General features: G+C 66.8%; 51 protein-coding genes (2 of these 51 running past the window's edge). 17 read left to right on the top strand and 34 right to left on the bottom strand.

Going from position 1 to position 57,671, the window contains the following annotated elements; genetic code table 11:
• On the top strand, positions 1-304 hold the 3' portion of the coding sequence (locus tag ACZYW1_RS06895; RefSeq protein ID WP_463784355.1) for a hotdog fold domain-containing protein. Its footprint begins 182 nt before the window's first position; 304 of the gene's 486 nt are visible here — the last part of the coding sequence; its start codon lies off the left edge, out of view; its stop codon occupies positions 302-304.
• Between the two features lie 136 nt (positions 305-440).
• A complete protein-coding gene (locus ACZYW1_RS06900) occupies positions 441-2,792 on the top strand; it encodes a PGRS repeat-containing protein (protein ID WP_463784357.1) in 2,352 nt (783 codons plus the stop codon).
• 3 nt (positions 2,793-2,795) lie between these two features.
• On the opposite strand, the gene ACZYW1_RS06905 is transcribed toward ACZYW1_RS06900, so the two are convergent.
• The 10 genes from ACZYW1_RS06905 to mftA all read right to left on the bottom strand — a co-directional run bounded on the left by ACZYW1_RS06905 (position 2,796) and on the right by mftA (position 12,246).
• Positions 2,796-3,149: a nuclear transport factor 2 family protein gene (locus ACZYW1_RS06905; RefSeq protein WP_463784359.1), complete on the bottom strand. Its 354-nt coding sequence runs from the start codon at positions 3,147-3,149 to the stop codon at positions 2,796-2,798.
• The gene (locus ACZYW1_RS06910) at positions 3,146-4,738 is read right to left on the bottom strand and encodes a carboxylesterase/lipase family protein (protein ID WP_463787724.1); all 1,593 of its coding nucleotides are present in this window, start codon (positions 4,736-4,738) and stop codon (positions 3,146-3,148) included. The genes ACZYW1_RS06905 and ACZYW1_RS06910 overlap by 4 nt, the downstream gene beginning before the upstream one ends.
• 225 nt (positions 4,739-4,963) lie before the next feature.
• Positions 4,964-5,623: a TetR/AcrR family transcriptional regulator gene (locus ACZYW1_RS06915; RefSeq protein ID WP_463784361.1), complete on the bottom strand. Its 660-nt coding sequence runs from the start codon at positions 5,621-5,623 to the stop codon at positions 4,964-4,966.
• A gap of 66 nt (positions 5,624-5,689) precedes the next feature.
• A complete protein-coding gene (gene mftG, locus ACZYW1_RS06920) occupies positions 5,690-7,135 on the bottom strand; it encodes a mycofactocin dehydrogenase MftG (protein WP_463787725.1) in 1,446 nt (481 codons plus the stop codon).
• Between the two features lie 3 nt (positions 7,136-7,138).
• Positions 7,139-8,551, bottom strand: coding sequence for a mycofactocin biosynthesis glycosyltransferase MftF (gene mftF, locus ACZYW1_RS06925; protein ID WP_463784363.1), 1,413 nt, complete (start codon positions 8,549-8,551; stop codon positions 7,139-7,141).
• Positions 8,548-9,291 (bottom strand): mycofactocin biosynthesis peptidyl-dipeptidase MftE, encoded by a 744-nt coding sequence (gene mftE, locus ACZYW1_RS06930; protein ID WP_463784364.1) that lies wholly within the window; start codon positions 9,289-9,291, stop codon positions 8,548-8,550. The genes mftF and mftE overlap by 4 nt, the downstream gene beginning before the upstream one ends.
• 129 nt (positions 9,292-9,420) lie before the next feature.
• Positions 9,421-10,599: a pre-mycofactocin synthase MftD gene (gene mftD / locus ACZYW1_RS06935; protein WP_463784367.1), complete on the bottom strand. Its 1,179-nt coding sequence runs from the start codon at positions 10,597-10,599 to the stop codon at positions 9,421-9,423.
• Between the two features lie 2 nt (positions 10,600-10,601).
• Positions 10,602-11,786: a mycofactocin radical SAM maturase gene (mftC, locus tag ACZYW1_RS06940; protein ID WP_463784369.1), complete on the bottom strand. Its 1,185-nt coding sequence runs from the start codon at positions 11,784-11,786 to the stop codon at positions 10,602-10,604.
• Positions 11,783-12,049, bottom strand: coding sequence for a mycofactocin biosynthesis chaperone MftB (gene mftB, locus ACZYW1_RS06945; RefSeq protein WP_463787726.1), 267 nt, complete (start codon positions 12,047-12,049; stop codon positions 11,783-11,785). The genes mftC and mftB overlap by 4 nt, the downstream gene beginning before the upstream one ends.
• Positions 12,050-12,150: 101 nt before the next feature.
• The gene (gene mftA, locus ACZYW1_RS06950; RefSeq protein ID WP_463784370.1) at positions 12,151-12,246 is read right to left on the bottom strand and encodes a mycofactocin precursor MftA; all 96 of its coding nucleotides are present in this window, start codon (positions 12,244-12,246) and stop codon (positions 12,151-12,153) included.
• Between the two features lie 103 nt (positions 12,247-12,349).
• Between mftA and mftR the strand changes: the two genes are divergently transcribed.
• Together mftR and ACZYW1_RS06960 are read left to right on the top strand one after the other, a co-directional pair.
• Positions 12,350-12,949 (top strand): mycofactocin system transcriptional regulator, encoded by a 600-nt coding sequence (gene mftR / locus ACZYW1_RS06955; protein ID WP_463784372.1) that lies wholly within the window; start codon positions 12,350-12,352, stop codon positions 12,947-12,949.
• Complete coding sequence (locus tag ACZYW1_RS06960) at positions 12,946-14,004, top strand: DUF2332 domain-containing protein (protein ID WP_463784373.1); 1,059 nt, start codon at positions 12,946-12,948, stop codon at positions 14,002-14,004. The genes mftR and ACZYW1_RS06960 overlap by 4 nt, the downstream gene beginning before the upstream one ends.
• On the opposite strand, the gene ACZYW1_RS06965 is transcribed toward ACZYW1_RS06960, so the two are convergent.
• Positions 13,987-15,171, bottom strand: coding sequence for an NAD(P)/FAD-dependent oxidoreductase (locus ACZYW1_RS06965; RefSeq protein ID WP_463784374.1), 1,185 nt, complete (start codon positions 15,169-15,171; stop codon positions 13,987-13,989). The genes ACZYW1_RS06960 and ACZYW1_RS06965 overlap by 18 nt on opposite strands.
• Positions 15,172-15,208: 37 nt before the next feature.
• Complete coding sequence (locus ACZYW1_RS06970; protein WP_293001126.1) at positions 15,209-15,661, bottom strand: Lrp/AsnC family transcriptional regulator; 453 nt, start codon at positions 15,659-15,661, stop codon at positions 15,209-15,211.
• Positions 15,662-15,775: 114 nt separating this feature from the next.
• Between ACZYW1_RS06970 and ddaH the strand changes: the two genes are divergently transcribed.
• Together ddaH and rocD are read left to right on the top strand one after the other, a co-directional pair.
• Complete coding sequence (ddaH, locus tag ACZYW1_RS06975) at positions 15,776-16,621, top strand: dimethylargininase (protein ID WP_463784376.1); 846 nt, start codon at positions 15,776-15,778, stop codon at positions 16,619-16,621.
• Positions 16,594-17,856, top strand: coding sequence for an ornithine--oxo-acid transaminase (gene rocD / locus ACZYW1_RS06980; protein ID WP_463784377.1), 1,263 nt, complete (start codon positions 16,594-16,596; stop codon positions 17,854-17,856). The genes ddaH and rocD overlap by 28 nt, the downstream gene beginning before the upstream one ends.
• Here the strand turns inward: rocD and ACZYW1_RS06985 are convergent.
• From ACZYW1_RS06985 to ACZYW1_RS07015, 7 genes are all read right to left on the bottom strand, one after another.
• The gene (locus ACZYW1_RS06985; protein ID WP_463784379.1) at positions 17,853-18,671 is read right to left on the bottom strand and encodes a mycofactocin-coupled SDR family oxidoreductase; all 819 of its coding nucleotides are present in this window, start codon (positions 18,669-18,671) and stop codon (positions 17,853-17,855) included. The genes rocD and ACZYW1_RS06985 overlap by 4 nt on opposite strands.
• Before the next feature lie 136 nt (positions 18,672-18,807).
• Entirely contained in the window at positions 18,808-19,638 is an 831-nt protein-coding gene (locus tag ACZYW1_RS06990) for an SHOCT domain-containing protein (protein ID WP_463784381.1), read from the bottom strand.
• Between the two features lie 155 nt (positions 19,639-19,793).
• Positions 19,794-20,984, bottom strand: coding sequence for an elongation factor Tu (tuf, locus tag ACZYW1_RS06995; protein WP_293001132.1), 1,191 nt, complete (start codon positions 20,982-20,984; stop codon positions 19,794-19,796).
• A 103-nt stretch (positions 20,985-21,087) separates the two neighbouring features.
• Complete coding sequence (fusA, locus tag ACZYW1_RS07000) at positions 21,088-23,193, bottom strand: elongation factor G (protein WP_463784383.1); 2,106 nt, start codon at positions 23,191-23,193, stop codon at positions 21,088-21,090.
• 82 nt (positions 23,194-23,275) lie between these two features.
• Positions 23,276-23,746: a 30S ribosomal protein S7 gene (gene rpsG / locus ACZYW1_RS07005; RefSeq protein WP_099037227.1), complete on the bottom strand. Its 471-nt coding sequence runs from the start codon at positions 23,744-23,746 to the stop codon at positions 23,276-23,278.
• Positions 23,746-24,120, bottom strand: a complete 375-nt coding sequence (rpsL, locus tag ACZYW1_RS07010; RefSeq protein WP_285187242.1) for a 30S ribosomal protein S12 — start codon at positions 24,118-24,120, stop codon at positions 23,746-23,748. The genes rpsG and rpsL overlap by 1 nt, the downstream gene beginning before the upstream one ends.
• A 283-nt stretch (positions 24,121-24,403) precedes the next feature.
• On the bottom strand, positions 24,404-25,045 hold the full coding sequence (locus ACZYW1_RS07015) for a TetR/AcrR family transcriptional regulator (RefSeq protein ID WP_463784385.1): 642 nt from the start codon (positions 25,043-25,045) through the stop codon (positions 24,404-24,406).
• Between the two features lie 146 nt (positions 25,046-25,191).
• On the opposite strand from ACZYW1_RS07015, the gene ACZYW1_RS07020 reads away from it, so the two are divergent.
• The 3 genes from ACZYW1_RS07020 to ACZYW1_RS07030 are packed head-to-tail and all read left to right on the top strand — an operon-like array spanning position 25,192 to position 27,202.
• The gene (locus tag ACZYW1_RS07020; RefSeq protein WP_463784387.1) at positions 25,192-25,569 is read left to right on the top strand and encodes a DUF3060 domain-containing protein; all 378 of its coding nucleotides are present in this window, start codon (positions 25,192-25,194) and stop codon (positions 25,567-25,569) included.
• Between the two features lie 4 nt (positions 25,570-25,573).
• Positions 25,574-26,017: a DUF3060 domain-containing protein gene (locus ACZYW1_RS07025; protein ID WP_463784389.1), complete on the top strand. Its 444-nt coding sequence runs from the start codon at positions 25,574-25,576 to the stop codon at positions 26,015-26,017.
• Between the two features lie 12 nt (positions 26,018-26,029).
• A complete protein-coding gene (locus ACZYW1_RS07030; protein WP_463784391.1) occupies positions 26,030-27,202 on the top strand; it encodes an FAD-dependent monooxygenase in 1,173 nt (390 codons plus the stop codon).
• Here the strand turns inward: ACZYW1_RS07030 and ACZYW1_RS07035 are convergent.
• The 10 genes from ACZYW1_RS07035 to ACZYW1_RS07080 all read right to left on the bottom strand — a co-directional run bounded on the left by ACZYW1_RS07035 (position 27,199) and on the right by ACZYW1_RS07080 (position 43,770).
• A complete protein-coding gene (locus ACZYW1_RS07035) occupies positions 27,199-27,963 on the bottom strand; it encodes a crotonase/enoyl-CoA hydratase family protein (protein ID WP_463784393.1) in 765 nt (254 codons plus the stop codon). The two genes, ACZYW1_RS07030 and ACZYW1_RS07035, sit on opposite strands and share 4 nt — an antisense overlap.
• Positions 27,960-28,682, bottom strand: a complete 723-nt coding sequence (locus ACZYW1_RS07040) for a PaaX family transcriptional regulator C-terminal domain-containing protein (RefSeq protein WP_463787727.1) — start codon at positions 28,680-28,682, stop codon at positions 27,960-27,962. Before ACZYW1_RS07040 ends, ACZYW1_RS07035 begins: the two co-directional genes overlap by 4 nt.
• Before the next feature lie 16 nt (positions 28,683-28,698).
• Positions 28,699-29,637, bottom strand: a complete 939-nt coding sequence (locus ACZYW1_RS07045) for a crotonase/enoyl-CoA hydratase family protein (RefSeq protein WP_293001154.1) — start codon at positions 29,635-29,637, stop codon at positions 28,699-28,701.
• Positions 29,634-31,262: an acyl-CoA dehydrogenase family protein gene (locus ACZYW1_RS07050; protein WP_463784395.1), complete on the bottom strand. Its 1,629-nt coding sequence runs from the start codon at positions 31,260-31,262 to the stop codon at positions 29,634-29,636. The genes ACZYW1_RS07045 and ACZYW1_RS07050 overlap by 4 nt, the downstream gene beginning before the upstream one ends.
• Before the next feature lie 47 nt (positions 31,263-31,309).
• Positions 31,310-32,155, bottom strand: a complete 846-nt coding sequence (locus ACZYW1_RS07055) for a CE1 family esterase (protein WP_463784397.1) — start codon at positions 32,153-32,155, stop codon at positions 31,310-31,312.
• Position 32,156: 1 nt separating this feature from the next.
• Positions 32,157-32,915, bottom strand: coding sequence for a deoxyribonuclease IV (locus ACZYW1_RS07060; RefSeq protein ID WP_463784399.1), 759 nt, complete (start codon positions 32,913-32,915; stop codon positions 32,157-32,159).
• A gap of 278 nt (positions 32,916-33,193) precedes the next feature.
• A complete protein-coding gene (locus ACZYW1_RS07065; RefSeq protein WP_463784403.1) occupies positions 33,194-37,144 on the bottom strand; it encodes a DNA-directed RNA polymerase subunit beta' in 3,951 nt (1,316 codons plus the stop codon).
• A gap of 77 nt (positions 37,145-37,221) precedes the next feature.
• Positions 37,222-40,716, bottom strand: a complete 3,495-nt coding sequence (gene rpoB / locus ACZYW1_RS07070; protein WP_463784404.1) for a DNA-directed RNA polymerase subunit beta — start codon at positions 40,714-40,716, stop codon at positions 37,222-37,224.
• A 377-nt stretch (positions 40,717-41,093) separates the two neighbouring features.
• Positions 41,094-42,167, bottom strand: coding sequence for an ABC transporter ATP-binding protein (locus tag ACZYW1_RS07075; RefSeq protein WP_463784406.1), 1,074 nt, complete (start codon positions 42,165-42,167; stop codon positions 41,094-41,096).
• Positions 42,168-42,255: 88 nt separating this feature from the next.
• Positions 42,256-43,770, bottom strand: a complete 1,515-nt coding sequence (locus ACZYW1_RS07080) for a carotenoid oxygenase family protein (protein WP_463784407.1) — start codon at positions 43,768-43,770, stop codon at positions 42,256-42,258.
• Positions 43,771-43,845: 75 nt separating this feature from the next.
• Between ACZYW1_RS07080 and ACZYW1_RS07085 the strand changes: the two genes are divergently transcribed.
• Complete coding sequence (locus ACZYW1_RS07085) at positions 43,846-44,517, top strand: TetR/AcrR family transcriptional regulator (protein ID WP_463784409.1); 672 nt, start codon at positions 43,846-43,848, stop codon at positions 44,515-44,517.
• 50 nt (positions 44,518-44,567) lie between these two features.
• Here ACZYW1_RS07085 and rplL read toward each other — a convergent pair whose 3' ends face one another.
• From rplL to ACZYW1_RS07110, 5 genes are all read right to left on the bottom strand, one after another.
• The gene (rplL, locus tag ACZYW1_RS07090; RefSeq protein WP_463784410.1) at positions 44,568-44,957 is read right to left on the bottom strand and encodes a 50S ribosomal protein L7/L12; all 390 of its coding nucleotides are present in this window, start codon (positions 44,955-44,957) and stop codon (positions 44,568-44,570) included.
• Positions 44,958-44,987: 30 nt separating this feature from the next.
• Positions 44,988-45,623 carry a 50S ribosomal protein L10 gene (rplJ, locus tag ACZYW1_RS07095; protein ID WP_463784411.1) on the bottom strand — a complete coding sequence of 212 codons (636 nt, stop codon included), beginning with the start codon at positions 45,621-45,623 and terminating at the stop codon, positions 44,988-44,990.
• Positions 45,624-45,881: 258 nt separating this feature from the next.
• The gene (locus ACZYW1_RS07100) at positions 45,882-46,202 is read right to left on the bottom strand and encodes a hypothetical protein (RefSeq protein ID WP_463784413.1); all 321 of its coding nucleotides are present in this window, start codon (positions 46,200-46,202) and stop codon (positions 45,882-45,884) included.
• Positions 46,203-46,286: 84 nt separating this feature from the next.
• Positions 46,287-47,198: an ROK family protein gene (locus tag ACZYW1_RS07105; protein ID WP_463784415.1), complete on the bottom strand. Its 912-nt coding sequence runs from the start codon at positions 47,196-47,198 to the stop codon at positions 46,287-46,289.
• Between the two features lie 7 nt (positions 47,199-47,205).
• On the bottom strand, positions 47,206-51,390 hold the full coding sequence (locus tag ACZYW1_RS07110) for a glycoside hydrolase family 38 N-terminal domain-containing protein (RefSeq protein ID WP_463784416.1): 4,185 nt from the start codon (positions 51,388-51,390) through the stop codon (positions 47,206-47,208).
• A 70-nt stretch (positions 51,391-51,460) separates the two neighbouring features.
• Here ACZYW1_RS07110 and ACZYW1_RS07115 point away from each other — a divergent pair, with 70 nt between their 5' ends.
• The 7 genes from ACZYW1_RS07115 to ACZYW1_RS07145 form a co-directional block, all read left to right on the top strand.
• The gene (locus ACZYW1_RS07115; protein ID WP_463784419.1) at positions 51,461-52,072 is read left to right on the top strand and encodes a DinB family protein; all 612 of its coding nucleotides are present in this window, start codon (positions 51,461-51,463) and stop codon (positions 52,070-52,072) included.
• On the top strand, positions 52,059-52,970 hold the full coding sequence (locus ACZYW1_RS07120) for an alpha/beta fold hydrolase (protein ID WP_463784420.1): 912 nt from the start codon (positions 52,059-52,061) through the stop codon (positions 52,968-52,970). Before ACZYW1_RS07115 ends, ACZYW1_RS07120 begins: the two co-directional genes overlap by 14 nt.
• Positions 52,971-53,022: 52 nt before the next feature.
• Positions 53,023-54,372 (top strand): ABC1 kinase family protein, encoded by a 1,350-nt coding sequence (locus ACZYW1_RS07125; RefSeq protein WP_463784422.1) that lies wholly within the window; start codon positions 53,023-53,025, stop codon positions 54,370-54,372.
• Between the two features lie 3 nt (positions 54,373-54,375).
• Positions 54,376-55,278: an alpha/beta fold hydrolase gene (locus ACZYW1_RS07130; RefSeq protein WP_463784423.1), complete on the top strand. Its 903-nt coding sequence runs from the start codon at positions 54,376-54,378 to the stop codon at positions 55,276-55,278.
• A gap of 126 nt (positions 55,279-55,404) precedes the next feature.
• Entirely contained in the window at positions 55,405-56,268 is an 864-nt protein-coding gene (locus ACZYW1_RS07135; RefSeq protein ID WP_463784425.1) for a cyclopropane mycolic acid synthase family methyltransferase, read from the top strand.
• Positions 56,269-56,389: 121 nt separating this feature from the next.
• Positions 56,390-57,286: a cyclopropane mycolic acid synthase family methyltransferase gene (locus ACZYW1_RS07140; RefSeq protein ID WP_463784427.1), complete on the top strand. Its 897-nt coding sequence runs from the start codon at positions 56,390-56,392 to the stop codon at positions 57,284-57,286.
• A gap of 98 nt (positions 57,287-57,384) precedes the next feature.
• Positions 57,385-57,671 carry the start of a YciI family protein gene (locus tag ACZYW1_RS07145; protein ID WP_463784429.1) on the top strand. The gene runs 406 nt beyond the window's last position, so 287 of the gene's 693 nt are visible here — the first part of the coding sequence; it begins with the start codon at positions 57,385-57,387; its stop codon lies beyond the right edge, outside the window.

Raw genomic sequence — 57,671 nt, forward strand, 5'->3', positions numbered from 1 at the left:
CAACCACCTGCACACCGTGCATGCCATCGCGTCCTGCAACGCGGCCGAGGTGGCGATGGGGATGCTGATGGAAGCCACGGTCCCCCGCAGCCACCGGTGGATACCGAAGGCGATGAACGTCCAGTACCTCGGCAAGGCCACTACATCGCTACTGGCCCGCGCTGAGCTCGACCCGCCGGACTTCGCCGCGATCACCGAGGGCCAAAAAGGATGGGATCTCGTCGTCCCGGTCAGCATCACCGATCGCAACGGGGTGGAGGTCGTGCACGCCGACATCACCACCTGGGTCACGCCTGCTCGATAACGCTGCCCCGCCCGCTTCCCTCGAATAACGAGGGAAATCCCTGTATCGCCGCGCTCGCTGTCGCTCTAGCGTCTGGACTGAGTTTCCTGTGATTTGCAGGAGAAAAGCGTAAGAGAACGCTGATTGGGGTCTTGGCATGAGCGATGGGCGCAGTTGGTTCGTCAAACCGCAGGCGAAGGCCGGTATCAGCCGTCGCCTGATCGGCTGGAGCTCCAGCGCCGGAGCTGTACTGGCGTTCGGTCTGACGCCCCTGGCCGGCGCGCCAGCTGCTCACGCAGACGGCCTGGACGCGATCATCGACCCGATCATCAATTCGCTGGCCAGCCTCGATCCCGTTTTGGGGGCCGACTGGACCAGCTGGGTGGCCAACCTCGACTCCGCTTTCGATGCGGCCGCGAGCATCGATGCGTCCAGCGCCGCGGCGACGAACTCCATGGACTTCGCGCATCTCTACGCACAGTTCGTCTACGAACCGATCCACTCCTTCCAGCAGCAGTGGATCGACGGGACCTCATTCCTAGGGCCCAGCACCATCACCTTCGACAACAACATCAACGAGATGTACGGGCAATTCCTGATCGGAAACGGCACCGAAGGCATCGAGGCGGCCCCTGACGGCACCGCCGGTGGTCTCTGGTTCGGCGACGGCGGTGATGGCTGGGACAGCACCATCGCCGGGATGGACGGCGGCGACGGCGGAGCCGCCTTCTACGGGGACGGCGGGATGGGCGGCGACGGCGGCCTCGGTGCCAACGGCGGCGACGGCGGCGCGACCGCCATGGGCATCGGTGGAACCGGCGGGGCGGGTGGCGACGGTGTCTTCAGCTTTAGCGGTCATGGCGTCGGCGGATTCGGCGGTGACGGTGGCGACGCCAGCGGGTTCCTTTTCGGCATCGGCGGTGATGGTGGTGTCGGCGGCAGCGGAGCCAGCGGCGATTTCGACAACGGCTTCAGTGGCGGCGCGGGCGGTGACGGAGGAATCGGCGGCACCGGCGGGTCGAACGTGTCGTTGCTGGGCGAAGCCGGCGACGGTGGCCATGGCGGTGCCGGGACTGACGGATTGAGCGACGGCAGCGGGGCGGTCGCCGGTCACGGTGGTGCCGGCGGAATTGGCGGGACAAGCGACTTCACCGGACCCGGCCACGGCGGCGGCGGCGGCGGGGGTGGCGGCGGTGCGCAAATTCACGGCGACTCGGCCAGCGGTGCCGCCACCGGAGGCGACGGCGGCAGCGGCGGCGCGGGCACCGGCGGCATCAACGGCGAGTCCGGTGGGTACGGCGGCCATGGTGGCAACGCCTCCATTACAGCGGAGTTTTTCGGCTCGGCAAGCGGCACAGCGAATGGCGGCGACGGCGGCGACGGCGGCATAGGGTCTGGCGGCGACGGTGGTGACGGCGGCAACGCCCTCATCCACGGGTTTGGCGGCACAGCAAGCGGAATCACCAACGGCGGCAACGGAGGCGATGCCACCGGCCACGCCACAGGCGGCAACGGCGGCTTTGCCTCGATCGAGACGTCCCATCCGTCTCAGACCCCACTGGGCGCGATTGCAAGCGGAACCGCCACCGGCGGCGAGGGCGGCGACGGTATCGGAGGCAGCGGCGGGGACGGCGGCTCCGCAGCCATCTCATCGGCCTCCGCCGGTACTACGAGTGGAGCAACGGCGATCGGCGGTGACGGCGGTGCAGGTAGTAGTAGCGCGAGCAGCAGCTCCGGCGGTGGCATCGGAGGCACGGGCGGCTTCGCCGAGGTCCACAACGACGGCGGCAGCATCAGCGGTGGCATCGCTCGCGGAGGGGATGGCGGCGCGGGCATCGGATTCGGAGGCGACGGCGGCTTCGGCGGGGCCGGCGTCCTCGGCGTCGGGAACGGGGGCGCGATCGACGGGGTCGGTCACGACGCGATCGCGATCGGCGGTGACGGCGGTTCCGCCACCGACTCCGCCTGGGGTGGTGACGGTGGAAGGGGTGAAATCTATGCGGGGACCGACGGCGTGTCCTATGGCGAGGCCACCGGAGGCGACGGTGGCAACGCCGTCGGCACGGACTCTGGCTTTTCGGACGGCGGCAACGGTGGAAGCGCCTACATCACCAGCAGCGAGACGGGTCATGGTGGCACAGCGAGCGGCTCGGCGACCGGCGGCACCGGCGGCGATTCGAGCGGCAGGTTCTCGATCGGAGGCCCTGGCGGTTCTTCCTTCATCTCTGCCGACGGAAGTAACGCTCTCGCCAGCGGCACAGTCCAAGGCGCCGACGGAGGGGCAGGATCGAACGGGGGCCACGGCGGACTTGGCGGCAACGCGGACATTTCCGCGACAGGCACAGGCAGTTCCGCGAGCGGCGCGTCCGCCGCGGGCGGCAACGGTGGCAGCGGCACTGGGTCCGGTCAGACCGGCGGAAACGGCACTGACGCCAGCGTGAGTGCGACTGGCGGTGGAAACGCTGACGGGCACACGGCGACCGGCACGAACGGCGCCAACCACCCCTAGACCTCAGGCCAGATAGGTCCCGTGGCCGCGGCGCACCAGCGCGCCGTCGAACTCGAGCACCTCGTTGACCAGACCGCCCTTCTGGTTGCGATAGTGGATCACGAGTGTCGACACGCCGCGGTACACGCCGACAACCTCGAAGTGCAGGTCGGGCACGGCTTCGATTGCAGTACACCAGTATTCGCGCAGCGCCGCTTTGCCCCGCACCACTCCCGCTGAGCCAGGGACTATTTGGGCCGCGATCGGTGATGTGAACACCACGTCGTCGTGAAAATGCGCGAGCACCGCGTCGACGTCGCGACGGTTCCACGCCGCGGCCCACTCTACGGCGAAACCGGCCGGCTCCAGACCGCTCATTGCGCGCCTTTGAGTGTCGCCCAGAACGGGCACTGGTGTTCGGCCTCGAAGTCGAGACTGACCTGACTTCCTCCGGGTCGCAATGACATCCAGACATTGTGTTCGGGAGTGCCGTCCTGGGCCGGCCAGTCGGGCAGGCCCGCCGCCTTCGGTGCGCCGTTGGTGACGAAGTGGCTCCAGTAGCTGATCATCTGATCGGACAGGATCTGCTGGCCACGATTCAGCGGCGGGGCCCCGCCCATGCTGAACAGGTACCTCAGTTCCAGCGAATGGCTGGAACCCACCGGGAACGGCGCGTGGCGCAGGAAATCGGGCGCGGGCGCGTGTGGATCGTCGAACTCATAGGCGTAGACCGGCGAATTGCGGCTCAGCGAGTCGGCCATTCTGTCTGCGACACAGGCGAATACGCCATCGGTTGCCGCCGCCGAGTAGGCCAGCGACAGGTCGCCGCCGTAGTGGTCGGCTGGATAGTGCGCCAGCACCGCGGCACCGTCGGCGCCGAAGATGTCACTGAGCGTGCGCGGATATTCGGCGGCGCTGACACCCCGGCGCAACCGATCCGCCCGCAAAGCGGCAAAGAGCGTGAACTCGTCGTGGTTGACGCCGAGCAACACCGGAACGTGAGCGGCGCGGTCGGCGGCGATGCTCGCGACCGGATTGTCCGGCAGCGCAGGCGTTCCGGTGACCGGGCCGGACAGCGCGTCGGAGTCTCCAAGGAAGGAGTACCAGGGCGGATGTTCGAGTCGGGTCGCCGGTAGGCCACGCAGGCACCGCGCGGTCGTGGCGGGATTGCGGCAACCCGCCGCGATGGCGTAGTTCACACTCTGCTTCTGCCCGAACTCCAGGTCGGTCTGCGCCTGACACGGCGCGCTCTGGATGATCGCCGCGCGGAACAACCCGGCCGACCCCGGCGCGACCAGGTGGTCGCAGACCGACATTCCGCCCGCGGATTCGCCGGCGATCGTCACCTTCTTCGGGTCGCCGCCGAATGCGGCGATGTTGTCGTGGACCCAGCGCAGCGCGGCCTGCTGGTCGGCCAGTCCGTAGTTGCCGACCGTTCCGGGCGCGCCGAGCGACGGGTGGGCCAAGAAACCCAGCGCGCCGAGGCGGTAGTTGAGCGTGACCACGATGATGTGGCCTTTGGCCGCCAGCCAGCGCGAGTGGTAGATGTCGCCGCTGCCGTTGACGAACCCGCCCCCGTGGATCCACACCATCACCGGACGCTTCTCGCCGTGCTGGGCACGCGGCGGCGTCCAGACGTTGAGGGTCAGGCAGTTCTCACTGGTCGGTTTGCCGACGCCCGGCTTGAGGCCGGTGTCTTGCATGCATTGCGGCCCGGCTTTGGTGGCATCCAGCATGCCCGGCCAGCGCGCCGCCGGCCGGGGCAATTGCCACCGCAGCGGGCCCACCGGCGGCGCCGCGTACGGAATGCTCTGGAACAGACGGTAATCCGGGGCGACCTCGCCGCGGATCGATCCGAGCGCGGTGCTCACCACCCCTCCGTCCAACGGGCCCGCGTAAGCCGGCTCCGCCTTCCGCGGCTTGACGACGGCATCCTGGCCGCACGCCACCGCGAGCAGGGCCGTCATCAGCACGACGGCCCACGCTCGTCGGCGACGCGGCGTTCGGATGGGCACGAAATAACAGCCTACGGATCACCGGAAACCGGCCATCGGCGATTCCGCGATCACGAAGTCACTGTGTGACACGTGTCCAAAAGTGCCGCTGCCGAGATCGGCCGCTGACCCGGGGCTGCCGAGGTGTCGAGGAGGCTGAAATCTATTGTGCCGAAACGTGTTTGTTGGGCATTGACCTCAAGCACCGGCACCGGGAGCATTCTCGAGCGCTTCGTGCTGCGCCCGCTGCACGTGCAGGAAGCCGTCTACAGCAGCCTGTGCGGCGTCACGGTAATCGAAGTCGGGCAGGGTGGACAGCCGACCCAGTACCGCCGGCCCGATCAACAGCGCGATCGCGCGGGTGCGGTCGATCTCGCCCAACTCCGCGGCGTCCGGGCTGTCGAAGATCGCGTCGAACGGGGCGGCGTACTGCTGGGCGATGCGCTCACGCAAAGTGCTGACCGCGGGACTGTCCGCGGTGCGACTGCGGTCCGATTCCGGCAACTGCTCGAGGTCACGGCCCAGCGACAGCCAACTCATCGCCATCACCATGCTCGGTCGATCGCCGATCGTCTGCGCGAAATCCGTGACCAGTGCGATCAGCCGATCACGCAGCGCGCCCTCAGCGGACGGCATCGGCGCCGGCGGGATCAGACCGCTGAAAGCCGCTGCCAGCAAGTCGTTTCCGCTCGGGAAGTGGCGGTAGAGGGTCGCACGGGCGACGTTCGCGCCGCGCGTCACCGCGTCGACGGTCACTGCACTCGGACCGCCGGCGCGAAGTAACGCGGTGGCAGCCTCCAGCAACCTGGCCCGGGAGCGAGCTGGGCGCGGATCGCTCTTCTCGGCGATGAGGACCACCTCCTTGTGTCCGACCTAGTCAAGGGTACGCAATAGAGCGCTGGTCTCGGTGCAGAGCTTGGCTGGTCAGCCGACGAACTGCGCCGCCCGGTGCCCCAGCATCGCGATGGTGGCGTGCGGGCCGCGGCTGGTGATCGAAGGCAATACCGACCCGTCGATCACCCACAGTCCGTCGATGCCGCGCACCCGACACTGGTGATCGACGACAGCCGACGGGTCGTCGGCACCGCCCATCGGGGCGGTACCGCACAGATGCTGCGAGGTCGACCACACCGGATCGCCGACTTCGGTTGTAGGACCGGCAATTTCGCGAGCCAGCTCGCAACCCGCCTGCAGTGCCGCGATGTCGGCCGGTTCGCTGTCGTATCGGTGTTCGATCATCGGCGGCACCAGCGGGTCAGCCGAGACCAGCGACACCCGGCCGCGGGACAGCGGGCGCATCAGCGCCACCCCGAGGTGTGGCCAGTCGGGATGGCCCGCGGTTCCGTCACCGACCATCGCCACGAAGCCGCCGGTGTACGGCCGGATCTCGATGTCGTCGGGCGTGCTCAGCACGACCTCGAGCACCGGTCGCCCGGTGGCGACGGTCCAGGTGGTCGGCAGCACCCATTCCGGGTGGTCGCTGCAGGCCATCCCGACCGGAGCCGGAGCCATTACGTCGACACCGACGGCGCGCAGCATCGCCTCGTCGCCGATGCCGGAAAGCATGAGTAGATGGGCGGATTCGATCGCACCGGCACACAGCACAATGCGATCGGCGGTCATGGTGATCGGCCCGCTCGGCCCGACGGCAAGGACGCCGGTGGCGCGTCCGCCCGAGATCCGCAGGCGCAACGCCCGGGTCTGCGTCAACAGCGAAAGGTTTGCCCGGTTGAGGGCGGGCAGCAGGAAAGCGGCGCCGGGCCCGATCCGCATGCCGTCGACGATGTTGAGCGGGACGGCGCCGATGCCGGAAGGCAATGCGTCGGCGTCCGGCACGTCGTTCAGGTCTGGCAGCCACGGCAGTCCGAATCGTTCGGCTGCATCAACGAAAAGCCTTGTACTGCCGATGATTTCATTGGTCCGGCGAACCAGGATCGGACCAGCGTCGCCGTGGGCGGGTCCGGTGAAGTCCAGATCGGTCTCGATCGCGCGAAAGTGTTCGGCCACGTCCGACCACGACCAACCCGGTATGCCGAAGCCGTCGAAGTCGCGTCGCAGACCGCGACAGAAGTAGCCGCCGTTGACGGCGCCCGAACCGCCGAGTGTCGCGCCCCGCACGATCGGCATCGGACGGACCGGCTGCTCGGTCAGTCTGGTCTGGTAGCGCTGGACCAGTGGGCTGGCCGCTCCGATCGGCAGCCGGAGCCCGTTGGACGTCTCCGCATGCAACGTCGGGTCAGCGAGACCGACGCCGGCCTCGAGAACCGTCACCAGGCGGTTCGGATCCGCTGAAAGCAGGCTCGCGACAACGGATCCAGCGCTTCCGGCGCCGATGATCAGCACATCGCTGTGCAGCGCTGCTGCGGTCAGGAGTCAGACTCGAATCTGTGGTTTGAGCGGACCGACATTGCGCTCGCGCAGCACGCCGTACCAGAGTCCGAGGCCGTAGGCCAGGTCGTCGAGCCGCTTGAGCACCAAGTACGTCAGCAGGCCGATCGGGCGGGCGTCGTCGTCCGCGGTCTGCCGGCGGCTGAGCCAGTCCACCACCCCGTCGACCACTGCCGCGACCAGCACCACCCGCCGGACCGGACGGAAGATGATCGCCGCGAGCAGCGCGACCGGCCAGTAGTGCCGGCAGATCGCCGAGGCCAGCTGCAGCGCCGCCGACCACAGGCTGCGGGCAGCGACGGTGACCACATCCCACATCTGAGTTTCGGTGCCCTGCATGCTCTTCGCCACCCGGCGACCGGTGAGCCCGGCAACGAACAGCGAGGCGAGGTAGCCGAAGCTCGAACCGACGGCCATCAGGATCCATGCCGTCAGCGCCCAGCCGGAGATCATCAGCGGTGCGATCTTGTCCGGGTGACGGACCGACAGCGGAGCTGCCGAACCGCCGTAGAACGCCTTGCGCGTGAGCCAATCGCGCAGTTCGGTCCGGTGATCGTGTGCCACCTGGGCAATCGGCTCGTATCGCAGGCGGGCACCAGCTTCCACCAAACGCCAGCACAGATCGACGTCTTCACCGGATCGCAGTGTCTCGTCGAATCCCTTGATATCGCGCAAAGCCGAAGTGCGACAAATGATTGCGGCGCTCGGTACGTACGACACCGTGGTGTAGGGAATCACCGGGGCTTCCCGCTGCCCGAGGTCCAGCGACGAGCGCACCGACTCGTATCGAGCAACCAGATGATCGGTCTGCGCGAGACCCACGATCCTCGGGGCCACCAGCGCCACGGTCGGGTCGCAGAAATGCCCGAGCAGTGCCTCCAGCCAGCCGCGGCGCGGGACGACATCGGAGTCCAGAAAGGCGACATAGTCCGTCTTGCAGGCGGACAGGCCGGTGTTGCGCGCCGCGGCCGGGCCCGTGCTCTGCGCGTGCCGCAGAATCTCGACCTCGGGATGCGCCCCGGCGAAATCCTCGCTCCGGACCGGTGTCGAGGATCCGTCGTCGACGATGACGATGCGTAGTCCGCGCAGCGCAGTGACCAGTCTGCGTAGCCCACATGCGTTGTCCCGCACCGGAATAACGACCGTCACGTCGCGATGCGACGGGCCGCCTGCGGGTCGCGGATGCGCGACGGTCGCGTCCAGTAGCGTTCTGGCCAGCTCCGCGCTCACCGCATCGCTGACTTTGAGCCGGCCGTCGGCGAGCATGTCCTGCGCGGCGGGCGCCAACCGCAGGATCCGGGTCGGCGATCCACCCAGCAGCGCCGACCCCTGGCCGAGCACCCGGACCCGACGGTCGACCTGCACAGCAAACCCGTCCGGCAACCGCGTAGGTGTCATGCGAGCATCCCGTCGGCTGCCGGCGTCCAGCGCAGTACGCGGCGCAGGCAGTCGTCGATCATCTCGGTCAGCATCCGTTCGCCGTCGACCGCGGTGGCGGTGGTCGGGTCACCCAGCACTCCGACGTCGCTGACTGCGGCGACTCCCCCGCTGCGCATCGACGGCAGCAGCTCGGCCAGCGGCGCGCTGTTACCTGCGCGCCACCGGTCGGTCCGGACATCGGTCGGCGAAATATGCAGCAATACTGAAGTTTCAGCGTGTCCGGCGTGCGCGTCGCCGCCGGCCACCGCGCAGGGACACCACGCGGCGTCGCGCCCTTCGCGACGCAGTTGCGCGACGGCCCCGCCCAGCGCGGCGATATTGCCGCCGTGGCCGTTGACGAAGACCAGGCGCTGCGCCCAGCAGGTCGCCGACCTGCCGTACTCCACCAGCAGCGTGGTCAGGGCTTCGGTGCCGATGGAGATGGTGCCGGGGAAGCTCTGGTGCTCACCGCTGGCGCCGTAGGCGATCGGCGGAGCCGCCAACCACGACAGGTCCGGGTGGTTGGACAAGCCGGACGTGACCCCTCCGGTGACGGCGGTCGCGATCCTGGTGTCGGTGTCCAGTGGCAGGTGCGGCCCGTGCTGCTCGGTGGAGCCAACTGGTATTGCCAGCCCTATCGGCAAGCTTCGCAGTTGGCTCGACGTAGAGCCCCCGAGATCGGGCTGGACTACCACTTGGTGATGGTAAGACGAATTCACCTGCAGTGCATCGGTTGTTGGCGCTATCGAAAAAGTTTTTCCCGAGGCGCGTTCACTAAAACCGGTCACCGACGCCCCGTCAGCCACGTGAGTACCAACATACCCGCTGGTCTCGCGTCCGGGGAGCGACTAGTCGGCGCCGAGCGTCCGGGTGAAGCCGTCCGGCACCAGTACGTCGTCCCGATTCAGGTCATGCACCGATGCTCGTCCGAGCCCCATCAATCCCGAGTCGATGCCACTCCGCAGGATGTCGAGGACGTTCTCGACGCCGGGCTGCCCGGCGGCCGCCAGACCCCAGAGGTAGGCGCGTCCGATCATGACGGCACGGGCACCCAGCGCCAGCGCCTTGACGACGTCACTGCCGCGCCGGATGCCGCCGTCCAGCAAAACTTCGACCTGGTCGCCGACGGCGTCGGCAACGGCCGGAAGCGCGCGAATGGACGCCGGCGTGCCGTCCAGGTTGTTGCCGCCGTGATTCGACACCGAGATTGCCGAAACACCGGCATCCACAGCTCTTTTCGCGTCGTCGAGGCGCATCACACCCTTGAGCATGAACGGGCCGCCCCATAATTCGCGCAGCCACGCGATATCGGCCCACGTCGGCGGCGGCGTTGTCATCCATTCCCCGTAGGCAGCGAAGAACGGCGGACCGGTCTCGCCGCGGCCGGCCAGGTTGGGTACCCGCAGGTCCGGGGGCCGCAGCGTCTTGCCGAACCTCCACAACCAGCCGGGGCGGGTGATCACCTCCGGCGACATCCGCAGCATGGTGCGCAGGTTCATCTGCTCGGGAATCTTCGGGCTGCCCCAGTCCCGGCCGTGCGAGAACGACCAGTCGGTGGTGACGATCAGCCCAACCGCGCCGGCCTGCCGGGCCCGTTCCACGCGCTGTGCGATCACGTCGCGGCCGCCGGACCAGTAGACCTGGAAGAACACCTTCGGGTTGGCGGCGATCACTTCCTCGACCGGCTTGCTGGCGAAGGACGACAATCCCATCGCCGTCCCCCGCGCGGCGGCGGCACGTGCCACCGCCACCTCACCGTCCGGGTCGACCGCCTGAACGCCGGTCGGCGAAATCAACACCGGCAGCGAAATCTCTTGTCCCATAACCGTTGTCGACAGGTCACGCTTCTCGAGCGCGCCGACGACATGCGGGGCGAATCCCAGCTCGCCGAACGCCTCGACGTTGTCGGCAACGGTCAGCCCTTTCTCGCTGGCGGCCACCAGGGCCGAGTACGACGATTTGGGCAGCCGCTTCTTCGCGCGTTGCTGTGCGATGGCGACGGTCTCGAACCAGACGTCACGGGCCACGGCTAGACCGGGCTCTCGTTACATGTTTTTCGCGGTGCCGTCCGCGATGGCATGGTCAGCGTCAGCGGTACGGGTCCGCTCTTGCGCTGACCGCGGGAGTGATCGCCGGACGGCCTCGGCTTGTCGCGGTCTTGTGCCAGCGCCGGCGTGCCGTAGCCCTGGACGCACTCCGGGTCTGGCCCGTCGAGCGGCAGACCGGTGAAGAACTTGGCCGCCATGCAACCGCCGCGGCAACTGTCGTAGTGCCCGCAACTGCCACAGGCACCTGCGGACTGCGGCTCGCGCAGCTCGTTGAACAGCGGGGCGTCTTTCCAGACTTTGTCAAAACCGCCGTCCGACAACACGTTTCCAGCGAGGAAGCGGTCGTGGATTGCGAACGGGCAGGCGTAGACGTCACCGACCGGGTCGATCAGGCACACCACCCGACCGGCGCCGCACATGTTCAGCCCGGCCAGCGCGCCCGGCTCACCCAGGCCGGACAGGTGGAAGAACGAGTCGCCGGTGAGCACCCGCTCGCCCTTGGCGACCAGCCAGTCGTACAGCTGCACCTGCTGGTCGGCTGTGGGGTGCAGGTCGTCCCAGACGTCGGCGCCCCGACCCGACGGACGCAGCCGGGTGATCCGCAGTGTCGCACCGTAACGGCTTGCCAGCGAGGCGAATTCGTCGAGCTGGTCGACGTTGTGGCGGGTCACCACCACCGAGATCTTGGCGTCGGAGAAGCCGGCGGCGGCCAGGTTCTCCAAGGCGCGGACGGCCATCGCAAACGATCCGGCCCCGCGAACGGCGTCGTTGACTTCGGCGGTCGCGCCGTCCAGCGAGATCTGGACGTCGACGTAGTCACTGGCGGCGAGGCGGGCCGCGACCTCAGGGGTGATCCGCACGCCGTTGGTGGAGAACTTGACCCCGACGTGGTGGGCGGTCGCGTAGTCGACCAGCTCCCAGAAGTCCGGTCGCACAGTCGGTTCCCCGCCGCCGATGTTGACGTAGAACACCTGCATGCGTTCCAGCTCGTCGATGATGTCCTTGCACTGCCGGGTGGACAACTCACGCGGATCGCGCTTGCCAGACGACGACAGGCAGTGCACGCACGCCAGGTTGCACGCGTAGGTCAGCTCCCAGGTCAAGCAGATGGGCGCGTCGAGGCCGTGTTCGAACTGCTCGATCAGCCGTGGAACCGTTGAGGTCATGGGCGCTGCTCCTTCTCCGCCGGGACCAGCATCTGGGAGCCGGCCAGCACGCCGAGCGCATGCACATACGGACCCTGCTGGGAATCCTCGACGCCGGCCGCACGAAGCGCGGCCCGGACGTCGGGATGATCGGCCAACGATTGCACCACCGTCAGGATGGTGCGGTTCTTCAGAAACGACAGTTTGCGAGTTCCGAAGTGGTACAACAACGCTCCGAAAAATTCGGGGCGCACGGCGACCTGCGGGTGCAGTCGCCACGGCACGTCGAGATCGAACTCGGTCGGCCCGCCCGCCGGCGATGCGGGCCGGGTGACGGTCCGCTGCGAGGACGGGCCATCCAGCCCCGTGGTGGGGGCACTCACGGTCAGTAGACCCCGCACATCCCGTCGATGGACACCTCTTCGACCAGGGTTTCGGTGACGAGCTCGGTGGTCGTGTCGGTCTGCTGGTTCGGCTCCATGACGTTGCCTTTCGTTCGGAAAAGGGCTCGACAAGTCGTGTCGATGTGGTCAGAATCACGGACAGAATATGGCATCGAGTGCCGGAATGGAAGGCTGGGGTTGATGGCGCAGCAGCAGCCGCGGGTTGGCCGCCGCCGGTCCACCACCCCGCAACACATCTCCGATGTCGCGATCAGGCTGTTCGCCGATCGCGGATTCGCGGAGGTCAGTGTCGACGACGTCGCACGCGCAGCCGGCATCGCCCGCCGGAGCGTTTTCCGGTATTACGCATCGAAAAACGCGCTTCCGTGGGGCGACTTCGACGCTCACCTCCAACACTTCAGCGAACTGCTCAGCGGGGTCGATCCGCGACTACCGCTGGACGACGCGCTGCGGGCAGCGCTGCTGTCGTTCAACACATTCGACGAATCCGAGACCGCCCGGCACCGCCAGCGGATGCGGGTGATCCTGCAAACTGCTGAGCTGCAAGCGTATTCGATGACGATGTACGCCGGATGGCGAGAGGTGATCGCCGGTTTCATCGCGCACCGGACCGGCGCCAAGACCTCCGACCTAAGACCGCAGACCGTCGCCTGGATGATGCTCGGCGTGGCCCTGAGCGCCTACGAGCATTGGCTGGATGACGAATCGGTCTCGTTACCGCAAGCTTTGGGCGATGCCTTTGACGTGGTGCGCGCCGGGCTGAAGGATCTACAGACATGAGCCGACTACTGCAGACCATCGTGGTGCAGGGTCAGGTGTGCGCCGGCATGGGGTCGGCGATGTACGGCGAACTCCTGCCACGGGTGGCCGACGATGTCGAAGCCGACGGGGTGTTCGCTGAGATCTTCGCGGGCCACGAAAACGACTCTGGCCGCATGGCTTTGCCGCTGCGACTGCTCGGCGGGTTGCACCGGTTGGCGCTCGACGGGCGCGCCCCCGCGTTACGCCGCTGGTATCCCAGCGCCGGCGGAGTATGGAACGCCGAGTCGGCATGGCCCGATGTCGTGCAGGCCGCGGCCGCGCACTCCGAGTACCTGCGCGCCGCGCTCGACCAGCCGCCGCAGACCAACGAGGTCGGCCGGTCGGCCGCGCTGATCGGTGGTCTGCTGATGCTGGCCGACCGATTCAAGGCTCCGGTGAGGCTTTTCGAAATCGGCTGTAGCGCCGGACTCAACCTACGCGCCGACCACTATCGCTATCGCCATCCCAGTGGCGAGTGGGGTCCGACCGAATCACCGGTGACCATCGACGACGCATGGCGCGGACAAGTTCCACCCGCTGCCGACCTGAACATCGTCGAGCGTCACGGCTATGACATCGCGCCGCTGGATGCCACCGGCGCCGACGGTGAAATGACGCTGCTGAGCTATGTCTGGCCCGACCAGCAGGCCCGGCTGGACCGGCTGCGCGGCGCGATCGAGATCGCCCGTCGGGTGCCGGCGAAGTTGCATCGCCGCAACGCGACCGAAGCCGTGGCCGGCCTCGCGCTGGCCAACGGCGCCCTCACGGTGTTGTGGCATTCGATTATGTGGCAATACCTTTCGCTGCCCGAGCAGTCGACCATCTCGACCGAGGTCGAGGCGATAGGGTCGCGCGCAACACCCGAGGCGCCGTTCGCCCATCTGCGGCTGGAGCCGCACCGGCGGACTCCTGACGCCGATATCGAGTTCGTGGTGCAGGCCCGCTGCTGGCCTGGCGGGGACGACCGACTGCTGGCTGCGTGTTCGCCGCACGGGCCGCCGGTCGTCTGGGAGGGACTAACCCAGGACTTCTGAAATCGGCACCGCGGCGGCGATTTTGGCCCGTGCCTTCATCACCTTGCCGGGCATGCCACCGCCGACGACCCCGGCCACCGCACCGTCCCGCTCGTAATAGGCGAGAAACTTGCGGCCGTCGTCCTCGACGATGTGCACGGTGTCGGTGGCGACAGGCTCGCCCAGGCACTGGATCTTGACGTCGTACTGGTCGCTCCAGAAGTACGGGACGACGACGGTGGTCGGTGCATCCTTGCCGAGCATGGCGGGCACCACGGACCGGGCCTGGTCGGCGACGTTGCTCCAATGTTCCACGCGCACTTGGTGTCCCTTGGCGTCGCGCCAGGACGCGACGTCGCCGAGAGCCCACACGTTGGGCGCACTGGTCCGGCCGGCCGCGTCGCAGATGACGCCGTTGTCGACCTCGATGCCGCTGCCGTCGAGCCAGTCGGTGGCCGGTCGCGAACCGATGCCCACCACGACCAGATCCGCGTTGAACTCGGTGCCGTCGGTCAATTCCACGGTCTCGACGTGCGTGTCGCCGCGTACGTCCGCCACCCCCACACCGGTCCGCACGTCGACGCCCTCATTGCGGTGCAGCCGGGCCACCAGGCCGCCGATCTGCTCACCGAGAACCGCGGCCAGCGGCGCGGGCTGTGGCTCGATCAGCACCACGTCGACGCCGAGGCCGCGCAGGCTGGCCGCCACTTCGCAGCCGATGAACCCGGCTCCCACCACGACGGCCCGGTGCGCTTCGGCGGCGTGCTTGCGCAGCGCCAGACTCTCGTCGAAAGACCGCAGCACCCGGATGCCGTCCAACTCGGGGAAGGCCGGAATGCGCCTGGGCACCAAGCCCGTCGCGATCACGAGTTCGTCATAGCTCAGCGTGGCTCCGTCATCGAGCGTGACGGTCTGCGCCTCGGTGTCGATGCCGGTGGCCGCCGACCCCAGTCGCAGGGTGATGTTCTGCTCGTCGTAGAACTCGCGCGGCTTGAGGGTGACGTCGTCGACTTCGCTGCGCAGTACCTCTTTGGACAGCGGGGGCCGGTCGTACGGGAGGTGCACCTCGTCGCTGACGATGGTGATCGGCCCGCCGAACTCCGAGCGGCGCAGTTGCTCGGCGGTCCGGATCGCGGCGAGTCCTCCGCCGACGATCAGAATTCCGTTGTCGCCAGAGCTAGTAGTCATTCGGAGTTCATACACGATTACAGCGACCGACGGTTGCTCACCCCTGCGCGCGCGAACGATCGATCAGGTTGGACAACACCACGATGCTTTCGCTGCGCTCGATGTCAGCACTGGTGCGAATCCGCTCGAGGGCGTCCTCCAAATGCTGCATGTCGCGCGCCAGCACCCGCAAAATGGCATCGGCGGTACCGGTTACCGTTGCGGCGCTGACGACTTCGGGGATGTCGGCCCACGCCCGCCGAAGCTCGTCCGGCGAAATCCGGCCGTGACAGAAGACCTGAACATAAGCCTCGGTGTTCCAGCCGATCGCGTTGCGGTCGACCACCGTGGTGAACGCCCGGATCACCCCGCTGTCGAGCATCCGGTCGACACGCCGTTTGACCGCCGGCGCCGACAACCGCACCCGCTCACCGATCTCCGCGAACGTCGCGCGGGCGTGCTGGCCGAGCTCGGCCAGAATCTGCTCGTCGATGCCGTCCAGTCGGTCCATCGGAACCTCCACTCACAACAGACCTCTAAAATAGGTCGTTTGGCGCAATAAAGTCAGTATAAGCAAGCAAGATTCGTCGATACATTGTGCCCGATGCTGCTCTACCGTTAATTTATGACTATCTTCGCGGAGTCCGAGGCGGCTGCCGGCCCCGACACCCGGCGAGCCGGCGTTCGGCATTATGTGATGACGCCGCCGCGGTTTTTCGCGGTCGACTACGCGATCAATCCCTGGATGGACACCAGCACGCCGGTCGACGCGGACGCCGCCGTCGATCAGTGGCAACACCTGCACGACGTCTATCTGGGCCTGGGCCACCAGGTGGACGTGGTCGAGCCGGTGCCCGGCCTGCCCGACATGGTGTACGCCGCCAACGGCGGGTTGATCATCGGCGGCACCGCGGTGGTTGCGCGCTTCAAACACGTTGAACGTCAACAGGAGTCGGTGGCATACGGTGAATGGCTGCAGTCGCGGGGTTTCGAACCGGTGTACGCCCGGCAGGTCAACGAGGGCCAGGGCGATCTGTTGCCGGTCGGTGACATCATCCTGGCCGGATACGGCTTCCGAACCAGTCTGCGGGCCCACAGCGAGGTCGCCGGTATCTTCGGGCGCCGGGTGATCAGCCTCGAACTGGTGGATCCGCGCTTCTATCACCTCGACACCGCGCTGACTGTGCTCGACAATAGGACCATCGCCTACTATCCCCCGGCCTTCACCTATGTCTCCCGAGCGCATCTGGAGACGCTGTTCCCTGACGCGATAGCGGTGGACAGCGCCGATGCCTACGCGTTCGGGCTCAACGCGGTCTCCGATGGTCGCCACGTCGTGCTCCCGGCCGCCGCCACCGGGTTCGCCGATCAGCTCAGCGACGCCGGATTCGAGCCGATCGGCGTCGACATGCCCGAGCTGTTGAAGGGCGGCGGCTCGGTCAAATGCTGCACGCTGGAGGTGTATTCGTGACCCTGGGCACCCTTGTCGGTGACGGCGCGCTGACCGAAGCGGCGATCGCGATCGACGAGCGTTACGCCGCGCACAACTACTCGCCGCTGCCGGTGGTCGCCGCCAGTGCGCAGGGGTGCTGGATCACCGACGTCGAGGGCCGCCAGTATCTGGATTGCCTGTCGGCTTACTCGGCGGTGAATTTCGGGCACCGGAACCCGGAGATCACCGCGACAGCGCATGCCCAGCTCGACACCGTGACACTGGTCAGCCGCGCCTTCCACGCCGAGGCGCTCGGCACGTTCTGCGCGGCACTGGCGACCTTGTGCGCCAAGGACATGGTGTTGCCGATGAACAGCGGTGCCGAAGCGGTCGAGAGCGCGCTCAAGGTGGCGCGCAAATGGGGCACCGACGTCAAGGGCGTTCCAGCCGGCCAGGCCAATATTGTGGTCGCCGACAACAACTTTCACGGCCGGACCATCAGCATCGTCAGCTTCTCTTCGGACCCGACGGCGCGGGGCGGCTTCGGGCCCTTCACACCGGGTTTCCGATCGGTGCCCTTCGGCGATGCCTCCGCGCTGGCCGAGGTGATCGACGAGCACACCGTCGCCGTGCTGCTGGAGCCGATTCAGGGCGAGGCCGGTGTGGTCGTTCCGCCCGAGCACTACCTACCGGCGGTGCGTGAAATCTGCACTGACCGGAATGTTCTCATGATGGCCGACGAGATCCAGTCGGGTCTGGCTCGCACCGGCCGCACCTTCGCCTGCGACCACTGGGATGTGGTGCCCGACATCTATCTGCTCGGCAAAGCACTGGGCGGCGGCGTGGTACCGCTGTCCGCAGTGGTGGCCGGCCGCGACGTTCTCGGTGTGCTGCATCCCGGTGAGCACGGCTCGACGTTCGGGGGCAACCCATTTGCGGCCGCGATCGGCCACACCGTGGTGTCGATGCTGGCCCGCGGCGAGTTTCAGGAGCGTTCGGCCCGGCTGGGGGAACACCTGCACGGCCGGCTGCGGGAGCTGATCGGCCACGGCGTGCTCGCGGTGCGCGGGCGGGGACTGTGGGCTGGTGTCGACCTCGACCCGGCGCTCGGAAGTGGCAAGCAGCTCAGCCTGCGCCTGGCCGACCGCGGGGTGCTGGTCAAGGACACGCATGGTTCGACGCTGCGGATCGCTCCACCACTGGTGGTCACCGAAACCGAAATCGATTGGGCCATCGACCGATTGGCCGAGGTGCTGTCGGAGACGGCGGGCTAGTACTTCAGCACGCCCTTGTCGACCGGGATCTGCGCTCCGGTCAGTGTGCCTGATCCATCGCTGACCAGCCACGCCACCACGTCGGACACTTCGGCGGCTCCCATGAACCCGTTGGGCTGCAGCGGCATCGGGCCGAAACTGTGGATGAAGTGGGGGTGTTTGGCGAACACCTGCATCATCAGGTCGGGTTCGATCATCGGGGTCTCGACCGAGTAAGGGTGAATGGAGTTGACCCGGATGTTGTACTCGCCCAACTCGATTGCCAGGGTGTTGGTCAGCCCGGTCAGTCCGTGCTTGGAGGCAGCGTAGTGGCCGTTGCCGGGGGTGGCCTTCAGACCGGCCGACGAACTGACCACGACGATGGCTCCGCCGTTGCCGGCCTCGATCATCGCGGGTACCACCGCGCGCACGGTCTGGAATGTGCCGGTCAGATTCACGCCGATGACGCTGTCCCACTGCTCATCGGTGAGTTCCCACACCCGTCCCCAGCTGAGCACGCCGGCGTTGGCAACCAGGATGTCGAGGCGGCCGAACTGTTCGACACCGTCGGCGACCAACTGGCGGAGCGCCGCGTCGTCACGAATGTCGACCTGACGGGCCAGGATCTTGCGGCCCTCGGCCTCGACGGCGCGAACCGTCTCCGCCAGATCCGCCGCGGTGGCCGGGGGGTAGCTGATGCTGTCGGACACCGGCGCGCAGATGTCCGAGGCGATGATGTCCGCGCCCTCGCGCGCCAACCGGATCGCATGGGCGCGACCCTGGCCGCGCGCCGCGCCGGTGATGAACGCCACCCGCCCCTGCAATGCTCCGGACACGCCTGCCCCTTTCGCCGATTGTCGATCAGGCTAACAGCGAAACTGAAACGTGTTCTAATCGGCTGGTCCTGCCTCCCGGCTAACGATGCCGAGCACGACTGTGAGACGGAACGGGTGGTGCGGGACAGCCCACTGCTCAGAGGTCGGCGATGATCTTCTGCCGGGCCGCGGCGTACTCCGCATCCGAGATGGCGCCGCTGGTGTGCAGTTTCTGCAGCTCCTCGAGGCGGTCCGACACGCCCCCGCCTACCGATGAGGGCTGCTCCTGCGGCGCTTCGCCGGCTCGCCGGACCACCGCCAGCACCTGCTGGCGCACGGCGGGAAAGTTGCGGATGTCCACGGTGCCGGCCAGCGGCAGGTTGTGGGCCTTGTAGATCTGCATGATCTCCATCAGCGGACCCGCCTGACCGCTCAGGTCGTAGGTCTTGTTGTCCTCGCTGACGGTGATCTGCGCGGGCACCACGCCCGCTATCAATGCGCTTGCCTGCCAGTCGATCTCGTACTCGCGCGTGGTCGGGTCGACGAGGGCGACGAGCTTGCGCGCCGTGACGATCGCCTGCTTGGAGAAGTCGACGGTGACCCGCTTCTGGTCGTTGAAATCGACCCCCGGGCCGGTGATACGCAGATCCAACTTGATCACCGGGTGGTCGTTGATCCGCATACCGGTCTCCGCCAGGCCCTGAATCTGCGCGGTGGCAAGCACGCCGGTCTGCTGCAGCGCGGCCATTTTTGCGGACGCCTGGGCCCCGCGGTTGGCCAGCCAGAGCGCGACCAGTACGTCGACGACGGTGATGAAAAGCCCGGCCCACAGCAACCACGACGTGCTCTGCTCGACGATCGAGTCCGCCTCGCTACCGAACGACCCCAACAGCTTGGGCAGAGCAAAGTAGGTGATCAGAAAAATCGGGCCGACCAGACCGCCGCAGACCAGGACGATGAGTTGGGCTTTGAGGTACCGAGCTAACATTGGCGCTCCCGCTGGTCGGCGACCGATGACGCCGGTCAGCGTATCGCCACGGGTTTGGAAATGGGTTGGTCCGCACCGAACCCGTGGCCAACACACCGGAAAAGCGCAACGGCGCCCACCCCCGAAGGGATGAGCGCCGTCGGCGTTGAAGCGAACTACTTGAGGATCTTGGTGACCCGGCCGGCGCCGACGGTACGGCCACCTTCACGGATCGCGAACCGCAGGCCGTCGTCCATGGCGACAGGCTGGATCAGCTTCACCGAGATCTCGGTGTTGTCACCGGGCATCACCATTTCGGTGCCCTCCGGCAACGTCACAACACCGGTCACGTCGGTGGTGCGGAAGTAGAACTGCGGACGGTAGTTGTTGAAGAACGGCGTGTGCCGGCCACCCTCGTCCTTGGACAGGATGTAGACGCTGCCCTCGAAGTCGGTGTGCGGCGTGGTGGTGCCGGGCTTGATCACAACCTGACCGCGCTCGACGTCCTCACGCTTGATACCACGCAGCAGCAGCCCGACGTTGTCGCCGGCCTGGCCTTGGTCGAGGAGCTTGCGGAACATCTCGACACCGGTGACGGTGGTCTTGGCGCTGGTCGTCTTGATGCCGACGATCTCGACCTCTTCGTTGACGTTGATCACGCCACGCTCGACACGGCCGGTCACCACGGTCCCACGACCGGTGATGGTGAACACGTCCTCGACGGGCATCAGGAACGGCAGGTCGGTCTCGCGGACCGGGTCCGGGATCGACTCGTCGACCGCGTCCATCAGCTTCTCGACTGACTCGACCCACTTCGGGTCGCCCTCGAGGGCCTTGAGCGCCGATACCTGGATGACCGGTGCGTCCTCGTCGAACTCCTGGGCGGCCAGCAGCTCACGAACCTCGAGCTCGACGAGCTCCAGCAGCTCCTCGTCGTCGACCATGTCGGCCTTGTTCAGCGCGACCAGGATGTAGGGCACACCGACCTGGCGGGCCAGCAGCACGTGCTCGCGGGTCTGCGGCATCGGGCCGTCGGTAGCGGCAACCACCAGGATCGCGCCGTCCATCTGGGCGGCACCGGTGATCATGTTCTTGATGTAGTCAGCGTGACCGGGGGCGTCGACGTGCGCGTAGTGACGCTTCTCGGTCTGGTACTCCACGTGGGAGATGTTGATCGTGATACCGCGCTGACGCTCTTCGGGCGCGTTGTCGATCTGATCGAACGCACGCGACTCGTTGAGTGCGGGGTACTTGTCATGCAGAACTTTGGTGATAGCCGCGGTCAACGTGGTCTTGCCGTGGTCAACGTGACCGATGGTCCCGATGTTGACGTGCGGCTTCGTCCGCTCGAACTTCGCCTTCGCCACTTCTGTGTCCTCCTGGACTTGTTGGTGCTTGTTAAAGCAGTGTTGTTATTTCCGTTGTGCCGCGGTTGTGACCGGGCAAGATTACTCCGTTGGCCGGGTCAGCTCACTCGCCGGTCGCCTTGGCGATGATTTCCTTCGACACGTTCGCCGGAACTTCGGCGTAGGAGTCGAACACCATGGAGTAGTTCGCCCGGCCCTGTGTCTTCGACCGCAGGTCGCCGACGTAGCCGAACATCTCCGACAGCGGCACGTGGGCTTTGACCACGCGCGCTCCGCTGCGTTCCTCCATGGCCTGGATCTGGCCACGGCGGGAGTTCAGGTCGCCGATCACGTCACCCATGTAGTCCTCGGGTGTTGTGACCTCGACGGCCATGATGGGTTCCAGGATGACCGGCTGTGCTTGCGCCGCAGCCTTTTTCATCACCTGTGAACCGGCGATCTTGAACGCCATCTCGGACGAGTCGACGTCGTGGTAGGCACCGTCGAGCAGCGTCAGCTTGACGTTGACCAGCGGGTAGCCGGCCAGGACGCCGTACTGCATCGCGTCCTGGGCGCCGGCGTCGACCGACGGAATGTACTCCCGTGGGATGCGGCCACCGGTGACCTTGTTCTCGAACTCGTAGGTCGCGCCGTCCTCACCGCTGAACGGTTCGAGGCTGACGAGGACCTTGGCGAACTGACCCGAGCCACCGGTCTGCTTCTTGTGGGTGAACTCGACCTTGTCGACCGTGCGCTTGATGGTCTCCTTGTAGGCCACCTGCGGCTTGCCGACGTTGGCTTCGACCTTGAACTCGCGGCGCATCCGGTCGACCAGGATGTCCAGGTGCAGCTCGCCCATACCGCCGATGACGGTCTGGCCGGTCTCGTTGTCCTGGTGCACCTTGAAGGTCGGGTCCTCCTCGGCGAGCTTCTGGATGGAAAGGCTCAGCTTCTCCTGGTCGCTCTTGGTCTTCGGCTCGATCGCAACCTCGATGACCGGGTCCGGGAAGGTCATCGACTCCAACACGATCTGATTGTTGGGGTCGCAGAGGGTGTCGCCGGTGGTGGTGTCCTTGAGGCCGATCACCGCGTAGATGTGACCCGCCGAAGCGGTCTCCACCGGGTTCTCCTTGTTGGAGTGCATCTGGAACAGCTTGCCCAGCCGCTCCTTCTTGCCCTTGGTGGCGTTGATGACCTGGCTGCCGGAGTCGACCTTGCCCGAGTACACCCGGACATAGGTCAGCTTGCCGAAGAACGGGTGGGTGGCCACCTTGAACGCCAGCGCGGAGAACGGCTCGTCGGTCGACGGGTTGCGGGTGATCAACTCGTCTTCCTTGCCGGGGACGTGGCCCTCGGCAGGCGGCACGTCCAGCGGCGACGGCAGGTAGTCGATGACCGCGTCCAGCATCGGCTGCACGCCCTTGTTCTTGAACGCGCTACCGCACAGCACGAGGTAGGCCTCGGAGCTGATGGTGAGCTGGCGCAGGGCGCCCTTGATCTCGTCGATCGTCAGCGCCTCGCCGCCGAAGTGCTTCTCCAGCAACGTTTCGTCGGTCTCGGCGACGGCCTCGAGCAGCTTCTCGCGGTACTCGTCGGCCTTGTCCTGCAGTTCGGCCGGGATGTCGATGGTCTCGTAGGTCTCGCCGAGCTTCGTCTCGCCCCGCCATACCTTGGCCTTCATCTCGACCAGGTCGATGATGCCCTCGAAGTCGCCCTCGGAACCCACCGGCAGCTGGATCGGGATGACGTTGGCGCCGAGTCGGTCTTCCATCGTCTTCACCGAGAAGTAGAAGTCGGCGCCGATCTTGTCCATCTTGTTGACGAAACAGATCCGCGGGACGTCGTACTTGTCGGCCTGCCGCCAGACCTGCTCGGACTGCGGCTCGACACCTTCTTTGCCGTCGAACACGGCCACGGCGCCGTCCAGCACGCGCAGGCTGCGCTCCACCTCGACGGTGAAGTCGACGTGGCCGGGGGTGTCGATGATGTTGATCTGGTTGTCGTTCCAGAAGCAGGTGGTCGCCGCGGAGGTGATGGTGATCCCGCGCTCCTGCTCCTGCTCCATCCAGTCCATCGTGGCGGCGCCGTCGTGGACTTCACCGATCTTGTAGCTGATGCCGGTGTAGTAGAGGATGCGCTCCGTCGTCGTCGTCTTACCGGCGTCGATGTGCGCCATGATTCCGATGTTGCGGACCTTGGTGAGGTCGGTCAGCACGTCCTTCTGTGCCACGGAAGTCTTCCCACTCTTTCGATTGCTTGGTTATTTCGCTGTCAGCGCCCCGGCGTTGTGCCGGTTCGGACCGTTGCGGCCCCTACCAGCGGTAGTGCGCGAAGGCGCGGTTTGCCTCGGCCATCTTGTGGACGTCCTCGCGTCGCTTGACGGCGGCGCCCAGACCGTTGCTGGCGTCCAGCAGCTCGTTGGCGAGCCGCTCGACCATGGTCTTCTCGCGGCGCTGCTTGGAGAAGCTGACCAGCCAGCGCAGTGCCAGCGTCGTCGACCGCTCGGGGCGCACCTCGACGGGCACCTGGTAGGTCGCACCACCGACGCGGCGGCTGCGGACCTCGAGTGCCGGCTTGACGTTGTCCATCGCACGCTTGAGGGTGACGACCGGATCGGTACCGGTCTTCTCGCGAGCCTGCTCGAGGGCACCATAAACAATGCGCTCAGCCAGGGATTTCTTCCCGTCCAGCAGAACCTTGTTGACCAACTGCGTCACCAGCTGCGACCCGTAGACAGGGTCGTTGACCAGTGGCCGCTTCGGCGCGGGCCCTTTGCGCGGCATTAGCTCTTCTCCTTCTTGGCGCCGTAACGGCTGCGAGCCTGCTTGCGGGACTTGACACCCTGGGTGTCCAGCGAGCCGCGGATGATCTTGTAACGCACACCCGGCAGGTCCTTCACACGACCACCACGCACCAGCACCATCGAGTGCTCCTGCAGGTTGTGACCCTCGCCCGGGATGTAGGCGGTGACCTCGACGCCCGTGGTCAGCTTGACGCGCGCGACCTTCCGCAGCGCCGAGTTCGGCTTCTTCGGGGTCGTTGTGTACACGCGGGTGCAGACCCCGCGGCGCTGCGGGCTGCCCTTGAGGGCCGCGGTCTTGACCTTCGCGACCTTGTCACGGCGACCCTTGCGGACCAGCTGCTGAATGGTTGGCATCTACCGGCTTCCTACTTCGTTCTTTTGTTGCTGTCAGATTCTGGTGGTGCTAAGTCTCTGTAGTGCAGTTTCACCCTTCCGCGGTCCCCCGCGGCCGGGTGTGTCGCACGCGCCCGCCGCAGAATCAATCCGTTGCGTGGTTGGCATGCGAATTGGCCCGGCGTTCGCGTCGTTAGGTGAGGCGCCCAAAACCGCCAGGCACGAGGCTCCACAATACCCGCCGCTAGTCGGGCAGGTCAAAGCGACGACGTCGGCGTCCAACCGACCAAGTTACCGGCACGTCTCACGGGGCGTCACGCGCACCGGATCCGCTGCGTAGCTCGATGCCGGCCGCCAGGCGGAGCACCATGTCCGAGAACACCGAATCGGTGTCGATGTCGTCCATCACGCCGGTCATCTCCAGCAGCACGAAACCGTGCATGGCCGACCAGAACTCCAGCGCGGCATAGAAAGCCTGCTCGAGGTCGAGCCCGTAGGACGACAACACCTCGATCACCGGCGTGGCGGCGGCCCGGGTCGCGGCGGTGTACTCCGGATCGTCGCCCACGCCCAACGGCATCCGGGTGAAGGCCGAGTAGCGGCCGGGATGGTGATGGGCATAGCTGCGGTAGGCGCTGGCCATCACCAGCACGGCGTCGTCGCGGGCGCGGCCCTCCCCGACCCGGTTCAGCATCGTGATGATGTCGTCGATGACCCGGATCCGCACGGTGCGGCGCAGGTCCTCCAGGCTGTCGACGTGGTTGTACAGCGACGGGCCCTTGGTTCCCAGCTGCGTCGCCAGGGCATTGATCGTCAGGGCGTCCCAGCCCTCGCGGTCCAGGAAGGTGAGCGCCGCGTTGACGATGATGTCGCGACTCAGCCGCGCCACCCGGGCCCCGGACTTCGTGCCCGACCGAGCGGCCGGTGACTCCGGCTCTGCTGGCATGGCGGTCGTCCTTCGGTTGCATTCGCCGGTGTCGTCTACGGACTGTTGTCCGCGCTGCCCCGGAACGAAGAACTCTAGTCTGCCGGTGATGCCGGGACGTAGGCTCTTTTCCAGCAGATCGCACGCCGTGGCGAGAGGAACCCGCGATGAACATGTCGATCCCCGGCCGGGCCGTGGCCGCCAGTGCACTCGCGATCGGCTTCACCTCCGCCGCCGGGGCGCCGAGCGGGCTCGCCAAGAACGGCGACACGCACATCACCGGGATGGGCATCGAGCAGACCGTCGACTGCAACGGCGCGACACTGTTGGTCGACGGCACCAGGAACACCGTCAACGCGCTCGGGACGTGCTGGGCGATATCGGTGATGGGGTCGGGCCATACTGTGGTGGCAGACAACGTCATCCACGACATCACGGTCTACGGCTCCAACGAGTCGGTCTTCTTCAAGAACGGTGACCCGATCGTCTGGGACCGCGGCCGCGAACTCGGTATGACGAATCGCGTCAGCCACGTGGGGAGCTGACAGCATGCGCAGGAACGACTCTCGAGTTCTCGTTGTGGCCGTGGCCGCAGCGGCGGCGCTCGCTATCGCCGGTTGCACACACGGCAGCAACAACGGCGCCGTGCCGTCCAGCGGATCCCCCACCTCATCGACGTCCACACCGCCGACCAGCAGCTCGGGCGCGCAGTTCGACATCGGCAACACGATCAACTACACGTCACTGGGTACCACGACGACTCTCGACTGCGGCGACGGCAAGTCACTCAATGTCGGCGGGTCGAACAACACGCTGACGGTGAAAGGCACCTGCGGCACGGTGAGCATCGGCGGGGCCGACAACAAGATCACCATCGACAAGATCGCCACCCAGATCAATGTGGTCGGGTTGAACAACACCATCAGCTACAAAGACGGCGACCCCAAGATCGACAACCTCGGCAGCGGAAACTCCATCAACAAAGCCGGTTAGCCCTTCCCGACAATGTCTTTCGACATACTCATCAGTGGCGGCGGTATCGCCGGACCCAGCTTGGCCTTCTGGCTGACCAAACACGGCCATACCGTGACGATCATCGAGCAGGCCCGCGAGCTGCGCACCGGTGGGCAGGCCGTCGACTTCCGCGGGCCCGCGTTGACGGTGCTCGACAAGATGGGCCTGCTCGACACGGTGCGAGCGGCGGCCACCAGCATGGGGCCACTCGCGCTGGTCGACAGCCGGGGTCGCGAGGTCGGGCGTCTGCCCGCCGAGGTGGTGAGCGGCGAGGTGGAGATCCACTGGGGCACGCTCACCCGCATTCTGTACGACGCCGTTCGCGGCGACGTGAATTATCGCTTCGGCGAACGCATTACGGCGGTCGACGATGACGGACAGCGGGTGACGGTGACCTTCAGCGATGGCACCACCGGCAGTTACGACTTCGTCGTCGGGGCGGACGGCCTACATTCCGGGTTGCGCCGGCTGGTGTTCGGCCCGGAGGCCGACTACGTCACTCAGCTCGGACAGTGCTTCGGGTTCTTCGACGTCGAAAACCGTTGGCGCCTTGACCATTGCGGCGTGGCCCACATCGATGCGGGCCGGACCGCGGCGCTGCAGGGCATCGACCCCGACGAACCGGCCCGCGCCAGCTTCTTCCTCGCCGACCCCGGCCTGAACTTCGACTATCGAGACACCGAAGGCAACAAGCGGTTGTTCGCGCAGCGATACGCGGGGATGGGCTGGGAGGTTCCGCACCTGCTCACGGGCCTGGCCGAAACTCCGCAGGTGTACTTCGATTCGATCGCGCAGGTCCATCTGAACTCCTATGCGCGCGGACGGGTCTGCCTGACCGGCGATGCGGCCTGGTGCGCTTCACCCCGGTCGGGCATGGGCACCACCCTCGCGATGGTCGGCGTCTATCTGTTGGCGCACGAATTACGCACGGCCGGAGACGATTACGCTGCGGCGTTCGATCGATACCAGCGACGGATGGCGCCGTATGTCGCGCGGTGCCAGAAAAGCGCCGTCGACGCGCTGAGAGCCGAGCGCTTCGCTACCGGCCGGCTCGCCCCGCTGCGTAACATCGCTCTGCGTGCACTGCGCATTCCGCTGGTGAGCAAGCTGGTAGCCCGTCAGTCGCTGGCGGTCGCGCGGTCGTTCACGTTGCCGCAGTACTAAGCCTGCGCGCCGTGGCGACCCGCACCGGCGGCAAAGCGTCCGGCCCCTTCGTTCGCTTCGGCGGCGACCCGGGAGATGCTGGCGAACTCGTAGTCCAGGGCCTCGGCTTCGGGCAGGCCCCACTGATGCAACGCCGAGAGCCGGTCCGAGCGCAGGCATTGCTGAGGCAGGGCGGCCAGTTCGGCGGCCAACTGCTCGGCGGCTTCGCGCGCCTGCCCGGTGGGCACAACACGATTGGCGAGCCCGATCGACAGCGCCTCGCCGGCGTCGACCGGCCGACCGGTGAGGATCATGTCCATCGCCCGGCTCTGCCCGATCAGGCGGGGCAACCGGATCGTGCCGCCGTCGATCAACGGCACCCCCCAGCGGCGGCAGAACACCCCGAACACGGCGTCCTCCTCGGCGACCCGCAAGTCGCACCAGAGTGCGAGTTCCAGACCACCGGCGACGGCGTAGCCGCTGACCGCGGCGATCACCGGCTTGGACAGCACCATTCGGCTAGGGCCCATCGGACCGGGCCCGGTCCGGTGGACCGCGTTGGCGTCCGGTGTGCCGAATGCCTTCAAATCCGCTCCAGCGCAAAAGGTTCCGTGATCGCCCCACAGCACTGCCACGGACGCGGATTCGTCGCTGTCGAAATCATCGAACGCCTCGTAGAGGGCCGCGGCGGTGGGGCCGTTGACCGCGTTGCGCGCTTCGGGCCGGTTGAGGATGACGGTGGTCACGGCGCCATGCTGCTCGACGCGTACCGGATCGCTCATCTGGCCTCCATCAGTCGGACGTCGTCGCGCCGCGCGAGCAGTTCGGCGGCGAAGTCGTTGTAGGCGGCGCGTAGTCGGGTACCCGGCCAGTCGCCGGGCAGCAGCTCGTCGGGCAGCACCGGATCGGTCAGCAGGTGGCGCACCATCGCCGCGGCCGTGACGAATCGGGCCGGCACATCCTGCGCGTTCGACATGTCCTCCAGGAGAAGTTCGCCGGTGCGCACCCAGGACGGCAGGTCCCACAGCTGGAGCGCCAAGTCGGCCGGATCGTCGTCGCGGGCCTCGATGATCCGCACCCGGGAGCGGACCCCGCGGTCGAGGTCGAGCTCGAGGTTGTCCGGCCGCATCCACACCCCTTCGCGCAGTTCGCCGAAACGCCTGTGGTGCAGCGTCGTTCGCAATGACGCGCGGGTCCGGGCGTCGGTGCCCACGCTGGTGACGATCAGCGTCGTCCAGGTTCCACGCCAGGGCAGCAGCTTGGGCCGCATCGCGTCGTCCTGCCGTCGCTGACGGGCCAACAATCGATCGGCAAGCCGGTAGCCGTCGGCCGAGCGCACCAGGTCGCCCGCGCTGACCATCCGGGTCAACGCCACCCGCAGGGTTGTCTCTTTGATACCGAAGTCGTCGGTGAGCCGGATCAATTCGGCGGCGCTGGCCCGCGCCGGGTGCGCACCGAGCATCACGCTGAGCACCACCGACCGGGCGGTCATGCGGGCCAGCGACTTGGGCATCAGGTCAGACCTGGGAAGCTCGCCGGCCGGAGTCGCCGAACGGTTCGTCGCGGTGTTTGACCGCCTCGCGGAAGCCGTGCTCGACGGCGTCGGCGACGAATGCGTGGCCCTCGGGCGTGTGGCGCGCGACCCCGTCGAACACCGTGCTGACCATTCTGCTGGTGGCCACACCCTGTTGCAGCAGAGCGGAATTGAGTGCCAGCTTGACCATGATCAGCTGGTTGACCGGGACGGCGGCGATCCGCTCGACCAGTCGCTCGGTCCGCTCGTCGAGATCCTTCGGATCCGGCGCCTCGACCGCCAGACCCCACTCGGCGGCCTGGGCGCCGGTGATGCAGTCTCCGGTCAGCAGAAGGCGTTTGGCGCGCTGGTCACCGAGTCGGTGGGCCCACATGCCGGCCGCCGGTACGCCCCAGACCCGGGTCGGCGGGTAGCCGATCTTGGCGTCGGACGCGGCGATCACCTGGTCGGCGTGCAGCGCGATGTCGGTTCCGCCAGCCACGCAGTAGCCGTGGATTTTCGCGACCGTCGGCTTGTCGGCGTGCAACAGGCTGGAGAAGCCGCGCACGAAGCGGCTCATCATCTGGTAGTCGATCATCGGATCCCACGGCTGGTTCGGTAAGTGGTTGACCGCCTGGGTTTTACCGTCCAGCGATGTTCCGCTGTAGGCGCCGGTTCCGCCGGCCGAGCCGGTCCGGTCGGCATAGGCACTCAGGTCGAAGCCGGCGCAGAAGCCCTCGCCCCGACCCGAGACCAGGATCACGTGGACGTTGGGGTCCAGATCGGCGCGCTCCACCAGAGCCGAGAGCTCCAGCGGGGTGTCTGCGATGATCGCGTTGCCCTTGTCGGGACGGTTGAACGTGATTCGGGCAACCCGATCGGTGACCTCATAGGTCATCGTCTTCAGGTTGTCGAAGTCGACCGGCCTGATCGCGTGTGTCATCCCTTCACCAGAGCACGCTCGATGATCGGCGAGAGGTCCAACCCGGCGGGCATGGTCCCGAAGGCGCCGCCCCACTGGCCTTCCAGCCGGGTGGCCAGGAACGCCTCGGCGACGGCCGGGTGTCCGTGCCGCACCAACAGCGACCCCTGCAGTGCCAGGCAGATGTCCTCGGCGACCTTACGGGCGCGGTACTGGATGGTCTCCAGGTCACCGAGCTGCGGACGCAGCTGCTCGACATGGCGGTCCAGCCGGGCGTCCTGCCCCGTGCTCTTACCCAGTTCGTCGAACAGCACCTCGATGCATTCGGGCCGAGTTGCCATGGCGCGCAACGTGTCCAGCGCGCTGACGTTGCCGGAGCCCTCCCAGATTCCCATCAGCGGGGCTTCGCGGTAGAGCCGCGGCATGCCGGACTCCTCGACGTAGCCGTTGCCGCCCAGGCATTCCATGGCTTCGGCGGCGTGCGGTGTCGCGCGCTTGCACACCCAGTACTTGCTGGCGGCCAGCCCGATTCGCCGCAGCAGGGTCTCGGTCTGGTCACCGCGCACGGCGTTGTCGGTGGCGCCGGCCATCCGCATCGCCACCATGGTGGCGGCCTCGGCTTCGACGGCCAAGTCGGCCAGCACGTTACGCATCAACGGCTGGTCGATCAGGTATTCACCGAATGCCTTGCGGTGCTGGGCATGATGAACGGCGTGGGTGAGCCCGGTGCGCATGCTGGTGGCGCTGCCCAGTGTGCAGTCGAGCCGGGTGAGGTTGACCATCTCGATGATGGTCGGCACGCCGCGCCCTTCCTCGCCGACCAGCCACGCGGTCGCGCCGTCGTATTCGACCTCGCTGGAGGCGTTGGCGTTGTTGCCGAGCTTGTCCTTCAGGCGCTGCAGGCGCATCCGGTTGAGGCTGCCGTCGGGCAGCACGCGCGGCAGGAAGTAGCAGGACAACCCGCCGGGCGCTTGCGCGAGCACCAGGAAGATGTCGCACATCGGCGCCGAGGTGAACCACTTGTGGCCGGTCAGCCGGTACGTGCCGTCGCCGTTGGAGACGGCCTCGGTGTTGCCGGCGCGGACGTCGGAGCCACCCTGCTTCTCGGTCATCGACATGCCGGCGGTGATGCCGAGTTTTGTTGAGGCAAGCTTCAATTCGGGGTCGTAGACGCGGCTGGTGAGCAGCGGTTCGTAGGAGGCGGCGAGCTCGGGGTTGAATCGCAGCGCCGGAACGACCGCATACGTCATCGAGATCGGGCAGACGTGGCCGGGCTCCGCGGTCCAGACGCTGGTCTTGGCCGCGCGCACCACATGCGCGCCCGGGCGGTCGTCGGCCCACGGCGCGGCGTGCAGTCCGTGCTCGATCGCCGCCCGCATCAGCTCGTGGTACGACGGGTCGAACTCGACCTCGTCGACGCGATTGCCGTAGCGGTCGTGGGTGCGCAGGATCGGCCGGTTGCGCTGCGCCAACTCGCCCCAACGCTGAGTTTGCTTCGAGCCGGAGATCGCGCCCACCGCGGTCACCTCGTCCAAACCCCACTGCCCGCCCTCGCGAATCAGCGCCTCGATCAGCACCGGCGACGATGCCGGGTTGTGCTCCTGCAGCGGCGGCACCTGGTTAGTGACGACATGAGTATCTGGCATGCCGCCAATGTTACATATTTTCTACAACCGCACAAGAGGTGTAATGCTCAGCGGTGGTGGGCCGCGAAGAACTCCCAGAGCTTGGCGGTGGCGAAGTCCGGCCAATGGTGCCCTCCATCGGCGACCGTCACCAGCGCCACACCGCGCCCCCCGGCACACGCGGCGGTCGATGTGGTGACCTGACCATCGGTCGTCTCGGTCGGCGGCCGGCAGTCATCGAGCTTGCGCCACAACGCATTCAGCTCCGGTACCGGCGGCCCGTCGATGTGCGCGAACCCGTGGCCGGGCCCGCCGCCGTAAGGGACCATCGGGTCGGCAGTGCCGTGGATGGCCATCACCGAGGCCGGCTGCGGAGTTCGGCACGGATCCAGTTGCGTGCCGGCGACCGGGCCAATCGCGGCGAACAGCGTGGTGGTGCACGCCAGCGTGTACGACATGATGCCGCCGTTGCTCATGCCGGTCGCAAACACCCGTGCGGCGTCGATGCCGATGTGTTTCGACACGTCCGCCACCACCGCGCTGATGAAGCCGACGTCGTCGATGTTCTGCTGGGCCGGTCGGCCGCAGCAGCCGCCGCCGTTGACGTTCCACGCCCGTTTGACGCCGTCGGGGTACACCGCGACGAATTTTGCCGAGTCGGCCAATTGGTCCCAGCCGTAGGATCTTTCGGCTTGCTCGGCGCTGCCGAAGCCACCGTGCAGCACGACGACCAGGCTTGCCGGACCGGTCAGCCCGGTGGGCTTGTGCAGGCGGTAGACCCGGTCGTGCCCGGCCACCCCGATGGTGTGGATGCTGGCGCCGTCGACGAAGCCCGACGGTGGCTTCGGGTGCAGGACCGCACATCCGGCCAGCAGCAGCACGACGCCGAGCAGCATCGCGATCCGATGTCGCATCTCAGGCGCTCGTCTTCTCCCGCAGGAAAGCGATGTCGTCCTTGCGCCCCTCTTCGGCCGTCTCGCAGATCACTGGCGCGTCGGCGGCCTTGACCACCGCCACCAGCAGTTCGGGATCGATCTGACCGGTGCCGAAATTCGCATGCCGGTCGCGGCCGGAGCCGGCCGAGTCCTTGGAATCGTTGCAGTGCACCAGGTCGATACGACCGGTGATGGCCTTGATCCGGTCGACGGCGTCGACGAGCCCCTCCCCCGCCGCCCAGGCGTGGCAGGTGTCGAGGCAGAACCCGACCCCGGCGTCGCCGATGTGGTCCCACAGCCGCGCGATGGTGTCGAAGTGCCGGGCCATGGCGTGGTCGCCGCCGGCGGTGTTCTCCAGGTAGACAGGGACTTTCGTCTCCAGGCGATCGAGTGCCTTACGCCAACGCAGGAAGCCCTCGTCGAGATCGTCGTCCTCGGTGACGTGTCCGCCGTGCACGATGATCGCGGCGGCTCCGATCTCGGTGGCGGCATCACAGGTCTGCTGCAGAATCTTGCGCGACGGGATCCGCACCCGGTTGTTCGCCGAGGCGACATTGATCAGGTACGGCGCATGCACATAGATCGGCAGCGCCGCGGCCTTGAGTTCCGCGGCGTCCTCACGCGGTTTAGGGGCCTTCCAGCTCTGCGGGTTGCCGAGGAAGATCTGCACGACGTCGGCGTTCTCGGCGGCAGCGGTGGCCAGCGGATCCTGCGGGCTGATGTGTGAACCGATAAGCACGACGGCCAGTCTAGTGAGCCGGCCGGACAGCCTGGCAGCTTCTCATGAGTCACAGGAACGCGAGCATGCAACGCCATGCCCGCCTTCGAGCGACAACGTCGACCAGTTGAGTCCGCTTACTGCCGATTGTCGCTGTGAGGTGGGCACACCGACTACCGAGTTCCTCGGTGGTAGCTGGTACGGATGGGACGGCAGGGCCCCGCGCACGAAAAAGCCCCGGGGGTTGACCCGGGGCCTTTTCGTTGTGCGCCGATAGCGGGGGCTATCGAAGTGTTGCTCTAACGGTAGTCGGAGTATCCGTAGTCGTCCAGCGGAACCGCGGCTCCGGTCGCCTGGCCGAAGTCCGGGCTGTAGTACTGATCCTCGTAAGACGGGATCGTGTACGCCGCAGCGCGGGCTTCCTCGGTCGGCTGCACCTGAATGTTGCGGTACCGGTTGATGCCGGTACCGGCCGGGATCAGCTTTCCGATGATCACGTTCTCCTTCAGACCCTGCAGCTTGTCGCTGCGGCAGTTGATCGCCGCATCGGTCAGCACACGCGTGGTCTCCTGGAACGACGCCGCCGACAGCCACGAGTCGGTGGCCAGCGACGCCTTGGTGATACCCATCAGCACCGGACGTCCGGCCGCGGGCTCGGTGCCCTCGGCCACCACGCGGCGGTTCGACGCCTCGAACTCGGCACGGTCGATCAGCGATCCGGGCAGGAACTCCGTCGAACCCGAGTCGATGATCGTCACCCGGCGCAGCATCTGCCGGACGATCACCTCGATGTGCTTGTCGTGAATGGACACACCCTGGGCGCGGTAGACCTCCTGGACCTCCTTGGTCAGGTGGATCTGCACCTCGCGGGGGCCCTGCACGCGCAGCACCTCGTGCGGGTCGGCCGAGCCTTCCATCAGCTGCTGACCCACCTCGACGTGGTCACCATCGGTGAGCAGCCGCTCGGAGCCGTCCTCGTGCTTGAAGACGCGCAGACGCTGACGCTTCGAGAGCTTGTCGTAGACAACCTCTTCGCCACCGTCATCCGGGATGATGGTGATCTTGTAGAAGCGCTCGCCGTCTTCCAGACGAACCCGTCCGGTGACGTCGGCGATCGGTGCCTTACCGCGCGGCACGCGGGCCTCGAACAGCTCCTGCACACGGGGCAGACCGCCGGTGATGTCCTCACCGACACCACCCTGGTGGAAGGTACGCATGGTCAGCTGCGTGCCGGGCTCACCAATCGACTGTGCCGCAACGATACCCACGGCCTCACCGATGTCGACCAGCTTGCCGGTGGCCATCGACCGGCCGTAGCAGGTCGCGCAGACACCGGTACCCGTGGTGCAGGTCAGCACGGAGCGGACCTTCACCTGCGTGATGCCGGCCGCCAGCAGCGCATCGATCTGCGGGTCACCGAGGTCCTCGCCACGAGCGGCGACGACGTTGCCCGCCTCGTCGGTCGCATCGGTACCCAAAGTCCGTGCGTACGCCGAGGTTTCGATGTGCGGATCACGGATCAGCACGCCGTCCGGGCCACGCTCGGCCAGCTCGACCAGGATGCCACGCTCGGTGCCACAGTCGGTCTCGCGGACGATGACGTCCTGCGACACGTCGACCAGACGACGGGTCAGGTAACCCGAGTCAGCGGTACGAAGCGCGGTGTCCGCCAGGCCCTTACGTGCGCCGTGGGTGTTGATGAAGTACTCCAACACCGTCAGGCCTTCACGGAAGGACGACTTGATCGGGCGCGGGATGAACTCACCCTTCGGGTTGGTCACCAGGCCCTTCATGCCGGCCAGCGTTCGCGTCTGGGTGAAGTTACCGGTGGCACCCGAGTCGACGATCGTGATGATCGGGTTGTCGGACGGGTAGTGCTCGCGAAGAGCCTCACCCACCTCGTCGGTGGCTTCCTTCCAGATCTCGACCAAGGCTTCGTTGCGCTCGTCCTTGTTCAAAGCACCGCGCTGGAACTGCTTTTCGACCTTGTCGGCCCGACCTTCGTAGGCATCCAAGATCTCGGCCTTGTTCGGCGGCACCAGCACGTCGGCCATGGACACCGTGACACCCGAACGGGTGGCCCAGTGGAAACCGGCGTCCTTGAGCTTGTCGACGGTCTGCGCCACCACGATCATCGGGTACCGCTCGGCCAGGTCGTTGATGATCGCAGCCTGCACCTTCTTGTGCATCTGCTTGTCCACGAACGGATACCCGACGGGCAACAGCTCGTTGAAGATCACTCGGCCCAGCGTCGTCTCGGCGATCCAGGGATCGCCTGGCTGCCAACCGTTTTGACCGAACTGCGCGGCCTCGATCTCGACCGGCGGACGCAGCTGCGTCAGCCGGACCTTGATCTTGGCGCGCACGCTGAGCGCACCGCGGTCCAGCGCCATGATGGCCTCGGCCGGCGACGAGTAGACCCCGGACTCCGGCTGATCCTTGGCGGCAGGCGTGTATTCGCCCTGGTCGCCGGGGATCTCGGTGGTCAGGAAGTACAACCCGGTCACCATGTCCAGCCGCGGCATGGCCAACGGGCGACCCGAGGCCGGCGACAGGATGTTGTTCGACGACAGCATCAGGATGCGAGCCTCGGCCTGCGCCTCGGCGCTCAACGGCAGGTGCACGGCCATCTGGTCACCGTCGAAGTCGGCATTGAACGCCTCACACACCAACGGGTGCAGCTGAATGGCCTTGCCCTCCACCAGCTGTGGCTCGAAAGCCTGGATACCCAGCCGGTGCAGCGTCGGTGCACGGTTCAGCAACACCGGGTGCTCGGCGATGACCTCTTCGAGGACATCCCACACCTGGGGGCGCTGACGCTCGACCATCCGCTTGGCGCTCTTGATGTTCTGCGCGTGGTTCAGGTCGACCAGTCGCTTCATCACGAACGGCTTGAACAGCTCGAGTGCCATCAGCTTGGGCAGACCGCACTGGTGCAGCTTGAGCTGCGGGCCGACCACGATGACCGAACGTCCCGAGTAGTCGACACGCTTACCGAGCAGGTTCTGGCGGAACCGGCCCTGCTTACCCTTCAGCAGGTCGGACAGCGACTTCAGCGGGCGGTTACCCGGTCCGGTGACCGGGCGTCCGCGACGGCCGTTGTCGAACAGCGCGTCGACCGACTCCTGCAGCATCCGCTTCTCGTTGTTGACGATGATCTCGGGCGCGCCGAGGTCGATCAGCCTCTTGAGTCGGTTGTTGCGGTTGATCACGCGGCGGTACAGGTCGTTGAGGTCGGAGGTCGCGAAGCGGCCACCGTCCAGCTGCACCATCGGACGCAGCTCCGGCGGGATCACCGGAACGGCATCGAGGACCATGCCCATCGGCGAGTTGCCCGACTGCTGGAATGCCGCAACGACTTTCAGACGCTTGAGGGCACGGAGCTTCTTCTGCCCCTTGCCGTTCTTGATCACGTCACGAAGGTTGTCGGCCTCGGCGTGGATGTCGAACGTCTCGATCAGCTTCTGGATCGACTCCGCGCCCATGGCACCGGTGAAGTACTCGCCGTAGCGGTCGATCAGCTCGCGGTAGAGGTTCTCGTCGACGATCAGCTGCTTGGGAGCCAGCTTGGTGAACGTCGTCCAGATCTCCTCCAGCCGGTCCAGCTCGCGCTGGGTACGGTCCCGGAGCTGGCGCATCTCACGCTCGCCACCGTCGCGAACCTTGCGCCGCGCATCGGCTTTCGCGCCTTCGGCCTCCAACTCGGCGAGGTCGGCTTCCAGCTTCTGCGCCCGCGTTTCCAGGTCGCTGTCGCGCTGGTCTTCGATCGCCTTGCGCTCGACCACCATCTCGGCCTCGAGAGTCGACAGCTCGTTGTGCCGCATCTCGTCGTCGACCGCGGTGATCACGTAGGCGGCGAAGTAGATGATCTTCTCGAGATCCTTCGGCGCCAGGTCGAGCAGGTAGCCCAACCGCGACGGCACGCCCTTGAAGTACCAGATGTGGGTGACCGGCGCGGCCAGCTCGATGTGGCCCATCCGCTCACGACGCACCTTGGCGCGAGTCACCTCGACGCCACAGCGCTCACAGATGATGCCCTTGAAGCGGACGCGCTTGTACTTGCCGCAGTAGCACTCCCAGTCGCGAGTCGGTCCGAAGATCTTCTCGCAGAACAGGCCGTCCTTCTCCGGCTTCAAGGTGCGGTAGTTGATCGTCTCCGGCTTCTTGACCTCACCGAAGGACCAGTTACGGATGTCCTCCGCCGTGGCCAGGCCGATACGGAGTTCATCGAAGAAGTTGACGTCTAACACGTAACTCCCTTTCCCCTTGCGGGTTTAGAAATCGAAACCACTGTGTTCAATGGCCGGCTCGCGCAAGCGCTCACCGATTAGGCCAAGTCCTCGACGGACGCAGACTCGTTGCGCGACAAGTTGATTCCCAGGTTCGCCGCAGCGCGCTCCAGGTCCTCGTCGTCGCCATCGCGCATCTCGATGGCGGCACCGTCGCTGGAGAGCACCTCGACGTTGAGGCACAGCGACTGCAGCTCTTTGAGAAGCACCTTGAACGACTCGGGAATACCCGGCTCGGGGATGTTCTCGCCCTTGACGATCGCCTCGTACACCTTGACCCGGCCGACGGTGTCGTCGGACTTGATGGTCAGGAGCTCCTGCAGCGTGTACGCGGCACCGTAGGCCTGCATGGCCCAGCACTCCATCTCGCCGAATCGCTGTCCACCGAACTGCGCCTTACCGCCCAGCGGCTGCTGGGTGATCATCGAGTACGGGCCGGTGGAGCGGGCGTGGATCTTGTCGTCCACCAGGTGGTGCAGCTTCATGATGTACATGTAGCCGACGGTCACCGGGTACGGGAACGGCTCGCCGCTGCGGCCATCGAACAACCGCGCCTTGCCGTCTGCGTTCACCATCACTTCGCCGTCGCGGTTGGGCAGCGTCGAGGCCAGCAGGCCCGTCAGCTCGTCCTCTTTGGCGCCGTCGAACACCGGCGTCGCGACGATCGCGTCCGGCTCGGAGGTGTGCAGATCCGCGGGCAGGTTCGCCGCCCACTCGGGCGACCCTTCGATGTTCCAGCCGGCCTTGGCCACCCACCCGAGGTGGGTCTCCAGGATCTGGCCGATGTTCATCCGTCGCGGCACACCGTGGGTGTTCAGGATGATGTCCACCGGCGTTCCGTCGGGCATGAACGGCATGTCCTCGGCGGGCAGGATCTTGCCGATGACGCCCTTGTTGCCGTGGCGGCCGGCCAGCTTGTCACCGTCGGAGATCTTGCGCTTCTGCGCGACGTAGACGCGGACCAACTCGTTGACGCCGGCGGGCAACTCGTCGTCGTCTTCGCGGGAGAACACCCGGATGCCGATGACCTTGCCGGACTCACCGTGCGGCACCTTCAGCGAAGTGTCGCGGACCTCGCGGGCCTTCTCACCGAAGATCGCGCGGAGCAGCCGCTCCTCCGGGGTCAGCTCGGTCTCACCCTTCGGAGTGACCTTGCCGACCAGGATGTCGCCGTCGCGGACCTCGGCGCCGATGCGGACGATGCCGCGCTCGTCGAGGTCAGCCAGCACCTCATCGGAGACGTTCGGGATGTCCCGCGTGATCTCCTCGGCGCCCAGCTTGGTGTCGCGGGCGTCGATCTCGTGCTCTTCGATGTGAATCGACGTGAGCACGTCCTCTTCAACCAGGCGGTTGGACAGGATGATCGCGTCCTCGTAGTTGTGGCCCTCCCACGGCATGATCGCAACGAGCAGGTTCTTGCCCAGCGCCATCTCACCGTTGTCGGTGCACGGCCCGTCGGCGATGACCTGACCGGACTCGACCCGCTCGCCGGCGTCCACGATCGGGCGCTGGTTGGCGCACGTTCCGTGGTTGGACCGGGCGAACTTACGCATCCGGTAGGTGTGCCGGGTGCCGTCGTCGGCCATCACGGTGATGTAGTCGGCAGACACCTCCTCGATCACCCCGGCCTTGTCGGCGACGACGACATCGCCGGCGTCGATCGCGGCGCGCAGCTCCATGCCGGTACCCACCAGCGGTGCCTCGCTGCGTACCAGCGGAACCGCCTGGCGCTGCATGTTGGCACCCATCAGGGCACGGTTGGCGTCGTCGTGCTCGAGGAACGGGATCATCGCGGTGGCCACCGAGACCATCTGCCGCGGTGAGACGTCCATGTAGTCGACCTCGGCCGACGACACGTACTCGACCTCGCCACCCTTGCGTCGGACCAGCACGCGGTCCTCTTCGAAGCGGCCGTCGTCGTCGATCGGCGAGTTGGCCTGGGCTACGACGTGGCGGTCTTCCTCGTCAGCGGTCAGGTACTGGATTGTGTCGGTCACCACACCTTCGGTCACCTTGCGGTACGGCGTCTCGATGAACCCGAACGGGTTGACCCGCGCGTACACCGACAGCGAACCGATCAGACCGATGTTCGGGCCTTCCGGCGTCTCGATCGGACACATCCGGCCGTAGTGGCTGGAGTGCACGTCACGAACCTCGAGGCCGGCGCGCTCACGGGACAGACCACCGGGGCCCAGCGCCGACAGACGGCGCTTGTGGGTCAGACCCGACAGCGGGTTGTTCTGGTCCATGAACTGCGACAGCTGGCTGGTGCCGAAGAACTCCTTGATCGCGGCGACCACCGGGCGGATGTTGATCAGGGTCTGCGGCGTGATCGCCTCGACGTCCTGAGTCGTCATCCGCTCGCGGACCACGCGCTCCATCCGGGACATACCGACCCGGATCTGGTTCTGGATCAGCTCGCCGACCGTGCGCAGACGACGGTTACCGAAGTGGTCGATGTCGTCGGTCTCGACCGGCACCTCGACGCCACCGGGGACGGTCATCGTGGGCTGACCCTCGTGCAGGCGCACCAGGTACTCGACGGTCGCGACGACGTCTTCCTCGGTCAACGTGGTCGACGTGGTCTCGGCCGGGGTGGCGCTCAGGCCGAGCTTCTTGTTGATCTTGTACCGACCCACGCGGGCCAGGTCGTAGCGCTTCTCCTTGAAGAACAGGTTCTCCAGCAGGGTCTGCGCGGACTCCTTGGTCGGCGGCTCGCCCGGACGCAGCCGGCGGTAGATCTCCAGCAACGCCTCATCGGAGTTCTGGGTGGGGTCGCGCTCGAGGGTCTGCATCATGATCTCGGAAAAGCCGAAGCGCTCGCGGATCTGCTCGTTGCTCCAGCCCAGCGCCTTGAGCAGCACGGTGACGGCCTGGCGACGCTTGCGGTCGATGCGGACACCGACGGTGTCGCGCTTGTCGATGTCGAACTCCAGCCACGCACCGCGGCTCGGGATCACCTTGACGCTGTGCAGCACCTTCTCGGTGGACTTGTCGATGGTGTCGTCGAAGTACACACCGGGCGACCGGACCAGCTGGCTGACCACCACGCGCTCGGTGCCGTTGATGATGAACGTGCCCTTCTCCGTCATCATCGGGAAGTCACCCATGAACACCGTCTGGCTCTTGATCTCGCCGGTGTTGTTGTTGATGAACTCCGCGGTGACGAACAGCGGGGCCGCGTACGTCATGTCCTTGTCTTTGCACTCGTCGACGGGTGCTTTGACCTCGTCGAACCGTGGGTCGGAGAAGGACAGCGACATGGAACCCGAGAAGTCCTCGATCGGGGACAGCTCTTCGAGCACCTCCTCGAGGCCGCCCTTGGGGGCGGACTCGCCACGCTCGACCGCGCGCTCGCGCCAGCTTTCCCGACCGATGAGCCACTCGAACGAGTCGGTCTGAACGTCAAGCAGCCCGGGAACCTCGAGAGGCTCGCGCAGTTTGGCGAAGGAGACTCGGTCGGGAGCACCGGGTACGGAGCTGTTGGAGATCGAACTTTGAGGGGTTTTCTTGCTCTGGCGGGAGACTGCCAAGATGCATTCCTTCCAGCACCTCATGCGACGTGCGATCCGGAGGCCACCGGAACCGTCTGTCGCTATGACTTTGTTCGGTTCGGCTGGCGAACGATCTGTCCGTTCTCACGCACGCAGCTAATTCGCTGTATCAGCGATAGCTCAAGCTAAGACCACGGTGTCGTGTGGCGGGTGTGAGGTGGGCAGGAGGCAGCCAGCGCAACGTCCAACAATAGCGCAGGACGGCGCATTCCTCAACTACCGTGCTCGGGGGTATCGGCGCTGGCTGGCGAGTCGAAATTCCCGTGCATTCATTCTGCCCAACAGAGTGACCCTTTGGGGGCCTTCAGTCAAGAGGTGACGCACCGTGGCTGTGGAACAACTCCTTTTCGATTCGGCTATCCGCGTTGGGTAGGAATTGACGCGGTGTCGGCCTCGTCGCGGTGTCGCGATTGCTGGCTGTCGTAATCCTTGTTCTTCGCGTTTTCGTTCTTGTCGTTCTCGAACGACTCGAGGATGGCCTCTTGGGCGTCCTTGGGCAGCAGGTGCAGGTTCTCCCGCACTCGGTCCTGGCGGCGCTTGGCTCCCTTGCGCTCCGGCATTCCGGGAGTTGCCGAGATCTGCGGCGGCACGCCTTCGACTTCATCGGTGCCACCGTCGTGGTGGCCGGCCTCGATGTGGGCCTGCTCCTCGGCCATGGTGGCCTCGTCCTTTTCCTCCGACATACCGATCGGGCCGATACGGCGACCGTTGAGGAATTGGCGCACCACCGGCTCGTCGCTGGTCAGCAGCACCTCGCGGGGGCCGAACATGACCAGCTTGCGGCGGAACAGCATGCCCATGTTGTCCGGCACGGTGCGGGCGATGTTGATGTTGTGCGTCACGATCAGGATCGTGCAGTCGATCTGGGCATTGATGTCGATCAGCAACTGCGACAGGTACGCGGTACGGACCGGGTCCAGACCGGAGTCCGGCTCGTCACAGAGAATGATCTGCGGGTCCAGCACCAGCGATCGGGCCAGGCCGGCGCGCTTGCGCATACCACCGGAGATCTCACCGGGGAACTTCTTCTCATCGCCGCCGAGACCCACCATCTCCAGCTTCTCCATGACGACGTCACGGATCTCGCCTTCCTTCTTCTTGGTGTGCTCGCGCAGTGGGAATGCGGTGTTGTCGTACAGGTTCATCGACCCGAACAGGGCGCCGTCCTGGAACATCACACCGAACAGGGTGCGGATGTCGTAGAGCTCCTTGGCCGAACACTCGGTGATGTCGGTGCCGTCCACGATGATCGAGCCGCGCTCGGGGCGCAGCAAACCGATCAGCGACTTCAGGAAGACGGATTTACCCGTACCGGACGGTCCCAGCAGAACACTGACCTCGCCCTCTGGAATCGACATCGTGACGTCTTCCCAGATTCGCTGGGACCCGAAGGACTTCGTCAATCCTTCTACCTGAATACCGATGCCCACGCGAAACCCTCCCGCTGATGTTGCTGATCGCAGCCCAAGCCCAGCTTGTGGCTTGAGTCACTGTAGCGCACAGGGGGGTCAGTTTTGCTTAGTCCTGCGGCGCCCAGTTTCCATGAAATCCCATCGGTACCCGCTGCGGTAAATGGACCGTCGCCACCGACTCGCACGTTTGCGCATCGAGTAGCAGCAGCTGGCCTTCGCCGCGTCCGCGGTGGTATCCGTAACCGATCAGGATTCCGTCGTCCTCAGACAAGCTAGCCGAACCGGCGGCCGGGCGCGGGATGAACGACATCTCGCCGATCAGCAGTTCGGGGTCGAGCGGCGCGACCATGCTCGATCCGGTGGCCAAGTCGTGCTTGTAGAGCGACGAGGTCATTTCGGATCTGCCTGAGTCCACGAAGCCGCCTTCGACGCCGACGGTGTAGCCGAACCGATGCTTGCTCCCCAGCAACGTCTCGTTGATCCGCGGAAACTCTTGCGAACGGTCGTCGAGGCGCTCGCTGGACACTGCTCCGGTGGCCAGGTTGATCGTCCACCGGTCCAGGGTGGGCGCGACCTCGCCCGGCCCACGCCGGTCGCGGTCGAACATCCGCTCGTAGCGCACCACGTCGAGCACCAGCACCTCATGGCCGTCGCGCATTTCGGAGTAGGCGTTGAGCGGGTGGTAGACGTAGCACGGCTCGATCTCGAACCACCGCACGTCGCTGTTGCCGCCCTCGCGCGGCATCACGCCGATCCGGGCCGGATATTTCGGGTTCCAGGCGTACGGCATCTGATAGACGGGCTTGTCGTTGCGATTGAACATCGCCGCGATGGGCCCGGGTACGGGGACCTGCCCGACCACCGCGTCGGCCACGATCTGCGCCGGGCGCCGCATCCACCGCGGCATGTTCCTGGGCAGCACCTGCATCGGGTCGAGCGTCACCGGCAGGTCGTAGAGCACGACGTATTTGTCGGTCAGCGAGAAGTCATGCATCATCGGCGACCCCGACACCTTGATGTCGACCGTGCGACGGGCCTGACCGTCGGTGCCGATCACCGAATACTGCACCGAATTGCCGCGCGCAAAGGAGTAGGACACCGCGTGCAGCTCGCCGGTGCGTGGATCGCGGTGCGGGTGCGCCGCGTAGCCGCCGGCCAGCGTGCCGTCGAAGTCGCACGCCCCGACGGTGTCGAGGTCGTCGGTGAGCTCGTAATTGGCGACCCCGCCTTCGACCAGCGCCAGCGTCTTACCCGCATGGGCCAGCACATTGGTGTTGGCCCCGAGCGACTGCATCCCGGCTCTGAGGTTGCGGCCGGCCGCCGCGGGCTCCCCCAGCACGCGTCGTACGGCGGGGCTGCGAACCCAGCGGTTGCGGTACCAGTTGGCGTTGCCGCCCTGCAGCGAGACGCCGTGCACCATGCCGTCACCGGTGAACCAGTGGTAAGTGGCCGGGTCGACCTCGGCGACCGGATTCGGGCCGTTGCGCAGGTAGCGCCCGTCGAGGAACTCGGGAATGTGCCCGGTGACCGTCAGATCGGTCGCGGTCACCTCTCGATCGACCGGCGCGAGGAAGTCATCGAGATAGGGATTCACTGGCGGCGTGCTGACGGTGGCGCTCATCCTGGCTCCTAGCTGCGATAACATTGTTATTCCTAAGTTATACCGATCGCTGCGGGGCTGTGTCAAGATATTTCGGTGGCTCCATCTGCCGAACGCAACGTGCGCGACGAGTTGCTGGGCGTTGCCGTCGACATCCTCAACCAGGACGGCCCGGACGGTCTGCAGACCCGCAAGATCGCCAGCGCGGCAGGCACGTCGACGATGGCGGTGTACACGTACTTCAGCGGCCTGCCGGGGCTGATCGCGGCGGTGGCCGAAGAGGGTCTGCGGCAGTTCGACGCGGCGCTGACGATGCCGTCGACGTCAGACCCGGTCGCGGACCTGATGGCCACCGGGATCGCGTATCGCCGCTACGCCATCGAGTGCCCGCACATGTACCGCCTGATGTTCGGCAGTACCAGCGCCCACGGCATCAACGCACCGGCCCACGACGTGTTGACCCTGAGCCTGGCCGAGATCAACGACCACTACCCGAGTTTCGCCCACGTCGTTCGCGGCGTGCATCGGGCGATGCAGGCCGGGCGGATCAACGGCTCGCCCGACGACGACGCTGCCGTGGTGGCGACCGCGGCGCAGTTCTGGGCGGCCATCCACGGGTTCGTCATGCTGGAGCTGGCCGGCTCCTACGGCGCGCAGGGCAACGCCGTCGGGTCGGTGCTTGCGGCGTTGACCTCAAATTTGCTTGTCGCGCTTGGTGACTCGCCAGACCAGGTACGGCAGTCCCAGCTGGCGTCGGTCCAGCGCTAGATACACGAAACCCCCGGAACCTGTTGGCTCCGGGGGTTTTCGCGAAACGACTACTTGACGGTGACGCTGGCGCCGGCGGCCTCGAGCTTGGCCTTGGCTTCTTCGGCGGCCTCCTTGGGGGCCTTCTCCAGCACAGCCTTCGGCGCGCCGTCGACGAGGTCCTTGGCCTCTTTCAGGCCCAGGCCCGAGACGATCTCACGCACGACCTTGATGACGCCGATCTTCTTGTCACCGGCGGCCTCGAGGATGACGTCGAACTCCGACTGCTCCTCAGCGGCCTCGGCGGGCGCACCGGCGGCGGGGCCGGCGGCGGCGACGGCGACCGGAGCGGCCGCGGTGACCTCGAAGGTCTCTTCGAACTTCTTCACGAACTCCGAGAGCTCCAGCAAGGTGAGTTCCTTGAAGGCGTCGAGCAGTTCGTCAGTGGAGAGCTTGGACATGTGGTGGGTCCTTCCTGGGTGTTACGGGGTTTATTCGGTGGTTTCGGCGGGTGATTCCGCAGGTGCTTCGGTCGACTCCGCGGCGGGGGCCTCGGCCTCTGCCGTGGGGGCTTCGGCGGGAGCCGCAGCTTCTGCCGGCGCCGCAGGCTCTTCGGCGGCACGCTTCTCTTGCAACGCGGCCGCGAGCCTGGCCACCTGCGAGGCGGGCGCGTTGAACAGCCCGGCCGCCTTGGACAGGTTGGCCTTCATCGCTCCGGCCAGCTTGGCCAGCAGCACCTCGCGCGACTCCAGATCGGCGATGCGCTCGACTTCGGCGACGGTCAGCGCGCGACCGTCCATGTAGCCGCCCTTGATGACCAGCGCCTTGTGGTCCTTGGCGAACTTCTTGATCGCCTTGGCAGCATCGACGGCCTCGCCGCTGACGAACGCGATCGCGGTCGGTCCGACGAACAGCTCGTCGAGGCCTTCCACGCCGGCCTCCGATGCGGCGCGCTTGATCAGCGTGTTCTTGGCGACCGAGTAGGTCGCGGAACCCTTGAGCGAGCGGCGCAGTTCGGCCAGGTTCGCGACCGTCAGACCGCGATACTCGGTGATCACGGTCGCCGTTGAGCTCTTGAACTGCTCAGCGATGTCTGCAACGGCGGTGGCCTTGTCAGCCTGTGCCATGCATTCCTCCTTGGGTTCTGGGCCGTCGCCCGACGGCCCGCTCGCCCGGAAACGACGAACGCCCCGACGCAGGAAGCGGTCGGGGCGTGATGTTTCCATCGGCTCGCGCCAACGAAGGTCTGCCTCGTCCTCCTGCGTGGGCCGCCCGGGTACTCCCGGACCTTCGACCGATTGCTCGGTGACCGACGGTCTTCGGTGGATCGCCGCCCACCATACAGTGAGCGGTCGTCAACAGGCAAAACGGCGATGTCCCAGCCGTCACAGCCCGGAAGCGGGTGTCCATCTGCCCGCCTCTGAGCGAATTACCGCGGCTCGCAATGCGAGCTCACGTTGCCTGATCCGATGCTCCGTACCGCGCGGCATCTCGCCAGGACCATAGATTCCGCGCCTGATGTGGCGGACCCGCCCGCGCCGGCACTCCCATCGCAAAGCGTCCGATACCGACTTGTTGGCCGGGGCGTCGGCCGTGAAGCCGTGCCGCACCAACGCCTCGACCAGCTCGCCGATCGTCGCTCGGCCGTGGCGCGCCAACTGCATCGTGAGGACGTAACGCAACTCGATACCCCGCAGCGTGGTCATCGCAGCAACATCACACGCCGGTACGACATCGCCCGGCAATTCGCTCAGAGGCGGGCACATCGGTACCCGGCCGGCCGATGTGGCTCAGGTGACGGACGAGACCAGTGCGGCGGCGCCGATCAGCCCCGCGTCGCCGCCGAGCGCGGCCGGCACCACCCGGAGGCCGCGGATGAAGCTCAACCCGGTGTAGCCGGCCAGCGCCGCCCGCAACGGGTCGAACAGGATCGGGCCCGACCTCGCCACTCCCCCGCCGATGACGACGAGGTCGAGGTCGCACACCGCACCGACGGAGGCGATCATCGCGGCGAGTGCGGTGGCGCTTCGCTGAAACGCCCTCAGCGCCAACGGGTCACCGGCTTCGGCCGCGTGGCCGAGCGCGACAGCGTCGGCACCGGGCGGCCCGGCCCAGCCGTTGCCCAGCGCCCACCGGGTCATCCACGGTCCGGACGCAACGGTCTCGACGCAGCCATGACCGCCGCAGGGGCACGGCTGACCGTCCAGCTCGACGACCACATGGCCGACGTGCCCCGCGTTGCCGGTCCGGCCGTGATAGGGCTGACCGTCGAGTACCAGTCCGCCGCCCACCCCGGTCGACACCACCATGCCCAGGACGAAGCGGGCGCCCCGGCCCGCGCCACGCCAGTGCTCGCCCAACGCCATGCAGATGGCGTCGCCGGCCAGCCGCACCGGCACGTCGGGCAGCGCCTCCGCTACCCGGTCGCGTAGCGGAAACCCTTGCCAAGAAGCGACATTGACCGGGCTGACAGTCCCGGCGGACAGGTCCACCGGTCCCGCGGACCCGATACCGACCGCCCGGATCGCACTGCCGGCCACTGCTGACGCGTCGCCGATCATCCGCGCGATGACCGCCCAGACTTGCTCGGCGTCAACACCTTTGGGGGTGGGCTCGACGGCGCGGTGGACCAGCTCGCCGGCCGGGTCGACGAGTCCGACGGCGATCTTGGTACCGCCGATGTCGAGCGCCAGGGTCAGCATCGGCGGATCAACGAACCGTGACCTTCACCGCGGGTGAATACACCAGTTGCCCGGCGCAGCCCACCCGTATCAGCGCCCACCACTGGCCCGGCTGAACCCAGACCGGCGGGCGCACATCGAAGCCGAGTTCCACGCGACCGCGAGCGGGCAGCACGGCGCCCACAGTCGACGGGCCGATCCACTCCCAGGTCCCCCACGGGCTGACCAGATGGGCCTGGAGGTTCACCTCGGCGTTCGCGTCGGTGCCGACCGTCACGGCAATCCGCGCCGAGTCGCCCGCGGCCACCTCGACCTCGGTCGGGCCGTCGACCAGATACACCAGGCCGTCGTCGGCCGCGCCGCCGACCGACACCACGCACACGTCCTCCACCACCTGATGCCAGGACGCCGGAAGACCCGCGCCGGCGGGCCGTAGCTGCGCCCGGATCGGGTACAGTCCCGGCTCGGCATCCGGCGGGATATGCACTGCGACATCGGTTTCCGAATAGGCACCGGGCTGCAGTGCGAAGGGCCGCTCGGCCGGGGTCGTCGACCAGCCCGGTGGGCTGAGCAGCGTCACGCTGCCGCCGAGCGGCGCGTCGGTGCAATCGCTGGCGACGGTCAAGCGCAGCGCCAGATCGGCGGCACCGGCCGCGACCCGGTGGGGATGCAGGTGCGCGACAACGGGCAATCCGCCCAGCGGGGCCGGCCCGTTGTTGTGCAGCCAGTAGCGCGCATAGAGCGGTTGCGCGGCTTCGGCGTTCGGACCCAGCGACGTGGTCCCGGATGCGATCCGGTGTTGGAACTCGAGCCGCGCCAACTCGGTGCTGATCTCGTAGCCCTGCAGCGCGGTGGACCGGCGATCGCCCGGCTGGTCCGGCCGCGGCGTCTCCAGCAGGTCTGCCGCACGGAGGTCGGAGAAGGTGCCCAGCGCCGAACGCAGGACGGCGTCGACGCTGCGGCCGTTGGTCTCGACCAGCCGGATGGCCAGCGCGGCGGGATCGACCGCTTGGGCGCTGTTGCGCGCCAGCGGGTTTCCCGCCGGTTTGAGGGCGGAGACGTGGACGCCCTCGACGGGTTCGGCTTCCAGCAGCGAACCCGCGGCGGGCAGCGGGCCGGTTCCGCCGGGGCTCGCGGTGACGAGCATCGGCTCGGAGAATTCGGCGCTGCGCGCGGGGATGGCGGCGGCGCGCCAGTCGCCCTCGCCGACAGCCAGCGCGTAGTCGAAGGTGTGGGTCCAGTGCTGCAACTGGAAGCTGCTGCCGTCGGGGCCGGTGCGGCGCGGTTCGTCGATCCAGGCTCGCGACGGCCAACCGGTGCACGACCGCATCAACGCGGAGTGCAGCGTGCCGTCGATGTCGACGGCGAAGCTCGGCACCCCCCGGTTGAACAGTGCGACCGTCCGAGATTCGTAGTGCTGCAGACCGGTCGGCGCGTGTTGGTCGATCGTGATCTCGGCGTCGTCGAGGTCGGCGGCGACGTCGGCCACGTGGGCCGCGAGGTCGGCGTCGTCCGTGGCGGCGATGACCAGCACCGGCAGCGCCAGCGGCTCGCGCAGGTCCGCCCCGGGGATCCAGCCGTCGACCAGTGACGCCGTCGCGGGCACCCACACCAGGGCCCGGCCGGAGTGGGCCAGCTGCCGGTCGACCTCGGCGGCGTAGGCCGGGTCGGCGCTCGCCAGCAACGTCTTGGTGAACGCGTTCTGGCCCGGGCCACCGACCGCGATGCGGACGTCAGGCAGGTTGGAGTCGGCGCCGAGGTAGCCGTACCGCGGACGGTCGGCGCCGCTGCACGTGGCGGTCACGCCCGCGCGCGCCAAGGCCACCGTCAGCGACCGGGCCAACGGCGCCGACTCCGTCTCCGCCGGCACCACCACCTCGGCGACCGACAGCGCCCGCACGCCGGCACGGTCGCGCACCCGCGCGGCCGACGACAGGCCGAACCAGCCGAAGGCCGCGTTGTCCAGCGTCCACGGGTGACGCGCCGAGTCGACCGGGTCAGACCCGTTGTGCAGCAGGGCGAATCCTCGTCCGACGACCGCGTCGCCGACTTCGCTGACCGGCATCGCCCCCGGTATCGGGCAGGGCCAGCGCAGGCGTAGCAGTTGGTCGGCGTCGCCGAACTCGTCGATGGTGGTCCGACAGTCCACCCGATCCACTCCGCGCCACAACGTCACCGTCTGGGTGTAGCGGAGCAGGGTGCCGACCCGGCCGCGGACGGTGATCCGCTGGCCCACCGCACTCTGCTCGGCGCTGACCTGCGCCGCCGACTCCGACGAGCTGACGACGGCTCCGTTGGGCACCAGATGCCACGGCCCTTCGCCCTCGCTCGGGTGGGCCGCGTACTCCTGGTAGACCGCCAGCTCGTTGCCCACCCGACCGGCGGCGATCAACTCATGACCCCGGTGGGTCAACGACGACACCCCGCCCCCGCGCGCCGGGTCGACCACCAGCCGGTAGTGGTCGTTTGCTATCTCGTTGCCGTACAACGGCTTCCAATGCGCGTCGGCACCGCCTTCGGCCACCCGGTAGGCCCGCCACCCCAGCGACGGCACATCCCGCGCCAGCCAGCTCACCGTGTGACCGGCGTCCTCGACCACCGCTGGAAGCTCGATCCCGTCGGCGTCGACCAGCGACACCCCGGCACCGACGGGCTCGTCGAGATGCACGGTGACGATGTCAGTTCGGTTGCGCACCAGCGGGTTCCACACGATCAGGGATTCGCCCGCATCCACCGCCCCGGACAGCACCGCCAGCGACTTGTCCCGCGCAGCCCGGCCGAGCTCCCAGGCCTCCCGCCAGCCCGTCACCAGGTCCAGGTACACCTGGTCGGACTCCGACCCGGTGATCGCGTCGTGGTGGGCGCCGTACACCAGCTGCAGCCAAGCTTTGGCCAGTGCCGCCTGCGGATACTCGCTACCCGAGAGCAGCGCGGCGAACACCGCGAACTTCTCGGCCGCCAAGACCGCGTGCTCCGCGGCACGATTCGCCTGCTTGGTGTCGATGTAGGAGACATGACAACCGGTGTAGATCGGGTTCATGTCCCGGGTCTGCGGGGACGCCTCGCCGCCGCGGGAAGCCAATTCGGCCCGCACCGCGGCGAAGAACTCCCGCGGCAGCGCGCACACGAACCGCGGCCAGGTGTAGCGCTGCGCCCAGTCCCGGTGAATCTCGTTGACCCACCGGTTCGGTGGCGTGTAGTCGGTGCCCACCGGCAACAACACGTTGCGGGTCAGCGCCACCTTCTTCAGATCGTCGAACAGCCGGTAGGTGGCGTCCTCGGCGTCGGCGAGCGACGTCGAGTCGTCCATCCACCAGCCGGCCGCATAGTGCGCAGGCATGTAATGGGTGAGCAGGCCGCGTCCGGACGGGGAGATCCATTCGAACTCGCTGGAGAACTGCATGCCGTCGACGCCGTCTTCGTTGTGCGTCGGGCCCCACTGATGGTGTGGTCCCCGCGCCCACGCGCTCGACGTCAGACCCGCATCGGCGGCCATGCCGGGAAATTGCGGGTCGTGCCCGAAGACGTCGAGCTGCCAGGCGGTGGCCGGGTCGGCGCCCAGCACGTCACGTTGAAAACCTAAGCCGTGCACCAGGGTTCGAATCGTGGTCTCCGGGTGCACCAGGTTGGTGCTGGGCTCGTTGTAGGTGCCGCCCATGATCTCGACGCGGCCCTCGGCGATCAGCCTGCGCAGTTCGGCGCGGAGTTGCGGATGGGTGTCCCAGAAAGGTTTGAGGTAGTCGACTTCGGCCAGGACGAACTTGTAATCCGGTTCCTGGCGCGCCCTTTCGAGGTGCATCTGGATCAATTCGAAGGCGTTGGTCTGTCGGCACCGGCCGGGCGGGTCCTCGGTCCACAGGCTGGTGTAGGCGCCCTGGGTGTTCCACCACACCGGGTCGTAGTGGAAGTGACTGACCATGAACATGGTCCAGCCGGGTTCGGCGACGACGAAGTCAAACGACACCGAGCTCGAACCGGCGTGCACCGAGGCCTGGTGCCGCTGCCCGATCACCGGACGCTCGACCGTCACCGGCACCTCGACGGTGCACTGCCCGTCGGCCGGCTCAGCCGGAGCCGAGCCGTGCAGCCCGTCACCGTCGACACGAACGCGCACCGGCTCGGTGACACCGTCCAGCGTCACCCGAACCAGCTGCACCGGCGCGTCCGCCGGGCCCACGAAAAGCTCGGTCGACTCCGCCGAAATCACCTGCATTCCCGCACCCTACGACTTCGCGGAGGCACCGGGGTGAAAGGCTTGAGACACGTCGCCGAAAGGACCGCCGATGCCCGCTCTCGCCTCGCCCGTCGCTGACGAACGCGACGCACTGCGCGAGTACCTCGCCTACCACCAGAGCGCGTTCTTCGCGGTGGCCTACGGCCTGACCGACGAGCAGGCCCGGACCCGCCCGACGGTCAGCGAGCTGTCGGTCGGCGGACTGATCAAGCACGTGACCTGCATGCAGCGCACCTGGATGTCGCGGGTGGCCGCGGCACCCGACGCACCGCCGAAAGACCCTCGCTCGTTCGACGAGATCGCCAAGGATTTCGCCGATCAGCACGTCATGCGCGACGACGAGACGCTGGAGCAGCTGCTCCACGCCTTCACGGCCGAGAACGCCACGGCGCTGAGGCTGGTCGAGACGGCTGACCTCGATGCGAAAGTACCTGTACCGCAGGATATCCCGTGGTTCCCGAAGGGGATCAAAGACTGGTCGGTGCGGTGGGTGATCCTGCATGTGATCAACGAGCTGACCCGGCACTCCGGGCACGCGGACATCATCCGCGAAAGCGTCGACGGCGCCACCATGTACGAGCTGCTGGCCGCTCTGGAGGGCTGGTCGATCGACGGATTCGTTCAGCCATGGAAAGCCGAGCAACCCGGTGCAGACGCGTAGCGGCCGCGCCGACAGCGGCGCCGTCGAGCTGTACTACGAGGACCTCGGCAACAGCGAGGACCCCGCCGTCCTGCTGATCATGGGCCTGGGTGCCCAGCTGCCGATGTGGCCGGACGGCTTCTGCGCCCGGCTGGTGCGACAGGGCTACCGGGTGATCCGCTTCGACCACCGCGACACCGGACTGTCGGCCAAGATGCACGGGATGCGGGCCGCGGGCTCGGTGTACCGGCGGGTCGGGCGCTACCTGGTCGGCCGCCGCAGTCAGGTGCCGTACACGCTCGAGGACATGACGGCCGACGTGGTCGCGCTGCTCGACCACCTCGACATCCGCACGGCACACGTCGTCGGCGCCTCCATGGGCGGCATGATCGCGCAGATCCTGGCCGCCACCGAACCGGACCGGGTCTCCTCGCTGGCCATCGTCATGTCGACCACCGGCAAGCCGTTCTCCCGGCTGCCGGCGTGGCGGGTGATTCGGCTGGCGTTCAACGCGCCCGGCGAGGGCGCGACCGACGACGAGAAGCTCGCCTTCGAGGTCCGCAATGTCGCGGTGTTCAACGGCCCCAATTTCCTGCCGCCCGAAACCGAGCTGCGCCGTCGCGTCCGGGAACTCGCCGACCGGTCCACCTCTCCGGCCGGCATGTTGCGCCAGTTCGACGCCGTGCTGGGCACCGGCAGCCTGTTGCGCTTCAGCCGGGCGATCGCCGCGCCGACGGTGGTGCTGCACGGTTCGCACGACCCGATGCTGCGTCCGCGCAACGGCCGGGCGGTCGCCGCGGCCATCCCCGGTGCCCGGTACGTGGTGATCGACGGGATGGGCCACGACCTCCCCGAACCGGTGTGGCGGCCGATCGTCGAAACGTTGACCGAAAACTTTGCCAGGGCCGCACGACGGTGAGCGGGCTCACACGAATTGGGACTTGTTCCGACCCATTTGAGACACTGCATAGATGAGTTCCAACAACCACCGTGGGGTTGCCAGGCTCGACCGGGTGCCGTTGCCGGTCGAGGCGGCTCGCATCGGCGTGACCGGTTGGCAGCTCACCCGCACTGTCGGCCGCATCCTGACCAGGCTGCCCCGCAAGGGTCCGGTGCAGCAGAAGGTCATCAAGCAGCTCCCGCAGACCTTCGCCGACCTGGGCCCCACCTACGTCAAGTTCGGCCAGATCATCGCGTCGAGCCCCGGTGCTTTCGGCGAGCAGCTGTCCCGCGAGTTCCGCGGCCTGCTCGACCGGGTCCCACCGGCCGACAGAGACCAGGTGCACAAACTCGTCAAAGAGGAGCTCGGCGGCGATCCGGCCGACCTGTTCGCGCACTTCGACGAGCACCCATTCGCCTCGGCGTCGATCGCCCAGGTGCACTACGCCACCCTGCACACCGGTGAAGAGGTCGTCGTCAAGATCCAGCGGCCGGGAATCCGGCGCCGGGTTGCTGCCGACCTGCAGATCCTCAAACGCTTTGCGCAGGCGGTCGAGCTGGCCAAACTGGGCCGCCGGCTGTCCGCGCAGGACGTCGTCGCCGACTTCTCCGACAACCTGGCCGAAGAGCTGAGCTTCCGCCTCGAGGCACAGTCGATGGAGGCCTGGGTCTCCCACCTGCACGCCTCGCCGCTGGGCAAGAACATCCGGGTTCCGCAGGTGTACTGGGACCTGACCTCGGAGAAGGTGCTGACGATGGAACGGGTGCAGGGCATCCGCATCGACGACGTCGCCGCCATCCGCAAGGCCGGCTTCGACGGCACCGAGTTGGTCAAGGCGCTGCTGTTCAGCCTGTTCGAGGGTGGCCTGCGGCACGGCCTGTTCCACGGCGACCTGCACGCCGGCAACCTCTATGTCGACGACAAGGGCCGGATCGTGTTCTTCGACTTCGGCATCATGGGTCGCATCGATCCGCGGACCCGCTGGCTGCTGCGCGAACTCGTGCACGCGTTGCTCGTCAAGAAGGACCACGCCGCGGCCGGCAAGATCGTCGTGCTGATGGGCGCGGTCGGCACCATGCGCCCCGAAGCCGAGGCCGCCAAGGACCTGGAGAAGTTCGCCACCCCGCTGACCATGTCGACGCTCGGCGACCTGTCCTACGCCGACATCGGCAAGCAGCTGTCCACGCTGGCCGACGCCTACGACGTCAAGCTGCCGCGCGAGCTGGTCTTGATCGGCAAGCAGTTCCTCTACGTCGAGCGCTACATGAAACTGCTCGCCCCGAAGTGGCAGATGATGTCCGACCCGCAGCTCACCGGATACTTCGCCAACTTCATGGTCGAGGTCGCCCGCGAACACAACGAATCAGAGCTAGAGGTCTGACACATGCAAATCCGCACCGGCACAGCACGTTCGGGCGATTTGGACATCTACTACGAGGACATGGGCGAGCCGACCGATCCGGCCGTCCTGCTGATCATGGGCCTCGGTTCGCAGCTGTTGCTGTGGCGCGACGGGTTCTGCGAGAAGCTGGTCGCCCAGGGCCTGCGGGTGATCCGCTACGACAACCGCGACGTCGGACTGTCCAGCAAGACCGAGCGACGCAGCAACGGCGGCGCGATGATCCCGAGCATGGTCAAGTTCTTCGTGGGCGTTCCCGGCAGCGCGGACTACCGGCTCGAAGACATGGCCGATGACGCCGCCGCAGTGCTCGACCACCTCGAGATCGACAAGGCCCACATCGTCGGCGCCTCGATGGGCGGCATGATCGCCCAGATCTTCGCGGCCAGGTTCAAGGAACGCACCCGCTCGCTGGCGGTGATCTTCTCCAGCAACAACCAGCCGTTCCTGCCGCCGCCGCACCCGCAGGCGCTCTTCGCGGTGCTGCGGGGCCCGTCGCCGAAGTCGCCGATCGACGTGATCGCCGATTACTCGGTGAAGGTCTGGCGGATCATCGGCAGCCCGCGCTATCCGGCTCCCGAGCAGCGCCTGCGTGACGACGCGATCCAGGCCTACGAACGCTGCTACTACCCGTGGGGCACGGCCCGGCATTTCAGCGCGATCATCGCCAGCGGCAGCCTGGCCCGCTACGACCGGCAGATCACCGCACCGACCGTCGTCCTGCACGGCAAGGCCGACAAGCTGCAACGACCGTTCGGCGGCCGGGTGGTGGCCCGCGCGATCAAGGGGGCCCGCCTGGTGCTGTTCGACGGCATGGGCCACGACCTGCCCGAAGAGCTGTGGGACGACATCACCGGCGAGCTGACCACCACGTTTGCCCTGGGCTGACCGGGGGTTTCGACGATTCGGTCTGACCAGGCCGATCGACTAGGCTGTCGGACGGATCGCCGGGGGGCGGGCAGTCACACTCACCGCGGGTGGATACCTAAAAAATCCAGGAAGGCGCGTTGCGCGATGGCCGAAAAGCTGAGGCCGCATTTCGAAGACGTCCAGGCTCACTACGACCTGTCCGACGAGTTCTTTGCCCTCTTCCTCGATCCCAGCCAGACCTACAGCTGCGCCTACTTCGAGCGCGAGGACATGACGCTGGAGGAAGCCCAGCAGGCCAAGGTCGACCTGGCCCTGGGCAAGCTCGGCCTGCAGCCCGGGATGACGCTGCTGGACGTCGGCTGCGGCTGGGGCAGCACGATGCGCCGCGCCGTCCAGAAGTACGACGTGAACGTCATCGGGTTGACGCTGTCGAAGAACCAGGCCGGTTACGCCCAGAAGACGCTGGACGCCATCGACAGCCCCCGCACCAAGGAAGTCCGCCTGGCCGGTTGGGAAGAGTTCAACGAGCCGGTGGACCGGATCGTGTCGATCGGCGCGTTCGAGCACTTCGGCCACGACCGCTACGACGACTTCTTCACGATGGCCAACAACGCCCTGCCCGACGACGGGGTGATGTTGCTGCACACGATCACCGCGCTGGTGCCGTCGCAGATGACCGAGCGCGGCATGCCGTTGACCTTCGAGCTGGCGCGATTCATGAAGTTCATCGTCGACGAGATCTTCCCCGGCGGCCGGTTGCCGTCCATCGAGATGGTTGAGGAGCGGTCGTCGCAGCACGGCTTCACGCTGACCCGCCGGCAGTCGCTGCAGCCGCATTACGCGCGCACGCTGGACTGCTGGTCGGCCGCGCTGGAGGCGCACAAAGACGAGGCCATCGAGATCCAGTCGCAGGAGATGTACGACCGTTACATGCACTATTTGACGGGATGTGCCAAGGGATTCCGGGTTGGGTATGTGGACGTCAACCAGTTCACCCTGGAGAAGTGATCTCGATCGGCGCGCAGAACAACCGCGTTGTTACTCCGGCGTCTGATAGAGCCGGGTATTGTGCTCACGCAGCCGGGTTGCGGTAAAAGCCCAGGCAGTAGGAAAGGGTTAACGAACGCTGATGCCTGATAACCAAGACAGCTCGATACAGACACGGACGCGTCCGGAGGACATCCAGGCGCACTACGACCTCTCTGACGACTTCTTCGGACTGTTTCAGGACCCGACGCGGACCTACAGCAGCGCGTACTTCACCCGCGAGGACCAGACGCTGGAGGAAGCCCAGATCGCCAAGGTCGATCTGAACCTCGACCGGTTGGACCTCAAACCCGGTATGACGTTGCTGGACATCGGCTGCGGCTGGGGCACCACCATGCGCCGGGCGGTGGAGAAGTACGACGTCAACGTGATCGGCCTGACGCTGTCCAACAACCAGCACGCCCGCGCCCAGCAGGTCCTGGACGGTCTGGACACCGACCGCACCCGCACAGTGCTGCTGCAGGGTTGGGAAGACTTCCACCAGCCGGTCGACCGGATCGTGTCCATCGAGGCGTTCGAGCACTTCGGCTTCGAGAACTACGACCACTTCTTCAAGAACACCTTCAACATCATGCCCGACGACGGTCGGATGACCGTGCAGAGCAGCGTTGCCTACCACCCGTACGACCTGAACGCACGCGGCAAGAAGGTCACCTTCGAGACGGCGCGCTTCATCAAGTTCATCCTCACCGAGATCTTCCCCGGCGGCCGCCTGCCGTCCACCGGGATGATGGTCGAGCACGGCGAGAAGGCGGGCTTCGTTGTGCCCGAGCCGATTTCGCTGCGGGAGAGCTACATCAGGACCCTGCATCAGTGGGGTGACGCGCTCGAGGCCAGCAAGGACAAGGCCATCGAGATCCAGTCCGAGCAGGTCTACGACCGCTACATGAAGTACCTGCGCGGCTGCGAGTTCTACTTCTCCGAGGAGATGCTGGACGTCAGCCTGGTCACCTACCTGAAGCCGGGCGCCGCCGCTTAGATGTTTCTGCCGCGCGGCTGTCGGATTCGGGTCGCGCCGTTCGTCGGACAGGTAGAGAGTGGAACACCAGGTTCTGCTCACTACCAAAGGTGACGACGATGCAGTATCTCGCTTTGCTGTTCCGCCCCGAGCGGAACCTCACGCCCGACGAGCACGCGGCGGAGATGGCGCTCTACCAAAGCTTCCACGCACAGGCGGGTCCGGCGATCCGGGCCGGTGATGCGTTGGTGCCACCGGCCACCGGTGCGCGCATCACGGGCGGGCCGGACGCGCCGACCGACGGCCCGTTCGCCGAAGCCGCCGAGATCGCCGAGGGCTATTACGTGTTCGAGGCCGAAAACCTGGACGACGCACTGGAACTGGCCCGTGGTATTCCGGCCGCGCG

It is taken from the genome of Mycobacterium sp. IDUB_36 (assembly GCF_055419225.1).

Excerpts from the sequence above, each read along its gene's own strand:
- ACZYW1_RS06900 (WP_463784357.1), top strand. The coding sequence starts at position 441 with ATGAGCGATGGGCGCAGTTGGTTCGTCAAACCGCAGGCGAAGGCCGGT.
- ACZYW1_RS06905 (WP_463784359.1), bottom strand. The coding sequence starts at position 3,149 with ATGAGCGGTCTGGAGCCGGCCGGTTTCGCCGTAGAGTGGGCCGCGGCG.
- ACZYW1_RS06910 (WP_463787724.1), bottom strand. The coding sequence starts at position 4,738 with ATGACGGCCCTGCTCGCGGTGGCGTGCGGCCAGGATGCCGTCGTCAAG.
- mftF (WP_463784363.1), bottom strand. The coding sequence starts at position 8,551 with ATGACACCTACGCGGTTGCCGGACGGGTTTGCTGTGCAGGTCGACCGT.
- mftC (WP_463784369.1), bottom strand. The coding sequence starts at position 11,786 with ATGACCTCAACGGTTCCACGGCTGATCGAGCAGTTCGAACACGGCCTC.
- mftA (WP_463784370.1), bottom strand. The coding sequence starts at position 12,246 with ATGGAGCCGAACCAGCAGACCGACACGACCACCGAGCTCGTCACCGAA.
- mftR (WP_463784372.1), top strand. The coding sequence starts at position 12,350 with ATGGCGCAGCAGCAGCCGCGGGTTGGCCGCCGCCGGTCCACCACCCCG.
- ACZYW1_RS06960 (WP_463784373.1), top strand. The coding sequence starts at position 12,946 with ATGAGCCGACTACTGCAGACCATCGTGGTGCAGGGTCAGGTGTGCGCC.
- ACZYW1_RS06965 (WP_463784374.1), bottom strand. The coding sequence starts at position 15,171 with ATGACTACTAGCTCTGGCGACAACGGAATTCTGATCGTCGGCGGAGGA.
- ACZYW1_RS06970 (WP_293001126.1), bottom strand. The coding sequence starts at position 15,661 with ATGGACCGACTGGACGGCATCGACGAGCAGATTCTGGCCGAGCTCGGC.
- ddaH (WP_463784376.1), top strand. The coding sequence starts at position 15,776 with ATGACTATCTTCGCGGAGTCCGAGGCGGCTGCCGGCCCCGACACCCGG.
- rocD (WP_463784377.1), top strand. The coding sequence starts at position 16,594 with ATGCTGCACGCTGGAGGTGTATTCGTGACCCTGGGCACCCTTGTCGGT.
- ACZYW1_RS06990 (WP_463784381.1), bottom strand. The coding sequence starts at position 19,638 with ATGTTAGCTCGGTACCTCAAAGCCCAACTCATCGTCCTGGTCTGCGGC.
- rpsG (WP_099037227.1), bottom strand. The coding sequence starts at position 23,746 with ATGCCGCGCAAAGGGCCCGCGCCGAAGCGGCCACTGGTCAACGACCCT.
- rpsL (WP_285187242.1), bottom strand. The coding sequence starts at position 24,120 with ATGCCAACCATTCAGCAGCTGGTCCGCAAGGGTCGCCGTGACAAGGTC.
- ACZYW1_RS07015 (WP_463784385.1), bottom strand. The coding sequence starts at position 25,045 with ATGCCAGCAGAGCCGGAGTCACCGGCCGCTCGGTCGGGCACGAAGTCC.
- ACZYW1_RS07020 (WP_463784387.1), top strand. The coding sequence starts at position 25,192 with ATGAACATGTCGATCCCCGGCCGGGCCGTGGCCGCCAGTGCACTCGCG.
- ACZYW1_RS07025 (WP_463784389.1), top strand. The coding sequence starts at position 25,574 with ATGCGCAGGAACGACTCTCGAGTTCTCGTTGTGGCCGTGGCCGCAGCG.
- ACZYW1_RS07030 (WP_463784391.1), top strand. The coding sequence starts at position 26,030 with ATGTCTTTCGACATACTCATCAGTGGCGGCGGTATCGCCGGACCCAGC.
- ACZYW1_RS07035 (WP_463784393.1), bottom strand. The coding sequence starts at position 27,963 with ATGAGCGATCCGGTACGCGTCGAGCAGCATGGCGCCGTGACCACCGTC.
- ACZYW1_RS07045 (WP_293001154.1), bottom strand. The coding sequence starts at position 29,637 with ATGACACACGCGATCAGGCCGGTCGACTTCGACAACCTGAAGACGATG.
- ACZYW1_RS07050 (WP_463784395.1), bottom strand. The coding sequence starts at position 31,262 with ATGCCAGATACTCATGTCGTCACTAACCAGGTGCCGCCGCTGCAGGAG.
- ACZYW1_RS07055 (WP_463784397.1), bottom strand. The coding sequence starts at position 32,155 with ATGCGACATCGGATCGCGATGCTGCTCGGCGTCGTGCTGCTGCTGGCC.
- ACZYW1_RS07080 (WP_463784407.1), bottom strand. The coding sequence starts at position 43,770 with ATGAGCGCCACCGTCAGCACGCCGCCAGTGAATCCCTATCTCGATGAC.
- rplL (WP_463784410.1), bottom strand. The coding sequence starts at position 44,957 with ATGTCCAAGCTCTCCACTGACGAACTGCTCGACGCCTTCAAGGAACTC.
- rplJ (WP_463784411.1), bottom strand. The coding sequence starts at position 45,623 with ATGGCACAGGCTGACAAGGCCACCGCCGTTGCAGACATCGCTGAGCAG.
- ACZYW1_RS07100 (WP_463784413.1), bottom strand. The coding sequence starts at position 46,202 with ATGACCACGCTGCGGGGTATCGAGTTGCGTTACGTCCTCACGATGCAG.
- ACZYW1_RS07105 (WP_463784415.1), bottom strand. The coding sequence starts at position 47,198 with ATGCTGACCCTGGCGCTCGACATCGGCGGTACCAAGATCGCCGTCGGA.
- ACZYW1_RS07110 (WP_463784416.1), bottom strand. The coding sequence starts at position 51,390 with ATGCAGGTGATTTCGGCGGAGTCGACCGAGCTTTTCGTGGGCCCGGCG.
- ACZYW1_RS07115 (WP_463784419.1), top strand. The coding sequence starts at position 51,461 with ATGCCCGCTCTCGCCTCGCCCGTCGCTGACGAACGCGACGCACTGCGC.
- ACZYW1_RS07125 (WP_463784422.1), top strand. The coding sequence starts at position 53,023 with ATGAGTTCCAACAACCACCGTGGGGTTGCCAGGCTCGACCGGGTGCCG.
- ACZYW1_RS07130 (WP_463784423.1), top strand. The coding sequence starts at position 54,376 with ATGCAAATCCGCACCGGCACAGCACGTTCGGGCGATTTGGACATCTAC.
- ACZYW1_RS07135 (WP_463784425.1), top strand. The coding sequence starts at position 55,405 with ATGGCCGAAAAGCTGAGGCCGCATTTCGAAGACGTCCAGGCTCACTAC.
- ACZYW1_RS07140 (WP_463784427.1), top strand. The coding sequence starts at position 56,390 with ATGCCTGATAACCAAGACAGCTCGATACAGACACGGACGCGTCCGGAG.